This is a genomic window from uncultured Alistipes sp. (assembly GCF_910580175.1).
Lineage (GTDB): Bacteria > Bacteroidota > Bacteroidia > Bacteroidales > Rikenellaceae > Alistipes.
In genome coordinates this window covers 1-57,671 of sequence record NZ_CAJTXD010000002.1, presented here as the reverse complement: position 1 = coordinate 57,671, position 57,671 = coordinate 1, and the positions used below count along the sequence as shown (strand labels likewise).

General features: G+C 60.2%; 51 protein-coding genes, 1 tRNA gene, 1 other RNA gene and 1 pseudogene (1 of these 54 running past the window's edge). 34 read left to right on the top strand and 20 right to left on the bottom strand.

Annotation, left to right across the window (positions count from 1 at the left end):
• Window positions 1-2,504: the 5' portion of a glycoside hydrolase family 88 protein gene (locus QZ298_RS02645; protein WP_296005186.1), read on the bottom strand. 13 nt of this gene lie to the left of the window's left edge; 2,504 of the gene's 2,517 nt are visible here — the first part of the coding sequence; the start codon lies at window positions 2,502-2,504; its stop codon lies off the left edge, out of view.
• Window positions 2,505-2,788: 284 nt separating this feature from the next.
• On the opposite strand from QZ298_RS02645, the gene QZ298_RS02640 reads away from it, so the two are divergent.
• Window positions 2,789-3,658, top strand: a complete 870-nt coding sequence (locus QZ298_RS02640) for an SDR family oxidoreductase (RefSeq protein WP_296005185.1) — start codon at window positions 2,789-2,791, stop codon at window positions 3,656-3,658.
• A 119-nt stretch (window positions 3,659-3,777) separates the two neighbouring features.
• On the opposite strand, the gene QZ298_RS02635 is transcribed toward QZ298_RS02640, so the two are convergent.
• The 3 genes from QZ298_RS02635 to QZ298_RS02625 are packed head-to-tail and all read right to left on the bottom strand — an operon-like array spanning window position 3,778 to window position 6,812.
• A complete protein-coding gene (locus tag QZ298_RS02635; protein WP_296005184.1) occupies window positions 3,778-4,929 on the bottom strand; it encodes a cytochrome d ubiquinol oxidase subunit II in 1,152 nt (383 codons plus the stop codon).
• Between the two features lie 31 nt (window positions 4,930-4,960).
• Window positions 4,961-6,532, bottom strand: coding sequence for a cytochrome ubiquinol oxidase subunit I (locus QZ298_RS02630; protein WP_296005183.1), 1,572 nt, complete (start codon window positions 6,530-6,532; stop codon window positions 4,961-4,963).
• Window position 6,533: 1 nt separating this feature from the next.
• Complete coding sequence (locus QZ298_RS02625) at window positions 6,534-6,812, bottom strand: DUF4492 domain-containing protein (RefSeq protein ID WP_363323892.1); 279 nt, start codon at window positions 6,810-6,812, stop codon at window positions 6,534-6,536.
• A gap of 46 nt (window positions 6,813-6,858) precedes the next feature.
• Here QZ298_RS02625 and QZ298_RS02620 point away from each other — a divergent pair, with 46 nt between their 5' ends.
• Both QZ298_RS02620 and QZ298_RS02615 read left to right on the top strand, forming a co-directional pair.
• Complete coding sequence (locus QZ298_RS02620) at window positions 6,859-8,298, top strand: Na+/H+ antiporter NhaC family protein (protein WP_296005182.1); 1,440 nt, start codon at window positions 6,859-6,861, stop codon at window positions 8,296-8,298.
• Window positions 8,295-8,945 carry an HAD family hydrolase gene (locus QZ298_RS02615; protein WP_296005181.1) on the top strand — a complete coding sequence of 217 codons (651 nt, stop codon included), beginning with the start codon at window positions 8,295-8,297 and terminating at the stop codon, window positions 8,943-8,945. Before QZ298_RS02620 ends, QZ298_RS02615 begins: the two co-directional genes overlap by 4 nt.
• Here the strand turns inward: QZ298_RS02615 and QZ298_RS02610 are convergent.
• Complete coding sequence (locus QZ298_RS02610; protein ID WP_296005180.1) at window positions 8,942-10,072, bottom strand: sigma-54 dependent transcriptional regulator; 1,131 nt, start codon at window positions 10,070-10,072, stop codon at window positions 8,942-8,944. The genes QZ298_RS02615 and QZ298_RS02610 overlap by 4 nt on opposite strands.
• 276 nt (window positions 10,073-10,348) lie before the next feature.
• Between QZ298_RS02610 and QZ298_RS02605 the strand changes: the two genes are divergently transcribed.
• From QZ298_RS02605 to QZ298_RS02595, 3 genes and pseudogenes are all read left to right on the top strand, one after another.
• Entirely contained in the window at window positions 10,349-11,038 is a 690-nt protein-coding gene (locus QZ298_RS02605) for a DUF4290 domain-containing protein (RefSeq protein WP_296005179.1), read from the top strand.
• Window positions 10,987-13,185: pseudogene (gene recG, locus QZ298_RS02600) on the top strand (ATP-dependent DNA helicase RecG); the annotation flags it as partial. The gene QZ298_RS02605 and the pseudogene recG, both read left to right, overlap by 52 nt.
• Before the next feature lie 25 nt (window positions 13,186-13,210).
• Complete coding sequence (locus QZ298_RS02595) at window positions 13,211-14,008, top strand: DUF3108 domain-containing protein (protein WP_296005178.1); 798 nt, start codon at window positions 13,211-13,213, stop codon at window positions 14,006-14,008.
• 7 nt (window positions 14,009-14,015) lie between these two features.
• On the opposite strand, the gene QZ298_RS02590 is transcribed toward QZ298_RS02595, so the two are convergent.
• From QZ298_RS02590 to QZ298_RS02570, 5 genes are all read right to left on the bottom strand, one after another.
• A complete protein-coding gene (locus QZ298_RS02590) occupies window positions 14,016-15,818 on the bottom strand; it encodes a S41 family peptidase (RefSeq protein WP_296005177.1) in 1,803 nt (600 codons plus the stop codon).
• A complete protein-coding gene (nth, locus tag QZ298_RS02585) occupies window positions 15,815-16,468 on the bottom strand; it encodes an endonuclease III (RefSeq protein WP_296005176.1) in 654 nt (217 codons plus the stop codon). The genes QZ298_RS02590 and nth overlap by 4 nt, the downstream gene beginning before the upstream one ends.
• A 2-nt stretch (window positions 16,469-16,470) precedes the next feature.
• Window positions 16,471-17,409 carry a glycosyltransferase gene (locus QZ298_RS02580; protein WP_296005175.1) on the bottom strand — a complete coding sequence of 313 codons (939 nt, stop codon included), beginning with the start codon at window positions 17,407-17,409 and terminating at the stop codon, window positions 16,471-16,473.
• A 66-nt stretch (window positions 17,410-17,475) separates the two neighbouring features.
• Window positions 17,476-20,088 (bottom strand): ATP-dependent helicase, encoded by a 2,613-nt coding sequence (locus tag QZ298_RS02575; protein ID WP_296005174.1) that lies wholly within the window; start codon window positions 20,086-20,088, stop codon window positions 17,476-17,478.
• 40 nt (window positions 20,089-20,128) lie between these two features.
• On the bottom strand, window positions 20,129-21,820 hold the full coding sequence (locus tag QZ298_RS02570) for a glycoside hydrolase family 43 protein (RefSeq protein ID WP_296005173.1): 1,692 nt from the start codon (window positions 21,818-21,820) through the stop codon (window positions 20,129-20,131).
• 180 nt (window positions 21,821-22,000) lie between these two features.
• Here QZ298_RS02570 and QZ298_RS02565 point away from each other — a divergent pair, with 180 nt between their 5' ends.
• From QZ298_RS02565 to rnpB, 7 genes are all read left to right on the top strand, one after another.
• Entirely contained in the window at window positions 22,001-22,999 is a 999-nt protein-coding gene (locus QZ298_RS02565; RefSeq protein WP_296005172.1) for an AAA family ATPase, read from the top strand.
• A gap of 6 nt (window positions 23,000-23,005) precedes the next feature.
• Window positions 23,006-23,890, top strand: a complete 885-nt coding sequence (locus QZ298_RS02560; protein WP_296005171.1) for a DUF58 domain-containing protein — start codon at window positions 23,006-23,008, stop codon at window positions 23,888-23,890.
• Window positions 23,887-24,867, top strand: coding sequence for a hypothetical protein (locus tag QZ298_RS02555; RefSeq protein WP_296005170.1), 981 nt, complete (start codon window positions 23,887-23,889; stop codon window positions 24,865-24,867). Before QZ298_RS02560 ends, QZ298_RS02555 begins: the two co-directional genes overlap by 4 nt.
• Window positions 24,868-24,877: 10 nt before the next feature.
• Window positions 24,878-25,645: a tetratricopeptide repeat protein gene (locus tag QZ298_RS02550; protein ID WP_296005169.1), complete on the top strand. Its 768-nt coding sequence runs from the start codon at window positions 24,878-24,880 to the stop codon at window positions 25,643-25,645.
• Window positions 25,646-25,657: 12 nt separating this feature from the next.
• Window positions 25,658-26,650 carry a VWA domain-containing protein gene (locus QZ298_RS02545; RefSeq protein WP_296005168.1) on the top strand — a complete coding sequence of 331 codons (993 nt, stop codon included), beginning with the start codon at window positions 25,658-25,660 and terminating at the stop codon, window positions 26,648-26,650.
• Between the two features lie 13 nt (window positions 26,651-26,663).
• Window positions 26,664-27,698, top strand: coding sequence for a VWA domain-containing protein (locus tag QZ298_RS02540; protein ID WP_296005167.1), 1,035 nt, complete (start codon window positions 26,664-26,666; stop codon window positions 27,696-27,698).
• Window positions 27,699-27,834: 136 nt separating this feature from the next.
• Window positions 27,835-28,200: RNase P RNA component class A (gene rnpB / locus QZ298_RS02535), an RNA gene on the top strand.
• Window positions 28,201-28,275: 75 nt separating this feature from the next.
• Here rnpB and QZ298_RS02530 read toward each other — a convergent pair.
• From QZ298_RS02530 to QZ298_RS02515, 4 genes are all read right to left on the bottom strand, one after another.
• Window positions 28,276-28,902: a hypothetical protein gene (locus QZ298_RS02530; protein WP_296005166.1), complete on the bottom strand. Its 627-nt coding sequence runs from the start codon at window positions 28,900-28,902 to the stop codon at window positions 28,276-28,278.
• Window positions 28,899-29,216 carry a hypothetical protein gene (locus QZ298_RS02525; protein ID WP_296005165.1) on the bottom strand — a complete coding sequence of 106 codons (318 nt, stop codon included), beginning with the start codon at window positions 29,214-29,216 and terminating at the stop codon, window positions 28,899-28,901. The genes QZ298_RS02530 and QZ298_RS02525 overlap by 4 nt, the downstream gene beginning before the upstream one ends.
• Window positions 29,217-29,306: 90 nt before the next feature.
• Complete coding sequence (locus QZ298_RS02520; RefSeq protein ID WP_296005164.1) at window positions 29,307-29,591, bottom strand: hypothetical protein; 285 nt, start codon at window positions 29,589-29,591, stop codon at window positions 29,307-29,309.
• Between the two features lie 273 nt (window positions 29,592-29,864).
• Window positions 29,865-30,470 (bottom strand): flavin reductase family protein, encoded by a 606-nt coding sequence (locus QZ298_RS02515; RefSeq protein ID WP_296005728.1) that lies wholly within the window; start codon window positions 30,468-30,470, stop codon window positions 29,865-29,867.
• A gap of 58 nt (window positions 30,471-30,528) precedes the next feature.
• On the opposite strand from QZ298_RS02515, the gene QZ298_RS02510 reads away from it, so the two are divergent.
• Together QZ298_RS02510 and raiA are read left to right on the top strand one after the other, a co-directional pair.
• Window positions 30,529-31,434 carry a tyrosine-type recombinase/integrase gene (locus tag QZ298_RS02510; protein WP_296005726.1) on the top strand — a complete coding sequence of 302 codons (906 nt, stop codon included), beginning with the start codon at window positions 30,529-30,531 and terminating at the stop codon, window positions 31,432-31,434.
• A 19-nt stretch (window positions 31,435-31,453) separates the two neighbouring features.
• Entirely contained in the window at window positions 31,454-31,750 is a 297-nt protein-coding gene (raiA, locus tag QZ298_RS02505; protein ID WP_296005163.1) for a ribosome-associated translation inhibitor RaiA, read from the top strand.
• 105 nt (window positions 31,751-31,855) lie between these two features.
• Here the strand turns inward: raiA and QZ298_RS02500 are convergent, their stop codons facing one another.
• The gene (locus QZ298_RS02500; RefSeq protein ID WP_296005162.1) at window positions 31,856-33,445 is read right to left on the bottom strand and encodes a PCMD domain-containing protein; all 1,590 of its coding nucleotides are present in this window, start codon (window positions 33,443-33,445) and stop codon (window positions 31,856-31,858) included.
• A 370-nt stretch (window positions 33,446-33,815) separates the two neighbouring features.
• Here QZ298_RS02500 and QZ298_RS02495 point away from each other — a divergent pair, with 370 nt between their 5' ends.
• From QZ298_RS02495 to QZ298_RS02480, 4 genes are all read left to right on the top strand, one after another.
• Entirely contained in the window at window positions 33,816-34,964 is a 1,149-nt protein-coding gene (locus QZ298_RS02495) for a TlpA disulfide reductase family protein (protein ID WP_296005161.1), read from the top strand.
• 20 nt (window positions 34,965-34,984) lie between these two features.
• The gene (locus QZ298_RS02490; RefSeq protein ID WP_296005160.1) at window positions 34,985-35,764 is read left to right on the top strand and encodes a UDP-2,3-diacylglucosamine diphosphatase; all 780 of its coding nucleotides are present in this window, start codon (window positions 34,985-34,987) and stop codon (window positions 35,762-35,764) included.
• A gap of 23 nt (window positions 35,765-35,787) precedes the next feature.
• Window positions 35,788-36,681 carry a thymidylate synthase gene (gene thyA, locus QZ298_RS02485; protein ID WP_296005159.1) on the top strand — a complete coding sequence of 298 codons (894 nt, stop codon included), beginning with the start codon at window positions 35,788-35,790 and terminating at the stop codon, window positions 36,679-36,681.
• Window positions 36,682-36,758: 77 nt separating this feature from the next.
• Window positions 36,759-37,313 carry a dihydrofolate reductase gene (locus QZ298_RS02480; RefSeq protein WP_296005158.1) on the top strand — a complete coding sequence of 185 codons (555 nt, stop codon included), beginning with the start codon at window positions 36,759-36,761 and terminating at the stop codon, window positions 37,311-37,313.
• A gap of 40 nt (window positions 37,314-37,353) precedes the next feature.
• Here the strand turns inward: QZ298_RS02480 and QZ298_RS02475 are convergent, their stop codons facing one another.
• On the bottom strand, window positions 37,354-38,238 hold the full coding sequence (locus QZ298_RS02475; RefSeq protein ID WP_296005157.1) for a hypothetical protein: 885 nt from the start codon (window positions 38,236-38,238) through the stop codon (window positions 37,354-37,356).
• Between the two features lie 168 nt (window positions 38,239-38,406).
• Here QZ298_RS02475 and QZ298_RS02470 point away from each other — a divergent pair, with 168 nt between their 5' ends.
• From QZ298_RS02470 to QZ298_RS02445, 6 genes are all read left to right on the top strand, one after another.
• Entirely contained in the window at window positions 38,407-39,105 is a 699-nt protein-coding gene (locus QZ298_RS02470) for a 4Fe-4S dicluster domain-containing protein (RefSeq protein WP_296005156.1), read from the top strand.
• A gap of 2 nt (window positions 39,106-39,107) precedes the next feature.
• Window positions 39,108-40,196, top strand: a complete 1,089-nt coding sequence (locus tag QZ298_RS02465; protein WP_296005155.1) for a heterodisulfide reductase-related iron-sulfur binding cluster — start codon at window positions 39,108-39,110, stop codon at window positions 40,194-40,196.
• A gap of 40 nt (window positions 40,197-40,236) precedes the next feature.
• Window positions 40,237-41,235, top strand: a complete 999-nt coding sequence (locus tag QZ298_RS02460; RefSeq protein WP_296005154.1) for an FAD-dependent oxidoreductase — start codon at window positions 40,237-40,239, stop codon at window positions 41,233-41,235.
• Between the two features lie 4 nt (window positions 41,236-41,239).
• Window positions 41,240-41,575, top strand: coding sequence for a 4Fe-4S dicluster domain-containing protein (locus QZ298_RS02455; protein WP_296005153.1), 336 nt, complete (start codon window positions 41,240-41,242; stop codon window positions 41,573-41,575).
• A 2-nt stretch (window positions 41,576-41,577) separates the two neighbouring features.
• Window positions 41,578-43,362: a (Fe-S)-binding protein gene (locus QZ298_RS02450; protein WP_296005152.1), complete on the top strand. Its 1,785-nt coding sequence runs from the start codon at window positions 41,578-41,580 to the stop codon at window positions 43,360-43,362.
• 137 nt (window positions 43,363-43,499) lie between these two features.
• Window positions 43,500-43,572, top strand: a tRNA-Met gene (locus QZ298_RS02445).
• A gap of 86 nt (window positions 43,573-43,658) precedes the next feature.
• Here the strand turns inward: QZ298_RS02445 and QZ298_RS02440 are convergent.
• Together QZ298_RS02440 and QZ298_RS02435 are read right to left on the bottom strand one after the other, a co-directional pair.
• Window positions 43,659-45,062, bottom strand: a complete 1,404-nt coding sequence (locus QZ298_RS02440; RefSeq protein ID WP_296005723.1) for an HD domain-containing protein — start codon at window positions 45,060-45,062, stop codon at window positions 43,659-43,661.
• Window positions 45,063-45,066: 4 nt separating this feature from the next.
• Window positions 45,067-45,789 (bottom strand): pyridoxine 5'-phosphate synthase, encoded by a 723-nt coding sequence (locus QZ298_RS02435; protein ID WP_296005151.1) that lies wholly within the window; start codon window positions 45,787-45,789, stop codon window positions 45,067-45,069.
• 119 nt (window positions 45,790-45,908) lie between these two features.
• Here QZ298_RS02435 and QZ298_RS02430 point away from each other — a divergent pair, with 119 nt between their 5' ends.
• From QZ298_RS02430 to QZ298_RS02405, 6 genes are all read left to right on the top strand, one after another.
• Window positions 45,909-46,793: an NAD(+)/NADH kinase gene (locus QZ298_RS02430; RefSeq protein ID WP_296005150.1), complete on the top strand. Its 885-nt coding sequence runs from the start codon at window positions 45,909-45,911 to the stop codon at window positions 46,791-46,793.
• A 96-nt stretch (window positions 46,794-46,889) separates the two neighbouring features.
• Window positions 46,890-47,603, top strand: a complete 714-nt coding sequence (gene uppS / locus QZ298_RS02425; RefSeq protein WP_296005149.1) for a polyprenyl diphosphate synthase — start codon at window positions 46,890-46,892, stop codon at window positions 47,601-47,603.
• 28 nt (window positions 47,604-47,631) lie between these two features.
• Window positions 47,632-50,241 carry a POTRA domain-containing protein gene (locus QZ298_RS02420; protein ID WP_296005148.1) on the top strand — a complete coding sequence of 870 codons (2,610 nt, stop codon included), beginning with the start codon at window positions 47,632-47,634 and terminating at the stop codon, window positions 50,239-50,241.
• Between the two features lie 155 nt (window positions 50,242-50,396).
• A complete protein-coding gene (locus QZ298_RS02415; protein ID WP_296005147.1) occupies window positions 50,397-50,903 on the top strand; it encodes an OmpH family outer membrane protein in 507 nt (168 codons plus the stop codon).
• A 32-nt stretch (window positions 50,904-50,935) separates the two neighbouring features.
• Complete coding sequence (locus QZ298_RS02410; protein ID WP_296005146.1) at window positions 50,936-51,469, top strand: OmpH family outer membrane protein; 534 nt, start codon at window positions 50,936-50,938, stop codon at window positions 51,467-51,469.
• 259 nt (window positions 51,470-51,728) lie between these two features.
• Window positions 51,729-52,679: a helix-turn-helix domain-containing protein gene (locus QZ298_RS02405; protein WP_296005145.1), complete on the top strand. Its 951-nt coding sequence runs from the start codon at window positions 51,729-51,731 to the stop codon at window positions 52,677-52,679.
• 62 nt (window positions 52,680-52,741) lie between these two features.
• Here QZ298_RS02405 and QZ298_RS02400 read toward each other — a convergent pair whose 3' ends face one another.
• Window positions 52,742-55,117 carry a BamA/TamA family outer membrane protein gene (locus QZ298_RS02400; RefSeq protein WP_296005144.1) on the bottom strand — a complete coding sequence of 792 codons (2,376 nt, stop codon included), beginning with the start codon at window positions 55,115-55,117 and terminating at the stop codon, window positions 52,742-52,744.
• Between the two features lie 4 nt (window positions 55,118-55,121).
• The gene (locus QZ298_RS02395) at window positions 55,122-55,868 is read right to left on the bottom strand and encodes a nitroreductase family protein (protein WP_296005143.1); all 747 of its coding nucleotides are present in this window, start codon (window positions 55,866-55,868) and stop codon (window positions 55,122-55,124) included.
• 207 nt (window positions 55,869-56,075) lie between these two features.
• Here QZ298_RS02395 and dapF point away from each other — a divergent pair, with 207 nt between their 5' ends.
• From dapF to QZ298_RS02380, 3 genes are all read left to right on the top strand, one after another.
• Window positions 56,076-56,882, top strand: coding sequence for a diaminopimelate epimerase (gene dapF / locus QZ298_RS02390; protein WP_296005142.1), 807 nt, complete (start codon window positions 56,076-56,078; stop codon window positions 56,880-56,882).
• A gap of 25 nt (window positions 56,883-56,907) precedes the next feature.
• Window positions 56,908-57,090 (top strand): hypothetical protein, encoded by a 183-nt coding sequence (locus QZ298_RS02385; protein WP_296005141.1) that lies wholly within the window; start codon window positions 56,908-56,910, stop codon window positions 57,088-57,090.
• 7 nt (window positions 57,091-57,097) lie between these two features.
• A partial coding sequence (locus QZ298_RS02380; protein WP_296005140.1) for an alpha/beta fold hydrolase occupies window positions 57,098-57,671 on the top strand: 574 nt, incomplete at its 3' end.

The following is a 57,671-nucleotide window of genomic DNA, read 5'->3' as shown; positions in this document are numbered from 1 at the left end:
TCAAGACACCCCATGATGAAAGGGCCGGTCGCTTTGGCATCGTTGTCGCGCATGCGCTCGCCGATGTAATATTCGAAACTGCCGTCGCGGTAGGGATTGCCGCCCAGACCGCCCACCGCGCAACACCGCGTGAGCGAAAGCGTGCCGTCGGAACACTCGCCCAGCAGTTTGCTGCGCAGCCCCTCGAAGGCCTTCTCGGCATACTGACGATAGGAAGCATCGAGGTAACCCTTGTTCACGGCCTTGGCATAAGCATACATGAACTGCGCGGTAACCGAAGCCTCGGGGAAGTTGCCCTTGCGCTTGGGGCAGTCGAGCACCTGGTACCACAGCCCGGCCTTGTCCTGGTACTTGGGCAAAGCATCGGCCAGCCCCTGCACCAACGAAACGACGAACGCCCGGTCGGGATGGTCGGCAGGAATGAAGTCGAGGTTATCGACCAACGCCATGAACCACCACCCGATCGACCGGCCCCAGAAGTTGGGCGAATGGCCCGTCTCGGGATCGGCCCAGCGCTGCGAACGGCTCTCGTCCCAGGCGTGATGGTAAAGTCCCGTGGCCGGATCGAACGTGTGGATGTGGCAAAGCCGAATTTGCTTCACGGCTTCGTCGATCCACTCGGGCTGGCCGAACTCAGCCCCATACTGCGCCAAAAACGGCGAACACATGTAGAGACCGTCGAGCCATATCTGATGCTGGTAGATCAGCTTGTGCCAATAGGCGCCGTCGCAGGTGCGGGGATGGCGGCGCATCTGCCCGACGAGCCGATCCATCGCCTTGCGGTACTTCTCCTTGCCCGTCTCGCGGTAGCAGTCGAAGAGTACTTTGCCCGGATTGATGAAATCGAGGTTGTAAGCAGCCAGATCGTAAAGATGGATGCCGCCCTTTTCGTCGACGATCGAATCGGCCCACTGCTCCACATAATCGAAGTAGCGGCGTTCGCCCGTAGCTTTCCACATGCGCAACATAGCGCAGCACCCCACGCCCTGGGCATAGCCGAAAAAGAGGCGCTTGCCGTGGTCGAGACGCCAGGCCTCGGGGAACCGGCGCATCTCGGAATCGGCGAACCAGCGGGCATAGGTGTCCGGCTCCCACGCATCGGTGCGGAACGGCACGGCGGGGAGTCCGGCGCCGTTGACCAGATTGACCCGGAACCATTTGCCCCATCCGTAGCGCACGGCCACGGGCTGCTCGACCTGCGGAGCCGTCAGCAGCACCTCGTCGCCCGCAGCGACGGCCTCGGCGGGATAGAACCGGCGGTCGGCCCCGGCGATGAGAAAACCCTCGATCCGGTCGCCCTGGGCGGCACGCAGACCGCCCTCGGCATGGGCGAATTTTACCGCCAAGGCGGAACCCTCGCGCCGCAACGAGAGGAAATAAGGACTCTCGCAAGCCACGTCGCGGCCATAGTCGCGGTTGAGCGCCCACCGGGCCAACCGCTCGCCAGGCACGACCTTGTTGCGAGGATGGATATCGAGCGAATCGCCCACGTCCGTAACGACGACCATGCCCGTGCGGCGCACCGACCGCCAGGTGCGGAACTGGGCGTCGCGGATGGTCGGGGGCTGCTGGTAGTGGGGCGCGATCTGCACAAAATAAAACGGCATGTCGGGCGCGCGGAACTCCTTGCGCCAGGCGTCGATCATGTTGGTAAAAACCTGCTGGTATTTTTCAGCCCGCACCGAATTGGACTCGCCCTGGTACCAGACGCATCCCTTGACCGTATAAGGACAGATCGGACGGATCATGCCGTTCCACAAGGTAGCGGGAACCTTGCAATGATCCTTGTTGCGCTTGATTTTATCGGGAGCGTACTGCTCCAGCACATCGGCATAGAGCGGATTGCGGGCCATGACCTCCATCGGAGTCCACGACTCGGCATGCGTGCCGCCCCACGACGACTGGATCAAGCCCACGGGCCGCAGCAACTCCTTATGCAGGGAACGGCCGAAAGCGAAACCCACGGCCGAGAACAACTTCAGGTTCTCGGGCGTGCAGACCACCCACCGGCCCACGCAATCGTCGCGTTCGCCGTCGGGCGCCAACTGGTGCTCGACGTGGAACAGGCGCAGGTTATCGAACGTGGCGTCGCCCATCTGCTCATCGTAGTCGGCTATACCGGTCATCCATTTATTCTTGGGATCGCGGGCCGTAGGAAACTCCATGTTGGACTGGCCCGAGCAAAGCCACACCTCGCCGATCAGGATATTGCGGATCACCACCGTGTCGGCCCCGCAAATAGTGAGCTGCTGCCCAGTCATGGCCTCGGGGGTCTCAACGGTGAGCTGCCATCGCCCGTCGCGGCCGGCTACGGTGCGGTAGACCTTATCGCTCCACGAAGCAACGACAGCGATCCGCTCGCGCGGAGCAGCCTTGCCCCACACGGCGGCACGGGTCTGCTGCTGCAAAACCATGTTGTCGGAAAATACCGCCGGCATCTTGATCGCAGCGCCGGCCGGCGAGAACGCCGCCAAGAAAAGCAGCGCAAGAAAAAAAGGTTTCATAGTATAATTTAAGTGTAGTCTGGTTATTCGGCCGGGCCGCAACGACGAAAACCGCATCCGGCTGCAGGTCGGACTTGCAGTCCGGACGGACGGAATCATCGTTCTACAAAAATAGACTATTCGGTGCGAACGGTCAACGGGCCGGCCCAACAAAATCATTTTCTTTAGCATTAAAGTCACATCGCAGGCCCGAACCGCACCCCGCGACGCTGATTTCCGGCATCGGCACAATCAATTGAAAAAAAATCGCTACCTTTGCCCTGAATTTTTAAATGGAATCAAATATGGCATCTCAATTACTCAAAGGCAAGAAAGGTCTGATCTTCGGAGCGCTCAACGAGCAGTCGATCGCCTGGAAAGTGGCGGAACGCGCCGTGGAGGAGGGCGCCGAAATCGTGCTGACGAATACGGCCGTCTCGATCCGCATGGGCACGATCGGTCAGCTGGCCGAGAAATGCAATACGGTGGTCATCCCGGCCGATGCGACGAGCGTCGAAGACCTGGAGAACCTGATCGACAAGACGATGGAGCACTTCGGCGGCAAGTTCGACTTCATGCTCCACTCCATCGGCATGTCGCCCAACGTCCGCAAGGGCCGCACCTACGACGACCTGGACTACGACTACCTCTCCAAGACGCTCGACATCTCGGCCATCTCGTTCCACAAGGCCATCCAGGTAGCGCGCAAGAAGGACGCCATCAACGAGTGGGGTTCGATCGTAGCGCTGAGCTACATCGCTGCGCAGCGCACGCTCTACGGCTACAACGACATGGCCGACGCCAAGGCGCTGCTCGAATCGATCGCCCGCAGCTTCGGCTACATCTACGGTCGTGAGAAGCACGTGCGCATCAACACCGTGTCGCAGTCGCCCACGGCGACCACGGCAGGCAGCGGCGTGCTGGGCCTGGGCGATCTGATGTCGTTCGCCGAGAACATGTCGCCCCTGGGCAACGCTACGGCTGAAGACTGTGCCGACTACGTGCTGACGCTCTTCTCCGACTTCACGCGCAAGGTAACGATGCAGAACCTCTACCACGACGGCGGATTCTCGTCGATGGGCATGTCGCGCCGCGCGATGAAGACCTACGAAAAGGGCATGCGCTTCGACGACGTACAGCAGAACCAATATCCTTTCGGACAGCAGGAGGAGTAACCTCCGGCCGGAGCGATCCGACAAAGAGGCGGAACCCTTTTGCATGGTTCCGCCTTATTTTTTACGGTCGGGTTCCGGCTTGCTCCGGGCCGCCGGCGTTGTAGAGGGCGCGACCGCTTTCAGTATCGGTGTTCTCTTTCGTCGAGTTCGGCCCGGGTCACACGCCGACGGTCGATCGACCGCCAGGCATAACCAATATAGATCGCCACGAACGGAATGAAAAGCGAGACCCAGGCCATCGTCCGCAGCGTGAAAAGACTCGACGACGAATTGCCGATCGTCAGCGACGACTGCATGTCGGCCAACGAGGGATAGTAGGCCGTACGGTTCCAGCCTGCGCACAGCAACAGCGCCAAGACGGTCAGGATAGTTCCGGAACCGCCCCACCACACGGCCCGACGGCTACCGCGCCACCCCGACACGATACTCCGCAGCACGGCTGCGACGCCCCCGAGCAACACGGCCGCCACATAAGGCATCGCCAGCAGGTTGTGCAGGTATTTGTAGGGTTCCACTACGATCGCGCCCGTTGCCGGATCGACCGCATACCCCGCCGCGCAAAGCAACCGCACCAGCCAAGCGACGAAACAGAGCACAAAACCGATCGCGAGGGGGCGCATCCTCTTGCGGGCACGGCGTGCGACCTCCCCGTCGTCGATACAGTTCATCGCATACTGGCACCCCAGCGTCATGGCCAGGAGCGCGACCGCCAGCCCCAGCACGACATTCCAGCCGTTGGCCAACGCATCGAGTCCGTGCCACGGCGTGGCCCACTGCGAAATCACGACATGCCCGTCGCCGCCCCGGTCGGCCAGATTGAGCCGGTCGACCGTAAAAGGCGCCCCGGTAAAAAGGGTCGAGAGAGCCGTTCCCAGCAAAAACGGCCCGAGCAGACCGTTGATCGTCAGGAATGCGTCGAACGTCCTGGTGCCCCAGACATTGCCGGGCTTGCGCCGGTACTCGTAGGCCACGGCCTGCAAGACAAAGCAGAACAAAATAGCCGTCCACACGTAGGCCGCGCCACCGAACGACGTCGAGTAGAACAGCGGGAACGAAGCGAAAAATGCCCCGCCGAACGTGACGAGCGTCGTGAAAGTCAGTTCCCATTTGCGGCCCGTCGCATTAAGAACAAGATTGCGCCCCTCCTCGTCCACGGCGAGCCAGCGCACCAGCGCCTGCCCGCCCTGCACGAAAAGCAGGAAAACGAGCAGCGCCCCCAACAACGAAATCACGAACCACCAATAATGTTGCAAAAAAATCAATGTATCCATAGCTAAAAATCATGCGGCCGAAGCCGCTTTATTACTCGTTGTCGATCTTTTCCGGCCCTATCTTGATCTGACGCAGAAGAATGCTTATCTCGGCCACCAAGAGCGCCGAAAAAAGCGCCAGAAAAAGAAAAAACGTCACACCGACCGAAGCGCTCGGCAATTTCGACGCTGCGATTCCCACGGGCATCAGCTCCTGAATGGCCCACGGCTGGCGGCCGACCTCGGCCAGCACCCAGCCGGCCTGCGAGGCGAGGTAGGCCAGCGGAATCGTCCAGATGCACACCCGCAACAGCCACCGCTGCCGCACCAACGTGCCGCGGCGGTTCGACCGCCACACGAACGCCAGCAACAGCATGAAAAACACCCCGGCGCCAACCATCACGCGGAACGAATAAAACAGCAGCGGCACGTTGGGCACGGTCTGCTGCGGCGACTGCAAGTAGCCGTAGCCGAAATAAGCGAAATAATCGCGCAGAAACGCCCTGCCCTCTGGAGTCGACGGGTCGAACCGGCGTTCGACGGCCTCCATCGCCGGCCGGTCGCCAACCTCGCGGGCCGCCCGGTAACATACCAGCTCCCCCACCGCCACGCGTCCGCGCGCCATCTTCTCGGCAACCGGCATGATACCCCGTCCAGGGTTGCCGTCGACCAGATCGTCGATCCCGGGCACGAACGCACCGGCATCCCGGAAACTCATCAAGGACAACAACCGAGGAACGCCCAAACTGAAGCGGAAAACATCGTCGGACGTCCGTTCTCTTTCGGGCCGCAGCACGCCGAAGAGCGTCAGCGGCGCTCCCTCCTCGCCCCGGTAGAGTGCCTCCATAGCTGCCAGCTTCATGGGCTGCACCCGGGCGACGACGACACCCGACCGGTCGCCGGTGGTGGCCGTAAGCACGACAAAAACGAACCCGAAAGCCGACGCCAAAGCGATGCTTGCGCGGGCCATCTTCTCCTCACGCCGGCGCAGCAGATACCACGCGCTCACGCCGACGACGAACAGCGAGGCCAACGTGAACGACGAGCAGACCGTATGGAAAAACTTGTTGACAGCCACGGGCGAGAGGGCCACCTCCCAGAACGAGGTCATTTCGTTGCGCACGGTCTGCAAGTTGAACGTACATCCCACAGGGTACTGCATCCAGGCATTGGCCACCAAGATCCACCACGCCGAAAGGTTGGCCCCGACGGCCGTAAGCCAGGTCGAGGCAAGATGGAAGCCGCGGCCGACCTTGTTCCAACCGAAAAACATCACGGCGATGAAGGTCGTTTCGAGGAAGAAGGCCATGATCCCCTCGATGGCCAAGGGCGCGCCGAAGATGTCGCCCACGAAGTGCGAATAGTTCGACCAATTGGTGCCGAACTCGAATTCGAGGATCAATCCCGTGGCCACGCCGATGGCGAAGTTGATACCGAACAAACGCATCCAGAAACGGGTCGTGCGGCGCCAGAAATCGTCCCGCGTACGGTAATAAAGAGTCTCCATCATGGCGATCAACACGCTCAACCCGAGCGTCAGCGGAACGAAAAACCAATGGTAGACGGCCGTCATGGCGAACTGCGCCCGCGACCAGTCGACTGTCTGCAAATAATCGGAAACCATACTATCTATTCAATGTCAATTCTTCCAATACGCAAGCCGCCCGCTGCCGCCCGTCCCTTCCGGCCAACGGATCGGCGAAGAAAAAGGGTTTCAGCAGAGCGAACATGACGAAAAGTTTTACCAGCACGATGATCCACAACGTCCGGCCGAGGGTCATCGCGCGAAACCCCTCCGCATAGAAACGCACGACCCTGCCCGGCCATACGGCCGCCGCCCGCAACACCTTTTGCAAAATCGCGCATGAGAATCGGACACCCGCGTCCGCAACCGTTTTCATCATTTCGTCTTTATTTTGTACTTTTGTCGCTGGTCAGGTTATCAAGGTTATGAAAAATTCCACTCCAAGAACGCCGTCGCCGTGGATTTCGGTCGTGCCGCTGGCGGTGTTGACTCTCTTGCTCTATGTCGTCATCCGCTGTTTCGGCGGCGATGCGATCAACGGAGGCAGCCAGATCGCGCTGCTTTCGGCCGCGTCGGTCTGCGCGATGCTCTCGATCGGCATCTACGGCTGCCGCTGGACGGTGCTCGAAGAAGCCATCGTCGACAACATCCGGGCTTCGGCCTCGGCCATCATCATCCTGCTGCTCATCGGCGCCATCGCCGGTTCGTGGATGGTCAGCGGCGTGGTGCCGACGATGATCTGCTACGGACTCGAAATCCTCCATCCGTCGTTCTTCCTGGTCGCCACCTGCCTGATCTGCGCCGGCGTGGCCTTGATGACGGGCAGTTCGTGGACGACGATCACCACCATCGGCGTGGCCCTGATGGGCATCGGCCGCGCGATGGGCTTCCCCGAGGGGTGGATCGCCGGCGCCATCATCTCGGGCGCCTACTTCGGCGACAAGCTCTCGCTGCTCTCCGACACCACGGTGCTGGCTTCGTCGACCGTCGGCGTGGAAGTCTTTACCCACATCCGCTACATGCTCTACACCACCGTACCGTCGATGCTGATCGCACTGACGGTCTTTACCATAGCCGGACTGTCGCTCGACCATGGCTCCGGAGCGCACGCCCAACTCTATGCCGACACGCTGCGCGCCACGTTCCGCATCACGCCGTGGCTGCTGCTCGTGCCGCTCGCCACGGGCATCCTGATCGCCCGCAAGCTCCCGGCCCTGGTAACGCTTTTCGCCGCCGTAGTCATGGCCTGCATCGCCATGATCGCAGCCCAGCCCGAGCTGATCGCCAAAGTCGCCGGCATAGAACGGCTCGACTTCCTCTCCGGCTTCAAGGGAGTGCTCATGACCTGCTTCGGCCCCACGGCGCTCGAAACCGGCAACGTCCAGCTCGACGAACTGGTCGCCACGCGCGGCATGGCCGGCATGCTCAACACCGTGTGGCTGATCGTCTGCGCCATGTGCTTCGGCGGCGTGATGACGGGCAGCGGCATGCTGCGTTCGCTGACCGGCATCTTCCTGCGTCTGGTGCGCCGCACCTTCTCGGCCGTCGCCTCGACCGTGGGGGCCGGACTGTTCTTCAACCTCTGCACGGCCGACCAGTATATCTCGATCATCCTCTCGGGCCGTCTGTTCAAGGAACTCTACGCCGCACGGGGACTCGAAGCACGCCTGTTGAGCCGCTCGGTCGAGGATTCGGCCACGGTCTGCTCGGTACTCATCCCCTGGAACTCGTGCGGCATGACGCAAGCCACCGTGCTGGGGGTCTCGACGTTCGTCTACATGCCCTACTGCATCTTCAACATCGCCAGCCCCCTGATGTCGCTTCTCGTAGCGGCCCTCGGATGGCGCATACGCCGCAAATCATGAAAACCCGACTGGCGATTTTCGATCTCGACGGCACGCTGGTCGACTCGATCGGCGACCTGGCCGTGGCCTGCAACACGGCGCTCGCTCTGCGCGGACTGCCGCAGCACTCCTACGAAGCCTACTGCGGTTTCGTGGGCAACGGCATCATGCGGCTGGTCGAACGGGCCTTGCCCGAGCCGCTGCGGTCGCCTGAAAACGTGGCGCTGGTGCGGGCCGACTTCGTAGCCTACTACACCGACCACCTCGACGTCCGCACCGAACCCTACCCCGGCATTCCCGAACTGCTCGCCGAACTCGTCCGCCGGGGCGTGAAGCTGGCCGTAGCCTCCAACAAGTTCCAGGCGGGCACCGAAAAAGTAATCCGGTCGTTCTTTCCCGACATCCGCTTCGAGGCTGTGCTGGGGCAACGCGAGGGCGTGCCTCTGAAGCCCGATCCGGCGGTGGCCGAGGAGATTCTGACCCTTACGGGCATCCCGCGCGAGCAGGCGCTTTTCGTGGGCGACTCGGCCATCGACATCCTCACGGCCCAGGCCGCCGGCATCCGCTCGGCAGGCGTGACGTGGGGATTCCGACAACGGACCGAACTGGAAGAAGCCGGCGCCGACCGTATCGTCGACCGCGCCGACGAGCTGCTCGACCTGTTCTAACAATAATTCTTCACATCCTCGACCGTGATGCGGTCTTCGCTGAGGATAATCAAACGTTCGATCACATTGCGCAGCTCGCGGATGTTGCCCGTCCACGGCTTGGCCTGCAAGGCTGCCAAGGCTGCGGCATCCATCTTTTTGGGCGGCACCCGGTATTCGGCTGAAATCGTGCGGATGAAATGCTCCACCAGCTCCGGGATGTCGCCGGCCCGGTCGCGCAGAGCCGGCACGCGCACCACCACCACGCCGATGCGGTGGTAGAGGTCTTCGCGGAAATTGCCTTTGTCGATCTCCTCGCGCAGGTTCTTGTTCGTGGCGGCGATTACCCGCACATCGACATCGATATCCTTGTCGCTGCCCACCCGGCTGATCTTGCTCTCCTGCAAAGCCCGCAGCACCTTGGCCTGAGCCGCCAGCGACATGTCGCCGATCTCGTCCATGAAGAGCGTGCCGCCGTCGGCCTGCTCGAACTTGCCCTTGCGCTGCTTGACGGCCGAAGTGAAGGCGCCCCGCTCGTGACCGAAAAGTTCGCTTTCGATCAGCTCCGAGGGAATCGCCGCGCAGTTGACTTCGACGAACGGCGCCGCGGCCCGGGCGCTCTTGGCGTGCAGCCAGCGGGCGACCAGCTCCTTGCCTGTGCCGTTTTCGCCCGTAATCAACACGCGCGCCTCGCACGGAGCCACCTTATCGATCAACTGCCGCACACGCCCGATCTGCTCCGAGGTGCCGATGATCTGCTCCGCATGCACGGCATGCGAGCGGCGCGGACGACGCCCCGCAGCCGCAGGCGGCGCCTCCGGCGCCGGCTCGTCGATGGTGCTGTGGATCGACTTGAGCAGCCGGTTCATGTCGATGGGTTTGGTCAGGTAGTCGCGGGCGCCATTGCGCACGGCCTCGACCGCCGAGTCGATCGACGCCTCGGCCGACAACACGATGAACGGCACGCCCGTATCGGGCACCTTGCATCCGGTATCGGAGAGGATCACATCGAACGGAATTTTACTGCACATTTCCGATGCCGCAGTCTCGTCCTCGGCCGCCTCGGTCGAGAAGCCCTCGTATTCGAGCCGCTCACGCAAAGTATTTCGCATGCTTTTTGAACGATCCAGAATTAAAACCTTTGCCATAACTTGTTTTTCCTGAATTTTTATCTACTTTTGCGGAGGAGAAGCCCCGCATCCGCAGACCGGCGTCCGCCCGGGGACGAAAAGACTCCGACCACCGCTCCGGACGCTTCGATTACGTCCCAAAGTTAGGGTTTTCCAAGGCGTAAAACCAATTTCAGCCAGGGATGCAGGCCACGAAACGCAAGCGGGAAAAACACCCAATCCGCACCATCCCCGCCGACCGGCGGGACGCTCCGGCCGTCCGAACGAAACAACGACTCCACGACAATCGCAGTCATGAGAAAAAACTATAACTACACACGACGCAAGTTGTATCTGCCCGAATACGGGCGCCACATCCAGGAGATGATCGATTCGCTCTCCCAAATCGAAGACCGCCGCGAACGCAACCGTCAGGCGCGGGCCGTGATCGCCGTGATGGGCAACCTCTTTCCGCTGCTGCGCGACACGGCGGACTACACCCACAAGCTGTGGGATCACCTCTTCATCATGTCTGATTTCCAGCTCGATGTCGACTCGCCCTATCCGCGTCCCTCGCGCGAGGATCTGACCGTCACGCCCCACCGCATGCCCTACTCGCAAAGCCGCTTCGCCCATAAGCACTACGGCAAATATGTCGAGCAGATGCTGCGCCGCCTGGCCGACGAAAAGAACCCCCGTACGGTGGCCCGCACGGTCGACAACCTGGCGCGCTACATGCGCACCAAGAGCTACGAATACAACCAGGAACACCCCAACAACGAGGTAATCGTTAAAGACATCCGCCGCATGTCCGGCGGAAGCATCGAAATCGACGAAGCCGCCATCAACAACCTCCGAAGCGACTACAAACAACACTTTTCGACACGTCCGCAGAAAGGCTCCCAGCAGCGCATGCAGAAACGCCAGCAAAAAAACCACGGCCCGCAGCACAACAACCGCAACTTTCAGAAAAACAACGGCGGCCGGCGCAACGCGCAGAAATAAGGGTTGTCCGCCAATGCAGTTTTTCGTATCTTTGTCAAGTGAACACGCTGGATAGCAATATCCAATTCGTGGCCGGCGTGGGCGAAGCACGGGCCAAACTCCTCGACCGGGAGCTGGGCATCCGCACCATCGGCGATCTGCTGACCCATGTCCCGTTCCGCTACATCGACCGCACGAAGGTCTACCGCATCGCCGAGATCACGGAAGATGCGCCCGCGCTCGTCCAGTTCCGCGCCCGCGTGACGGGAATCGGATATGCCGGCGAAGGGCGCAAGCGCCGCTTCACGGCTTATGTGCAAGACCCCTCGGGCCGCGGCGAGCTGGTGTGGTTTCGGGGCATCAAATGGATCGAAAAGCGGATCGAGGTGGGGCGCGAGTACCTGATCTTCGGGCGCCCGTCGTTCTACCGCGGCGAACTCTCGATGGCCCATCCCGAGCTGGAGACTATCGAGCAGGCTCTGTCGCGCAAAGCCGAAAGCGGCATGCAGGGCATCTACCCCTCGACCGAGAAGCTATCGAACGTTCTGGGAACCAAGGGTATGTACCAGATCATCCGCAACGCATGGATCTCTGTCAAGGATCGGATCGACGAAACGCTGCCCGACGCCGTGCGCACGCAATACGGCTTGATGCCGCTGCGCGAAGCCTATTATAACGTCCACTTCCCCCAATCGCCCGAAGCGCTCCGACAGGCCCAATACCGGCTGAAGTTCGACGAACTGCTGGGCATCCAGCTCAACATCCAGGCGAACCGCACGGAGCGGCTCTCGAAAAGCAACGGTTTTCTTTTTCCGAAAGTAGGCGGCGTGTTCAATACGTTCTATACGCAGAAACTGCCGTTTCCGCTCACGGGAGCGCAGAAACGCGTCATCAAAGAGATACGCCAAGACACCGTCACGGGATTCCAGATGAACCGCCTGCTGCAAGGCGACGTGGGCAGCGGCAAAACGCTGGTGGCGCTCATGTCGATGCTGCTGGCCGTAGACAACGGCTACCAGGCCTGCATGATGGCGCCCACCGAAATCCTGGCCCGCCAGCACTTCGCCACCTTCAACCGCCTGCTCGAAGGGCTGAACGTGCGGGTGGCGATCCTGACCGGCTCGTCGAAAAGCCGCGAACGGCGGCAGGCTCTCGACGGCATCGCCTCGGGTAAGGTACAGATTCTGATCGGCACCCACGCGCTGCTGGAAGACCGCGTGCAGTTCGCCGACCTGGGGTTCGTGGTCATCGACGAACAGCACCGCTTCGGGGTCGAGCAGCGCGCACGTCTCTGGACGAAGAACGCCCGCCCGCCCCACATTCTGGTCATGACGGCCACCCCGATCCCGCGCACGCTGGCCATGACCCTCTACGGCGATCTGGATGTCTCCGTGATCGACGAACTGCCGCCCGGACGCCGGCCGATCAAAACCGTGCACTACACCGATGCGGCCCGGCTGCGGCTCTTCGGATTCATGAAGCAGGAGATCAAGAAAGGCCGCCAGGTCTATGTGGTCTACCCGCTGATCAAGGAGTCGGAGTCGATGGACTACAAAGACCTTACGGACGGCTACGAGTCGATTTCGCGCGACTTTCCATTGCCCGAATACGTGACGACGATCTGCCACGGCAAGATGAAGCCCGCCGACAAGGAAGAGTCGATGCGCCAGTTCAAGGAGGGGCAGGCCCACATCATGGTCGCTACGTCGGTCATCGAGGTGGGCGTCGACGTGCCCAACGCCACGGTCATGGTAATCGAGTCGGCCGAACGCTTCGGCCTTTCGCAGCTCCACCAGCTGCGCGGCCGCGTAGGCCGCGGCGGCGAACAGTCCTACTGCATCCTCATGTCGGGCGTGAAGCTCTCGAAAGAATCGCACGCCCGGCTGGATGCCATGTGCGAGACCAACGACGGCTTCCGGCTGGCGGAACTCGACCTCAAGCTGCGCGGCGCAGGCGACGTGAACGGCACGATGCAGAGCGGCATGGCATTCGATTTGAAGATCGCCAATCCGACGGCCGACGCACAGATACTTACCGTCTCGCGCGAAGCGGCCATCGCCATCCTGGCGGACGACCCGACGCTGGCCAGACCCGAAAATCGGGGACTCGAAGCGCTGCGTCGCCGCTACTCGAAAGAAGACAAGATCGATTTCTCACGCATATCGTAACATTCACGCAAAAAAACGCACATCCATGAAACGCTTCCTGCTCATCATAACCTTTCTGGCACTGGCCTTACCGCTCTCGGCACAACTTTACCATCCGGGCGAGGTGCTCCAATACCGCGTGAGCTACAAGGCCAAGATGTTCCCCAACACCGAAGTGGGCGCCGTGGAGGTCAAGACCACCGAAACCGAACTGGAGGGCAAGAAATGCTACCTGGTCGAGGGCATCGGCCGCACGCTGCCCACCTACCGCTGGTTCTATAACATGGAAGACATCTACCGCATCTGGGTCGACCCGGCCGACATGCGCACCCGACGTTTCGCCAGCGACATCCGCGAAGGCGACTACACGTTCGAAAGCCGTTTCGTCTACGTATGGGCCGACTCGGTGGTGCACACCCGCTGGCGCAGCCGCCAGAATCCGTTCGCCGAGAAACACATGAAACTGACGTGCGAGAGCATGGACCCCGTGTCGCTCTTCTTCAACCTGCGCTCGGCCCGGGCCGAGGATTTTGTGGAGGGCGAGCCGGCGACGCTGCAAATGGTGCTGCAAGACACGATCCGCCACCTGAAGTACAGTTTTCTGGGGCGCGAGAACAAGAAGATCCGCAACATGGGCAAATTCAAGACCCTGAAGTTCGACTGCCAGCTGGGCACCACGGAAGGGTACTCCTTTACCGACGGCACGGTCTTCACGATCTGGATTTCGGACGACGAAAACAAGATCCCGCTCTATATCGAATCGCCCGTGCGCGTAGGCAGCATCAATGCCTACATATCGGGCTACAAGAATCTGAAATACCCGCTCGAAAGCCTTATCAAGTAAGGCCGGATCACTTGTTGCGGAAGACGACCGAACCTTTCAACCGGCCGTCGGGACGCTCGGCAACGCCGGGCAAAAGCTGCACGCTGCGAAACGCTGCGGCCCGGGTGGGAGGCGCAGGTTTCGCACCCGTCCCGATCCACTCCGCAGCCAGAGCATAAAGCGGATCGGCCGTAGTGCCGAAAGCCCCCGGATAACAAGCTGCCCGATACAGCGGGCTGTCGTCAAATTCCACGTCGGGCACGAAGCCGTCCGAATAATCGCGGAACCCGAGGTTGTTTTCCGAATAGAACGTGATGGGCATGAACGTATAGAGTTCGCCCCCCTCCAGATGGTCGACATACCCCTCCATACCGACATTCTTGCCGTTGGTGCGCATGCCGATCAGGCGCACCTCGATGCCCAGACCGCGCAGACCATTGATTACCAACTCGCTGGCCGAAGCAGTACTCTCCGAACACAAAACATAAATGCGCTTCAGCCCCAAAGCCTCCGGCAAAGCCGAAACGATGGGCGTATAGACGCCCGTGCCGTCGGGCGTATGTCCGTTGCCGATGCGGTAAACGCCGCTCTCGCCCGCCGCCGTACGCCGGGCGTTGTAGACCGTCCGGCAATATACCCCGTCCTTGCAGGCGTCGCCGACGATGAGCGTAGCCAGCACCGTGCTGGAACGCACGGCACCGCCGCCATTGTAACGCAAATCGAGGATCAGTTCCTCGGCGCCGCGGAAACTCCTGAACGCCTCGATCAACGCCTGATCCTGCGAAGTCTCGAAGCCCATGTAAAGCAGATAGGCCGTCTTTCTGCCCCCTACGGTAGTCACGGAACTTTCATAGATGGCCGGATCGACATAGGTCTGCGCCGCAAGCGTTACCTCGGGCAACGGCTCCAACCCCTGGAAATCGGCGTTATCGGCCCAAACTACCCGATTGGGCAGCGCCCGCACCGAAGTACCATAATAAAGCCGCCGCGCGAGCGACTGATAATTGCTCGTCGTGACCGGCTGTCCGTCAACCTCGGAGATGAACATGCCGCGCTCCAAGCCGGCCGCATCGGCAGGCGTACCGGGCGTAACGCCCATGACCGCCAACCCGACCGCCTGTTTCCCCGAAGAAGCCAACACGACAGCCTGCAAACGCCACACTCCTGTTCCGGTCGTCGTCTCGCCGGCAGCACGCGCCGAAGCAGCGGATCGCTTGGCAGTCGAAGCTGCCGATTGCTTGACATAGGAATAAAAATACTGCCGCACGCCATTCTTCCAATGGCCGTCGTCGTAGTTCAGATCACGGCCCCGATCGTCCTTGAAAGCGGCGACGCCCGTCAGCATCGAACGCAGAAAATTCGAATAATCGAGCGTATAATCGAGCGTCATGCCGGCGAGCGGCTCGTTCCAAAGATAATTTTCACGCATGTAACCGGCCATCCATTCGTTGACCTCGAAATAATCGCCGTCGTCGGCATACTGCACGATCCGGAACGAAGCCGGAGAGGAATAACCGTTCACACGCACCGAAATGACGGCCTCCCGCCGCGCACCGGTATCGTTGGGAGCGGTCGTGACATTGAAAAGCTGCAAACCCGAGCCTCCCGACTGCGGCGCCACGCTGCACCACGATTCGCTGCTCCCGACGCGCCAGGCTGCTGCTGCCGTAAAAGAAAAAAGATGCGGCTCTCCACCGGTCTTGCTGCGAACGACCGCCGTCCACGACGAATCGGAAACACCCGTACCGCCGACACCGGAAAGGGTTTCATCGCTGCTGCAAGAGACCAAGCCGACAACGGCCCAAGTCAAAATAATGAAAAGATGCTTCATATTTTGGTTTTTTTATGATCGGCGGCATACTTGCGGCACCAGGGGGCTATGCCGCACGAAGCGCATTTGGGAGCGCGCGCCGTACAGACGTAGCGGCCGTGGAGGATCAACCAATGATGCGCCACAGGCAGCAGATGCCCCGGAATGTTCTTTTCGAGCGCCAACTCGGTCTGGAGCGGCGTTTTGGAACCGGTAGTCAGCCCGATACGCTCCGAAACGCGGAACACATGGGTGTCGACCGGCATGACCTCGCGCTGCCACAGCACGGCGCCCAGCACGTTGGCCGTCTTGCGGCCCACGCCGGGCAGCCGCTGCATCTGTTCAAGGTCGGAAGGCACCTCGCCGCCGAACTCCTCGCACAACATGCGGGCCATACCGGCCAGATTGCGGGCCTTGTTGTTGGGATAGGAAATGCTTTTTATATAAGGGTAAATCCCCTCCGCCCCGGCCGCAGCCATCTTGTCGGGGGTGGGAAATGCTTCGAAAAGGGCGGGCGTAGTCATGTTGACCCGCTTGTCGGTGCACTGGGCCGAGAGGATGACGGCCACCAGAAGCTGGTAGGGGTTTTCGTAGTGCAACTCGCTTTCGGCCACGGGCATGTGCTCCGAGAACCAGGCGATGATGCCGTCGTAACGTTGTTCGAGTGTCATGTCTATCGAGTTTTCCGGCGTCGGAACAAAATCTTTTTGACCAGCAGTCCTGCACCCTCGGGACAAAACAACAAACGCGGCGCGGTCTTCAGGTCGCATGCCCAACGCACCAAATATTCACGTACGGGGCCGTGGAACGAGAGCACCCACAACGCCACCGAACTGCGCCGCCGCAAGATGCGGAAGCGGTTGCGGCCCGCGCCGTAGCGGGCATCGAACCAAAGGCTGATATCCATCAACGAATCGCAGAAAGCGATGCGCTTGCGGTATTCGGTATTGTGGCTCACGCTCACGGGCAGACGCCGGTGCACGGCCGTGAAAACAGGAATGAAACGCACGCGGCTGCACGCAGCGAACCACAGCCACATGGGCGCGTCGTCGGTCATCCACTCGGGATGCTCCTCGGGGTGCACCTCGTCGTAATAGCGGGCGATCAATTCGCGCCGAGCCAACGTTGCGCAATTGCAGATCGTCAACCGGCACAGCAGCCGGTCGAAATCGGTAAAATGCTCCTCCTCGTCGGGAGTCGTGGTGCCGGTAGCCTGGTAATAGTTTTCCGCCCGTGTGAAACACATGCCGCACCCAGGGTCGCTCTCCATGAGGTCGACCTGCATCTGCAACTTCTGCGGATCGCTCCACCAGTCGTCGCCGTCGCAATAGGCCACATACTTGCCGCGGCAAGCCTCGAACGTACGGCGGTAGTTGGCGCGCCACCCGACGTTCGAATCGGACGTCACGACGCGCACCCGGTCGGGGAAGCGCTCGGCATATTCGCGGCAGAGGGCAGCCGTAGCGTCGGTGCTGCAATCCTCGCCCAACACCAGCTCGACGGCGAACGAGGTTTGCTGCACGAGCACGCTTTCGACGGCCTGCCGCAGATAGGCTTCGTGATTATAAGTCGTCATGCAGACCGAAACGAGGGGATTAGCAGGCATAACCATATTCCTTTGTCAGATAATTTGTCTTTCCGGCAAAAAGCGGCGGAAAAACCGGCGCTCGCTTTTCGCTTACAACTTACTCAGTTTGGCGAATTTGGCCAGCAGGGTCTTTTCGCCGGCGTTGTCGAATTCGATCGCCAGCTTCTGGTCGCCGTCGAGCGTTTCGATGCGACGGACGATGCCGACGCCGAACTTCGAGTGCTCGACACGCTGCCCGACAGCATAATCGCCGGACGAAGCAGCAGCGGAGGGTGCAGCAGAAAACGATGCCGATCGGACGCCCACCCACCGCAACCCCTCGGTGGAGGGACGGAGCGGCTGCACCAAAGCCGGATCGGGCTTCTGCCGCGGCTTGAAACCATCGGAGCGCGAAGCCCCCATAGAACCGCTGCCGAAGCGGGAACTGCCGGAAGAAACACCGTAGCGCGCACCGTTCCCCCGGCTGCCGGCCGATCGGTCGTCGCCGGCGGCACCGTATTTCCCGCCTGCCGGTCTGCTTCCACCCGAAGAATAACCGCCTCCCTGCGACGAACGGGAGGGGTATCGCTGCGCCGGGCCGCTGCCGTATCCGTGTTCGTCTTGGCGCACCGCACCGTCTTTCTGTTTGAACCGGTAGTCGAACTTCCGCCGCAACTCGTCGATAGCCTGGCTTCCCTCCGCCCGGCGCGGCAGCAGATCGTCCTCCTCCCCGACGACATTTTCGAGGTATTGGGAATCGATTTCGCGCAAGAAACAACTCGGATGCGAAAACACCATATCGCCCCACTTGAACCGCATCTCGGCATAGGAGAGCGTAGCAGCGACCTTGGCACGCGTGAGCGCCACATAGAACAGCCGCCGCTCCTCCTCCAGCCCGTCGGGCGACTCCATGGCCCGCTGCGAAGGGAAGAGGTTTTCTTCGAGACCGACTATGTATACATATTTATACTCCAACCCCTTGGCCGAATGAACGGTCATCAAGGTCACTTTGTTGCGATCCTCGGGGTCGTCCTTGTCCATGTCGGTCATCAACATGACGTTCTGCAACCACTCCTCGATGGTGGCCTCCTCCTCGGGCTGACGCTCGCCGCCGCGGATTTCGGCGTCGCACTGCTCCTTGAAAAGCTGCATGGAGTTGAGCAATTCCTCGATATTATCCAGAGCCGACGTCGCCTCAGGCGTATTTTCGGCCCGATAGGCCGCCAGAATACCCGACCGTGAGGCGATCTCCAGACCGAAGTCGTAAAGCCCCTTTTCGGTGCGGAGAGCGCCCAACGAACGGATCAGAGCGACGAACTCCGCAACCTTGCGGACGATGGCTTTCTGCACGGCATCGGCGGGCGGCTCGGCGACCAACGCATCGACGGCCTCCCACATCGAAACACCCCGCTCGGCGGCCAGCTGCGCGATGCGCTGCACGGTCGTATCGCCGATTCCGCGCGTCGGATAGTTGACGATGCGGCGGAACGCCTCGTCGTCGCGCGGGTTGATGACCAGACGGATGTAGGCCATCAAGTCCTTGATCTCCTTATGGTCGTAGAACGACGAACCCTTGTAGATGCGGTAGGGAATGCCGCGGCGCCGCAAGCTGTTCTCCAGCACGGCCGACTGGTTGTTGGTGCGGTAGAGAATCACGGCCTCGGCCCACCCGTCGCCTGCGGCCCGCACCTTGTCGCGCAGGTCGGAGACCACCGTTTCGGCTTCCTCGCGATCGGTGGAAGCCCTCAACACACGAATCTTCTCGCCTCGGTCGCCCTCCGAAAAACACTTCTTGTCGAGCTTTTTGGAGTTGCGCCGGATGACCGAATTGGCCGCATCGACGATCGTCTGCGTGGAACGGTAGTTCTGTTCGAGCTTAAAGACCTTGGCATCGGGAAAATCCTTCTGGAATGAGAGGATATTCTCGATCTTGGCGCCGCGGAACGAATAGATCGACTGTGCATCGTCGCCCACCACACACACCCGCGAATGGGTCTGCGACAGGCGCCGGATGATGATATACTGGGCGTAGTTGGTATCCTGGTACTCGTCGACCAAAATATACTGGAACTGCTCTTGGTAACGGGCCAGCACGTCGGGGCAGTCGCGCAGCAGGATGTTGGTCTGCAACAGCAGGTCGTCGAAATCCATGGCGCCGTTGCTCTTGCAACGCTGGCAATAGGTGTTGTAGATATCGCCGAACTCGGGAATCTGCGCCTGACGATCTTCGGCCGCGTAAGTTGCATTGGCGAGGTAAGCGCCCGGCGTTATCAACGCATTCTTGGCGAAAGAGATGCGCGAAGCAAGGCGGGCAGGCTTGTACTTGTCGTCGTCGAGGTTCCGTTCGCGGACGATGGTCTTCAACAAGTTCTTGCAGTCCGACGGCTCGTAGATCGTGAACGACTGCGGAAAACCTATGCGGTCGGCGTTCTCGCGCAAGATGCGCGCGAAGACCGAATGGAACGTACCCATGCGGATGTAGCGGCTCCGACTGCCGGGCAGCATCTGCCCGATGCGCTCGCGCATCTGCTCGGCGGCCTTGTTCGTGAACGTGAGGGCCAAGATGTTGAACGGCGCCACCCCCTGTTCGATCATGTAGGCGATGCGCGACGTCAAGACGCGCGTCTTGCCCGAGCCGGCGCCGGCGATGATGAGCGACGGGGAGTCGTAGTTTTCGACCGCCGCGCGCTGGGCGGGATTGAGACCATTTAAGATATCCGACACGTAATTACGCTTGAATGTTACGGATGCAAAATTACGATTTTTATTCGCCCGATGCAAGTGAAAGCTGTCCGGTGTAGAGTCCGATGATGACGCCGTTGAAGCCGCGCGCCGTATGGGTGCTCAGGTTCCGCGTGTCGACTCCCTGCGCAAGCACGGCGAACGGCTCCCGCCCCACAGCATATTCCAAGTCGCAGCTTCCGCCCGCGCCCCGCACCCGCAGGGTCAAGTGTTCGGCAGTTTCTTCGGGCCGGAGCGGCAGAAAGGTCGAAGTCACGGCGCCTTTTTCACAACGGACGGCCGCCAGTGCCTCGCCGTCGGCGCAGCGCACCTTGCCGAAAAGCAGGTAGTGGCGTTCGTTCTGGAAGAGCGCCATGCCGGCGAACTGTCCGTCGGCCAGCCGGCACACCAGGTCGGTCTGCGCCTCGAAATCGGTGTGCTGCTGTCTCACACCCACGAAAGCGGGGTTGGCCGTGCGATCGATCGCCTGCCCGTTATCCTTGAGCGTCAGCCCCCTGCGCCCGGTGCGCAGCCATTCGCCGCGCGGCATGCGGATCGTGAGCCAACGATCATCGAGGCCCTCGGAAAAATCGGTGCTCCAAGCAAAATTGCCGGTCGCAGGCACACCGCCCGGCTCCAGCCCCTCCTTGCGCACGACCGTGGGCACCGCTTCGCCCGGCGGCAGAATGACCGGGCCGCCGTCGACCCAAGCGACGGGCAGCAGGAACGTTTCGCGCCCCGTGTTGTAGAAGTCGTCGGCATAGGGCCGGCAGCCCAAGAAAACGGAATACCATTGCCCGTCGGGCGTGCATACCATGTCGGCATGGCCCGTGCTGGTTACCTTGTCGGGCCGGTCGGCCGGTAAATCACGCTGCGTCAGAATCGGATTATGGACGCACGGCACGTAGGGGCCTGCGACACGGAAGGATTTGAGCGCCACTTGCGAATGAGCCTCGTAAGTGCCGCCCTCGGCTGCAAGCATGATATATTCGCCATCTTTCTTATAAAGATGAGGCCCTTCGAGCCACTCGGGCTGCGCCGCGAAGTCGAGGCCGCCGTCGAGCAGCAACACCGGATCGCCCACGACGCGATCGGACGCCGTGTCGTACTCCCGCAACCACAAAGCCCGATGGCTGTTCCACTGCCGCCGGCCCGGAGGCATGTCGTTGTGGAGCAGGTAGGCCTTGCCGTCGTCGTCGAAGAACAGCGACGGGTCGATCCCCTCGACTTCAGGGAGCGGAATCGGATCGCTCCACCCGCCTGCGAAAGGGTCGCGGCACTTGACGACGAAATTCCCGATGCCGTCGACACAAGTATTGACCACGTAGAAGGTGTCGTTATGTGGATTATAACTGATGTCGGGCGCATAGATGCCCCGGTTGAAGCGCAGCGAATCGAGCGGCACCTGCCCGGGGCGGTCGAGCACGAACCCCAACTGCCGCCAGTGCACCAGATCGCGGCTGTGGAAGATCGGAATCGAGGGATAGAATGTGAACGACGAATTGACCAAAAAATAGTCGTCGCCCTTGCGGCAGACGCTCGGATCGGGATGGAAACCCGCCAGAACGGGGTTGAAATACTCGTTGCCAGGGTCGATCGCCTGCTCGAAACGGGCATCGCAGCCGCTGTACGAAAAACAAGTAAAGCGGGCTTCGCCCTGAGCGAGCGAACCGCAGCCGCCGAACCACAAGCCGGCAACAAAAACCGGCAAAAAGAAAATACGTAATCCAATCATAATATAAAGGTAACCAAAAAGCACCGGCGGACAAAAAATCATCCGCCATTTTTACTATTTTTGCAATATCTTTGTGTTCCGAACGTTAAAGAACAACGAGGCGGCAGCACATGCCGGACGCTCCGCGACGGCCGGCCCTAAACCCGAAGTGCAAACAACGTAAAGAAACAAGCATACACTATGAGCGAAGTCATCAACATCAAGGAACTCAACGAACGCATCGAGCGCGAATCGATCTTCGTCGACACGCTGCGCAGCGAAATGGGCAAGGTCATCGTGGGTCAGGGCCACCTGGTCGACACCCTGCTGATCGGCCTGCTCTCCAACGGCCACATCCTGCTCGAAGGCGTGCCGGGTCTGGCCAAGACACTGGCCATTACCACGCTGGCCAAGGCCGTCGACGCCTGCTTCTCGCGCATCCAGTTCACGCCCGACCTGCTGCCGGCCGACCTGCTGGGCACGCTGATCTACTCGCAGAAGAACGAGGATTTCGTCGTCCGCAAGGGGCCGATCTTCGCCAACTTCGTGCTGGCCGACGAAATCAACCGTTCGCCGGCCAAGGTGCAGTCGGCCCTGCTCGAAGCGATGCAGGAGCGGCAGGTAACCATCGGCGAGGAGACCTACCCCCTGCCGCAGCCCTTCCTGGTGCTGGCCACGCAGAACCCCCTGGAGCAAGAGGGCACCTACCCGCTGCCCGAGGCGCAAGTCGACCGTTTCATGCTCAAAGCCAAGATCTCCTACCCTAACAAACAGGAGGAGCGCGACATCGTGCGGATGAACCTTTCGGGCGCCGGCATGCCGGAAGTAAACAAGGTGGTCTCGCCCGAAGACATCGTCAAGGCCCGCAAGGTGGTCGAGGATGTCTACATGGACGAGAAGATCGAGAAATACATCATCGACATCATCTTCGCCACCCGCGAGCCGGGCGAATACAACCTGGGCAAGCTCCAGAACCTGATCGCCTACGGCGGCTCGCCCCGTGCATCGATCTCGCTGGCCAAGGCGGCCCGCGCCTACGCTTTCATCCGCCGCCGCGGCTACGTGATCCCCGAAGACGTGCGCGCCGTGTGCCACGACGTGCTGCGCCATCGCATCGGGCTGACCTACGAGGCCGAGGCCGAAAACATTACCTCGGAAGAGATCATCACAGACATCCTCAACAACGTAATCGTACCTTAACCGGCCATGCAGGAGAACGAGAACGATATTCTGAAACGCGTCCGCAAGATCGAGATCAAGACCCGCGGTCTATCCAACGAGATCTTCGCGGGCAAGTATCATACGGCGTTCCGCGGCCGGGGCATGTCGTTTTCCGAAGTGAGGGAATACCGCGCCGGCGACGACGTGCGCGACATCGACTGGAACGTGACGGCCCGCTCGCGCAAGCCCCACATCAAGGTCTACGAAGAGGAGCGCGAGCTGACGATGATGCTTCTGGTAGACGTCTCCGCTTCGCGGCTCTTCGGCACGACCGACCGGCTCAAGAAGAACATCATTACCGAAATCGCAGCCGTGCTGGCATTCTCGGCGGCGCAGAACAACGACAAGGTGGGCTGCATCTTCTTCTCGGATCGGGTGGAGAAGTTCATCCCGCCCAAGAAAGGGCGCAGCCACATCCTGGCGATCATCCGCGAGCTGGTGGGCTTTCGACCCGAATCGCAGGGCACGAAACTCTCCGAACCGCTGCGGCTGCTGACCAACGTCAACAAAAAACGCTGCACGACTTTCATCCTCTCCGACTTCCTCGACCCGGCGCACGACCGCACGGCGCTGGAAGATGCCCTGAAAATCGCCGGCAGCAAGCACGATCTGGTAGGCATCCGGGTCTCCGATCCGCGCGAACAAGCACTCCCCGACGTGGGAATCGTCGAACTGCAAGACGCTGAAACCGGCGCCAAAATCTGGCTCGACACCTCCTCGCAGGCCGTGCGCGACCACTACGCACGCCTCTGGCAAGAACGTTCCGAAGCCATCGAGGAACTGCTGCGCCGCCACCGCATCGACACGGCGACGGTCTCGACCGCCGGCGACTATGTGGCCGAACTCATAAAACTCTTCAGACAACGATGAAACGACTCTTGATCCTCGGCCTGCTGCTGGGCGCCGCTGCAACCCGGGCACAGGAACGCCCCGTCGTCACGGCGCGCATCGAGCCGGACAGCATCCTGATCGGCGACCGCTTCGACTACATCATCGAGGTCGAAAAAGACCTGGTGCAGGTCGTGGAGTTCCCGGTTTTCGATCCCGACAAGGGCAACCGCAACCTCGAACTCATCGAAAGCGCCCCGGTGGACACGCTGCTGCGCGAGGGCCGGCGGCTGAAGCTGCGCAAGCGCTACCGCCTGGCTGCATTCCAGGAGGGACGCTACGAGTTGGGCCGCGCCCAGGTGCTCTATGCCGACAAGAACATCGTCGACACGCTGCAATCGGAAGCAACCCTGCGGCTGGAGGTGGCGACATTCGAAATCGACTCCGCGTCGCACTCGATCTACGACCTCAAGCCCCAGCGTACGCTGCCGCTGCGCATGGGCGAAATCAGCGGCTACATAGGCTGGAGCCTGCTGGCTGCGGCACTATTGGCCGCGGCGGTCTGGGCGGCGCTCCGCTATCTGAAGAAGCGCGGCGCCACACTGGGCGGTCTCTTCCGCCCGACTCCGCCGCTGCCTCCCCATGTGGAGGCCATCCGAGCCTTGGAGACGCTCCACCACCAGAAACTTTGGCAGAACAACCGCCACAAACAATACTATTCGGCCCTCACGGATATTCTGCGCACCTACATCTCCCGCCGCTGGGAAGTGGGTGCCATGGAGATGACGACCGACGAAATCATCGACGCCCTGCGGCCGCTGGAACTCCCCGACAAGGCCCGCATGGACTTGACGGCAATCCTGCGCGACGGCGACCTGGTAAAGTTCGCCAAGGCGACACCCGAAGCCGAGACCAACGAAAACGCCTATCTGAAGGCCTACTATTTCGTCGAGGAGACCAAACCCGCCACCGAACAGGCGGAAGAAAGCGATGTCGAACCAGCCAATACGCAAAACTAAGAATCTGACGATGTATCGGTTCATCTATCTGTTTTTCATGCTGGCGACCCTCGGGGCGCATGCCCAGCGCATGCCTGAACGCAGCGAGGTGCGCAAAGGCAACCGGCACTACAACAAAGGCGACTACAAAACGGCGATCGAGCGCTACACGCGGGCGCTGGGTCATGCCCCGGAGTCGTTCGAGGCGACCTACGACCTGGGCAACGCGCTCTACAAGGCCGAAATGTTCGACAAGGCCGAGCAGACGATAAGCCGCGCGGCGGCCGACACGCTGCGTACCGATGCCGAACGGGCCGAAACGTTCTACAACCTGGGCAACGCGCAATTCAAGCAACAGAAATACAAGGAGGCTCTGGAAAGCTACCGCCGCTCATTGCTGCTCAATCCGGCGGACATGGAGGCCAAATACAACTACGCCTACACGAAAAAACTGCTGGAGCAGAACCAAGATCAACAAGGCGGAGGAGGCAACGACCAACAACAGAACCAAGACGAACAGAATCAGAACCAAGACTCCGAAGAGAGCCAACAGAACCAGAACGACAGCGAACAAAATCAAAATAACAACGAAGAGTCCCAATCTCCGGAAGGAGGGCAAGACCCCGCACAGCCGGACGACGGGCAGGAGGACGACGGACAGCCGCAGCCCCTCCCTGCGGGCATCTCCGAGCAGGAACAGCAACAGATGCTCGACGCCATCCAAGCCCAGGAAGACAAAACCCAGGACAAGCTCAAAGAAAAACAAGGCGTCATCGTACGAGGAAAAAAGAACTGGTAACATCGAAACCCTATGACTTTTCATTCTCCATATTACCTTTGGTTGCTGCTGTTGCTGCTGCCCATGACGGGCTACTACGTCTGGCGGACGCTTCAGGGCAGCGCGGCGATCCGCATTCCGACCACCGACGGCATGGCCCAGGCGCCGAAGACGATCCGCTACTACCTGCGCCACCTGCCTTTCGCCCTGCGCGCCGCGGCTTTCGCGCTGTCGATCGTCGCAGTGGCCCGGCCGCAGGACGCCGAGCGGTTCTCGCACACCTCGACCGAAGGTATCGACATCATGCTGGCCATCGACGTCTCCGGCTCGATGCTCGCCCGCGACTTCAAGCCCGACCGCATCACGGCCGCCAAGGAGGTGGCCGCATCCTTCATCGCCGACCGCTACGGCGACCGCATCGGACTGGCGGTCTTCGCCGGCGAAGCCTTCACGCAAAGTCCCCTGACCACCGACCAGGCAACCCTCCAGACCCTCCTGGCTCGTATCCGCAGCGGCGTGATCGAAGACGGCACGGCCATCGGCAACGGCCTGGCTACGGCGATCAACCGCCTGCGCGAAAGCGAAGCCAAGTCGAAGGTGGTCATTCTGCTGACCGACGGCGTGAACAACCGCGGCGAAATCGCCCCGCTCACAGCAGCCGAAATCGCCAAGGCGCAGGGCATCCGCGTCTACACCATCGGCGTGGGCACCCAGGGCATGGCCCCCTACCCTGCCGTAGACATCTACGGCACCCCCACCGGCGGCACGGTGATGGCCAAGGTCGAGATCGACGAAAAAACCCTCCGCGCGATCGCCGAACAGACGGGCGGGCAATACTTCCGCGCCACGGACAAAGCCAAACTCCAAGCGATCTACGACCAAATCAACCGGCTGGAGAAAAGCAAGGTCGAAGTGACCGAGCATATCGCCTACCACGAACTTTTCCTCAACTGGGTATTGGCGGCCATCGCCTTGCTGGCGGCCGAATTCCTGCTCGCCACGCTCGCTCTGAAACGCATCCCGTAAAAATCCGCTCGCCATGTTCCGATTCGCCAATCCCCAATACCTCTGGTTGCTGGCCGCCGTGCCGGCATTCGTCCTGCTTTTCTGGGCGGCGGCCCGCAGCCGCCGGCTCCGCCTGGCCCGTTTCGGCTGCGAAGCGACGATCCGCGAACTGATGCCCGAGGTGTCGGCTGGACGCAAAGTGCTGAAATTCACTATTTTTTGCTCTGCATTCTCCCTGCTTGCCCTGGCTGCCGCCCGCCCGCAGTTCGGCTCGAAACTCCGCGAAGAGAAGTCGCAGGGCGTCGAAATGATGCTGGTCGTCGACGTCTCCAACTCGATGCTGGCCGAAGACTTCGAACCCAGCCGGCTCGAACGCACCAAATATGCGATCAACAAACTTTTCGACGGGTTGAAGCAAGACCGCGTGGGGCTGGTCGTTTTTGCCGGCGAACCCAAGGTACAGCTGCCCATTACCTCGGACCACCGCATGGCCAAGGCATTCGCCCGCCGCATCGATCCGTCGCTCGTGCCGGTGCAGGGCACGGCCGTGGGCAAGGCGCTGGAGCAGGCGCTGCTGGCGTTCTCCGATCAGAGCGAGGAACCTCGCAGCCGGGCGATCATCCTCATTACCGACGGCGAGAACCACGAAGACGACGCGCTGGCCGTGGCCCGGCGTGCGGCCGACATGGGCATCCGCATCTATACCATCGGCATCGGCACGCCCGAAGGCGCTCCGATCCGCATCGGCGGCGAATTCGTACAGGACGAGAAAGGCGACATGGTGGTCTCGAAACTCAACGAGAAGATGTTGTCCGAAATCGCCGACCTTACCGGCGGAGCCTACGTGCGTTCGTCGAAACAGTCGATCGGGCTGGACGAAATCGTGAAAAGCATCAACGATATGGAGCAAACCGAGCAGTCGACCGTCCGTTTCGAAGAATATAACGAGCAATACCAATATCTTCTTGTAGCCGCACTGGTGCTGCTGCTCGTCGAATTTCTCCTGCTCGACCGCCGCAATCCGCTGCTGGCGCGATTCAACATCTTCGACGAAAAAGCGGACGCATGACGACCGGCCCGGCCGCACGCACGGCCATCCTCGGCCCGTTCCGATCCTTTCCGGTTTTGCCGACCCGGCGCGGCCGCTCCGCAGGCGGATTCCGCGACGAAAAGTTCGTTTTTCATTTTTAATTCTTAATTTTGCACCGCAGGCCCGCTCCGTCGCTGCCGGCGCAAGCCGGGAGAGGAAAGTCCGGGCAACGAAGAGTGCCGCGCAAGCTAACGACTTGATGTCCGTGAGGGCATGGTAGCGTAACAGAGAACGACCGCCTGCCGGGTTACCGGCCGGTAAGGGTGAAAAGGTGGGGTAAGAGCCTACCGCGGGGGCAGCGATGCCGCCCGGCCGTACGTCCCGCGGGTTGCAAGACCATGTATACCGACAGTGAAGGGTTGCTCGTCCGATGTCGGGGGGTAGGTTGCTGGAGGCGGCAGGCGACTGCCGTCGTAGATAAATGACGGAGACCCGGGATCGCTCCCGGGCACAGAACCCGGCTTACAGGGCCTGCGAACACAGGCGAAGCCGCTGCTTTTCAAGCAGCGGCTTCCTTTTTCGAATGCCGAACGAACGGAAACAGCAATCCTGTTTTTTACCTGCGGCGGCGCAGCAGCACGAACAGCAGCACCCCCGCCGCCGCGCCGACTGCCAGCCACACGCCCCAGCGGAAAGGCCGCACGACACGGGTCGTCGCAGCCTCGGCCCGCACCGCCGCTGAAGCCGCGCTGTCCGCCGCATATACAGTCTGCCCGACATGCCCCGCCGAAACGGTCGAATCGCACTTCCGGCGGCTGAAAATCTCCCGACGTTCGACCCGCGTTACCGCCCGCAACATGCTGTCGCTCCGCGCCTCGACGACCAACGTATCGCCCCGCCGCTGGGCCGAAACCGAAAGCCGCCCCTCGCGCACAGCGAATCCGGCACCAGGAGGCAAGGCATGAACGCCTGCCAGCGGCACGACGAGCACCGCCCGCGCCGCTGCAACGGTATCGCAGGTTTCGATCCGACTTTCGCACACCGACATTGTCTCCCGACTCCGGCACAGCGAGCGAAGCGTATCGCAACGCTGCATCTCCTGCATCCGCTCTACGGCAACGGCGCTGTGCCGCGCTTGAAAATCGTGCTGCGACCGGCTTCGCGAAGCCGCGCACGCCACAAACAGCGCCGCCGACAATCCGGCCGCGCCCATGCGCATCAAAAACCAAGGATTCATCATCATACGTATTTTTTGTTTAGGATGGATGTGCGGAAATTGCGGCGCAGGCTCTCGACCTCGCGCGTCAGCCGGTCGACCTTGGCCAGCAGCTCCTGCTGCGCGACTTGCCATTGGGCTTTCTCCTGCCGCAAAGCCACGTTCTCCTGCAACACTTGGTTGTATTTCTCGCTCAACAAATCGATCGAGCGCTGCATCTCGCACAGAAAATCGTTGTCCCGCTTGCGGCGCCCGACCGCCCACGACGCCACAGCGCCCAAAAATCCGCCCGGCAAAGCGAACGCGAACAGATCGCCCAACCATGAAAAATCGGTCATCATAAAATGTATTAAAGAAAGTTGTCATCGCAGCGTCGCAGAACGCAACGCCCGCAGCGGGGCGGCTCGTGCCCGCACTCCGCAACACCAGCCCTACCGCCAGTCGAAACCAGGATAAAGACGCCGCAGCTCACGACGCGACACCCGGTCGCGGATCAGCGCGGCCAGATAGTCGTTCTGGTCGGCCAGTGCATTGGCGATCGTGCGCTCCTCGACAAAAAATTCGTTGTCGCACAAGAGCCTGCGCACGTCGTCTTCGCGCCGCCGGTACAGCTCGGCCCAATAATAATAGCGAGCCGCCACCGCCCGATTCCGTTTTTGCACCCGCACACGACGCGGCGAAAAGACCTTGCGGCCTTCGGAGGGAAAATCTGCCATAGAGAAAAAGAAAGAGGCATCGACAATACCGCGAAACACCCGTTTCGCACAGCGAAAAAATCGATCGATCCGATCGGCAAGAGCCACGGAAGAACTCCGGGCCGCGGCGCTAAAAAATGCGCCCACAAAAAAAGAAGCGACCGACGTCGCTCAACCAAAAACGACCGGCATCGTCCGCCGCACAAATATACGATCTGAAAAAGGCGATGTCAAGAAAAACCCCGAAAATTTTTTCGGGGTCACGAACAAGGCGCCGTACAAGAGCCTGCGGCGCTATTTTTCCACGACGGGTTTCGCAGCCGTTTCGCCGGCAGGTTTCTTCTTGCGCACCGACCAGCCGAAATGGCCCAGCGCCTGCCCCAGAGCGAAATACTGACCGTGGGAATAGACGATCGGGCAGGCGCGCTCCAGACAAAAACGCCCCGACTGCGGATCGATATAGGCGTTGTCGGCCTGTACGCCCACGACTTCGGCGATGAACATGTCGTGCGATCCGAGCGGCACCACCTGCTGCACGCGGCACTCGATGTTGACGGGCGACTCCTCGATGATGGGCGCCGCCACATGCAGCGCCGGTGCAGGCGTCAGACCCATTTCGCGGAACTTGTCGCAGTCGCGGCCCGAACGCACGCCGCACCAGTCCGCAGCGCGGGCCAGCCGCTCGGTCGTGAGATTGATGACGAATTCGCCCGTGCGTCGGATGATCCCGTAGGAGTGGCGCTCGGGCCGCACCGAGATGTAGCACATCGGCGGATCGGAACAGATCGTGCCCGTCCAAGAGACGGTCAGCATGTTGTATTCTTCGGGCGCGGCGCCGCAACTTACCAATACAGCTGGCAGCGGATAAAGCACCGTACCGGGTTTCCAAGATTCTTTCAAAACAGCCATGATCCAAACATTATGGACAAAGGTAGTGAAAATTCGCTATATTTGCCCCATGCTTGCCGATTTCATCCGCTACATCGAGGCCGAACGCCGTTTTTCGCCTCTTACCGTGCGCAACTACCGCCATGACGTGGAGGAGTTTCTGGCATGGCTCGGCACCGACGAAGCCCGCTTCGATCCGCGGGAAGTTACCACGGCGCAGATCCGCGAATGGATCATCTTCCGCACCGAAGAGGGCAAGATAGGCGCCGCATCGATGAACCGCGAGCTGTCGTCGGTGCGGGCGTTCTTCCGCTGGCTCCACCGCACGGGCGCCATCGACAAAGACATCCTGCGTCCGTTGACCTCGCTCAAGACTTCGCGCCGTCTCCCGGCTTTCGTACCCGAAAGCCGCATGTCGACCATCGTGAACGAGTGCAGTTTCGACAGCGAACACTTCATCACGGAGCGCAACTCGCTGATCGTACTGCTGTTCTATTCGTGCGGGCTGCGGCTGGCCGAACTCGTGGGCATCGACCGCGGCGACCTGTCGGCCGAGTGTACCTCGCTGCGCGTACACGGCAAAGGCGATAAGGAGCGCCTGGTGCCCATCCTCGACGAAGTGCGAGAAAAGATTCTGCACTACCTTTCGATGATCGAGCGGCAAAAAATTTGCAATTGCGAGGAAAAAGCGCTATTTTTAACACATCGAGGCAAACGCATCGCCCGCAGCACGGTCTACCGCATCGTGCAGGCGGAGTTGGCGCGGGCCGGCGTCCAGGGCAAGAAAAGTCCCCATGTGTTGCGGCACACTTTCGCGACGCACCTGATGAACGGCGGCGCCGATATGCGCGAAATACAGGAACTTCTGGGCCACGCTTCGCTGCAAGCCACCCAGGTCTACACGCACAACAGCATTGCCCGACTCAAGGAAATCTATGCCAAAGCCCATCCCCGGGAGAAGCAGGGGAAGAAGTAAAACATTAAATATCAAGGCTATGAACGTGCAGATTCAATCCGTAAAATTCGACGCCGACAAGCGGCTGGTCGAATTCGTGAACGCCAAGATGGCGAAGTTGGACCGTTTTGCGGAACGCTCGACCGGCGCCGAGGTGATTCTCAAACTCGATAAAGACCACGAAAAAGGGAACAAGAACGCTACCATCACACTGCACATGCCGGGCGAAGAGTTGGTAGCCGCCCACCAAGCCAAAACATTCGAGGAGGCGGTCGACGAAGCGATCGACGCGCTGAAACACCAACTCGACAAGTTCAAGGCGAAAGCCGAGAAGTAACCGGACAAAACGGCCGCCTTTCGAAGGGCGGCCGTTTCGTTACGATTTCCCGGTTGCCGCAGCGCGTCATGTCCGCCGCCGCAAACCGGTCTTTGCGAATCCGCCTTAATATACCCACTCGAAATCGTCGACCCCCATCGTATTGGTAGAACAGCCGGTCAGATAGTCGCCGCGCATGCTCGTAGCACAAGAAATCACAAGCGAGTAATTATTCGCCGCGGGTTTCGCTTCGGCGTCGGCATACCATTGCAGCGGGATCACGCACTCGACCCATTCGCTGCTGCTCTCGACGATGATCTTTTCGCCATAGGCCAGGATCGGGCCTTCGTCGACGCTTGCCGTCGCTGCCGGGTTCCACATACCCGTGGGAGCCTGCATGCCCGAAGTCACTTCATGCTGCTTCGTCCAGTCGACGATCGCCGCATAAATCTGCGAGCGGTCCTGCTTTCCTTTCCAGGTCTCTCCCTCGGGGTCGTTGCTGCCCGCCTTGTCGATCGCCCCCACCTGTGCTTTATAGCGCACTTTCAGCGCCCGGGGCCGTGCTGTCCAGCCGTAAGGCTTGCCGAACGCCACCGTACCGCCCATGCCGGCAAAGATGAAATCGCCCGTAAAGAGATTGCCCGGCGCAAAAACGAACCCCAGCGCCATGCGCCCCTGAAGCAGCGCCGTACCTTTTTCATCGGGGTTTTCATAACACAACGGATCGGAGTTCCCCGCTTCGGGGTTCTCCAGGAAAGGATTGTTGCCGCAATCCCAGAATTGCATTCCCGCCGGGTTGGGGTAGGTCAGGCTCCACGACGAATCGGAGTCTTGATACTCCTTGCCCGACCATCCGGACATGTCGCCGTTGGGGATCGCATCGCCCGGCGCAGTCGCGAACTCGCCCGAAGCCAGCACGGCCATACCCGCCACAGCCCGGAACTCGTAGGTCGAAGCAGCGAAGACACCCGTACCGTTTTTTACCGTACGTATGTTCAGCCCGGCTTCGTTCGTCCCGACCTCCCACTCGGGGGCGATCCGGAAAACGCCATCGCCGGCCGCTTCGGCCGTATTCCAGTTCGCCGCGCCCTTGACCCGATACTGCACCGCGGCGTCCTGCGGCAGGTTGGCGGCCGTCAGCGTCGCTGTGTTGGCCCACAAGTCGGCATCTTCGGCATAGACCAACGACACGGCAACCGGCTCGTATTCATAATGCAGCTTCAACGTAGCGGAGACGCTCTGACGCGCTTCATCGGTCACGGTCAGCACAAAATTGTGATCCGACGACTGCTCGGCCGCCTCGCACAGCATCCGCAGCAGGGGCATGACGCCCGAAAGGTCGAAATCCAACGCCGTCTGTCCTTTGACGGCATCTCCATAGGGAAATCCGAGCGCCTCGAAACCCGCGATCTGCGACGGCGCAGGCTCCGCCAGATTCATTTTCGCAGCCAGCCCGGCCGCACCCAAAGTCTCGTCATCGAGCAGCGGCGAGACGATCGCGATGTCGAACGCGGCGATCCTGCCCGGCGCCTCGACCCGGACGACAAGCCGCCCGACATCGGCAAGTTGCTGCACTTGAGCGATATCGCCGCTCGCCAGCGTTACCGCAGGGGCCGCGGAGGGGGGTGCGAGACGGTCATCGTCCGTATCGTTGCACCCGACAAAGGCTCCGAGAGCCAAGGCCGCCAGGGCGACCCATCCAATTGTTTTCTTCATAATCAATGCTTTAAATCCATCATTCTGTTTGTCGACGGAGCGAATGTAGCAACCCGTCGGGCCATCGGCAAATAAATTCAACGAACCGCCCGAATCCTTCAATCGAAAGGGCCGATCGCCCGACGAACGCTCCGGCACGAAAAAAACGAAATACTCGAACAACACCCACATTTTGAATCATTTATATGTCGGCCTATTTTCTTACCCCCACTTTTATTTCCCTGCACTATTCCGAATTTCGGCGAAATCTTCGTATATTTGATTCGTGGCAGCATGTCTTATCGCACCGGCAGCCCCAAGAAACAACCCCGCCTGGGAAACGCCGGTGCTTCGAAGCCATGCTCCGTGTGATTATTCAAACATATCCATCATGAACAGAACGACGCTTTGCACCATGTTGCTTGCCGCCGCCATCTTGACCTGCGGCTGCCGTTCGTCGAAGGTAAGCGTCTCGGGCCGTTTCGTCGGCAGCGAGGCGACGACCGTCTACCTGGAGCAGGTCACGCCGCTGACGACCTCGGTCATCGACTCGGCGCTGCTCGACAAGGAGGGCGGCTACGAATTCCTGCTCAAGGACGCAACCCCCACTCCCACGCTCTACAACCTGCTCTACAACGGTACACGCATCCCGCTGCTGCTCGCCGGAGGCGACCGGCTGACGGTAAATGCCGTAGGCAGCGTCGTGCGCAACTATACGGTCGACGGCTCCGAAGAATCGGAGTTGCTGCGGCAGTTCTACCAAGCCTATGTAGGCGGCGCCCAGCAGCTCGACGCCATCGCTGCCCGCTTTGCGCGGCCCGGCCTTTCGAACGCCGAGCGCGAGGCGCTGAACCAAGAATATACAGCTGAATACTTCCGCATCCGGCGCGAGCAGCTGCGGTTTATCGTCGAGAACAAATCGTCGTTGGCCGCCGTCTATGCCCTCTACCAGCGTCTGCCGGGCGACACCTATCTGTCCAACGGCGACAGCGACGTGGTTTACTACCGCACCGTAGCCGAGGAGATCGAGAAACGCTACCCTTCGTCGCCCTACCTGCAACCGCTGCTGGGCGAAATCGCCCGCATGGACGCCCGCATCAACTTGGCATCGCAGGTCGTCGAGACAAGCTATCCCGATTTGGAGATGACCGACATTTACGGCAAGAAGATCCGCCTCTCGTCGCTCACAGGCAAGGTCGTACTGCTCGACTTCTGGTCTGTCGAACTGGGCAACAGCAACACGCTGAACGCCGAACTGAAAGCGATCTACCATAAATATGCCGATGCCCCCACTCCGCTGGAGGTCTACCAAGTGGCGATCGACTCCTCGAAGCCGCTGTGGATCACAGCCGTGCAGGAGCAGCAGCTGCCCTGGATCTCGGTCAGCGACCTGCGCGGCCGGGCCTCGACGGCCATCGGACTGTACAACATCCGCAAGCTCCCGGCCAACTTCCTGATCGACAAAAACGGCACGATCGTCGCCAAAGACATCTACGGCAAGAGTCTGGAGAAGAAGCTGGACGAGCTGACAAAAAGATAGCACCGGCAAACCTCATCCCGATGATCTACTTCGCATCCGACGTCCATCTGGGAAGCGGCAGCCCGACGGCCGCCCGCGCCATCGAACGCAAATTCGTGGCGTGGCTCGACATGGTCGCTCGCGATGCAGAGGCGATCGTTCTGGCGGGCGACATCTTCGACTTCTGGTTCGAATACAACCGCGTCGTGCCTCAGGGCTTCGCCCGCACATTGGGCAAACTCGCCGAACTGACCGACCGGGGCATACGCGTGGTGCTGTTCACGGGCAACCACGACATGTGGGTCGGCGACTACTTCGCCCGCGAATGCGGCATGGAAGTCCACACCTCGCCGCAAGTCCTGACGCTCCACGGCCGGCGCATCTTCATCGCCCACGGCGACAACATGCAGATCGACGGAAAGCCGATGCTGAAACTCCTCAACCGGATCTTCCGGTCGCGGATGCTGCGATGGCTCTTCGCCTGGTTCATACATCCCGACATGGCCTTGCGCTTCGGCCGCTGGTGGAGCGGCAAGTCGCGCAAGTCGCACCGCAGCTCGGGAACGCCCGAAGCCCGAATGAATGCCCCCTTGATCGAGTATGCCCGCAATTACGCCGCAGCCCATGCCGGCCGGCCGGTCGACCATTTCATTTTCGGACACATGCACGCCGCCTACGATTTCCGCGACGGCGCGCTGCACACCGTCCACCTGGGCTGCTGGAAAGAGATCCCGACCTATGCCGTCCTGCACGACAACGGGGAGTTGACCCTCGAACGGTTCGAACCGGCAACCGATAACCGCAACGCCGAAGACCGATAAAAAACGCCGAAGACCTATAAAACATGAAACCCTATCTCGATCTTCTGCGCCGCATCAAGGCCGAAGGCGTCGTCCGCGGCGACCGCACGGGCACGGGCACAAAAAGCATCTTCGGCCATCAGATGCGGTTCGACCTGCGCGAGGGATTCCCGCTGCTGACGACCAAAAAAGTGTTTCTCAAAGGAGTGATCCACGAACTGCTGTGGTTCTTGCGCGGCGACACGAACATCGCTTATCTGGTCGGAAACGGCGTGCACATCTGGGACAACGACGCCTACCGCTACTACGGCGAACTGTGCACGGCCCGGGGCATCCGGCCGCTGGAGCGCGACGCCTTCCTGGCGGCCGCCGGCACCGAATCGCCGATCGCAGGCTATCGCTATGGCGATCTCAACCACGTCTACGGCTACCAATGGCGTTCGTGGCCGCGCCCCGACGGCAGCACGATCGACCAGATCGCACAGGCTGCCGAGTTGATCCGAAAAAATCCCGAATCGCGCCGCATCCTCGTCTCGGCATGGAATGTCGCCGAAATCGAGGAGATGGCCCTGCCGCCGTGCCACGTACTCTTCCAGTTCTATGTGGCCGAGGGGCGTCTCTCGTGCCAGCTCTACCAACGCAGCGCCGACACCTTTCTGGGCGTGCCGTTCAACATCGCCTCCTATGCCCTGCTCACGCAGATGATGGCGCAGGTCTGCGGACTCGAACCCGGCGAATTCATCCACACCCTGGGCGACACGCACCTCTACCTCGACCACATGGAGCAGGTCGACGAACAGCTCGCCCGCACCCCGCGTCCCTTGCCTGTCATGCGGCTCAATCCCGCCGTGCAGTCGATCTTCGACTTCCGCTACGAGGACTTCACGCTTGAAAATTACGACCCCTGGCCTGCCATCAAGGCCCCGATGTCGTTCTGAACCCGGCGTCATCATTGCAAAAACGCCAACGTCATTGCGAGCAACGACGCGGCAAGGACAAGAAACAAATAAACCGTATGATTTCAATCATAGTCGCCGTAGCCGAAAACGGCGTGATCGGCAACAACAATGCCCTGCTGTGGCATATCCGCGAAGACCTGCTACATTTCAAGGCGCTGACGACAGGCCACCCCATAGTCATGGGCCGCAAGACCTACGAATCGCTCGGCCGCCCGCTGCCCAATCGTATCAACGTGGTCATCACGCGGCAGGAGCTTGCGATTCCCGGCTGTACGGTGGTGCATTCGCTCGATGAAGCGTTGGCGCTTTTTTCTCCCGGCGAAGAGGTTTTCATTATCGGCGGCGCACAAATCTACGCCGAGGCGCTCCCGCTGGCCGACCGCTTCTACCTCACGCGCGTGGAACACCCCTACGAGGGCGACACGCGGTTTCCTGGGTGGCCGCTCTTCGACAAACCGGACGCCGCACCGACTTCCTCCGCGTCTCGCCCGAGCGGGAAAAACGGCGGGTACTTCCATCCGGCACATTGGCGTCTCGTTACCATCGAAAGTTTTCCCTGCGGCGCCGACTACCCCTACCCCTTCACGTTCGAAACCTACGAACGGAAATAGGCAACCCCCAGTCTCTACAATCGGAAACCGGGCAGCCGCCCTATTGCTCGTAGGAAAAATCCAGGCGAGTCCACCCGCCGCGTTCGTCGCACACCTCCACGGCCGCAATATATTCGCCGGCCATCTCGTATTCATACGTACGATACTCGGGGGCGTCGGTGCTTTCCATCCACCGATAGACGATCTTCGCCGGCAGCGTATGCACTCGTCGGCCGCCGATGCCATACAGCAGCACCGAAGAGAAGTTGCCATAAAAGAGAAATTCGTCCAGCCCGAAAAGGTCGATGTTCAGGTTATTGAGCTGTTCGGGATCGTTTTCGCACTCGGCCAGCAGAACTTGCCCTTCGACATCGCGTCTCATCCCGACAAAAGCCCCGTCGACCATCGCGTACGACTCGGCATATTCGACGTTTTCATTCTCAAAGGTACTGCCGGCCAGGTATCCGTGCCGGTCGTAGGTGTAAGTTCCGGCACTTTCGCCAGAAAACTCCATCGTCTCATCCCATGCTTCAACAACCGTGACCGCCCGGCCGTCGGTCAGCCCGCAAACCACCCTGTGACCGGCACCGGCCGCCGTTACCCGATCGGGCGTATAAACGATCGCGACGTCGCGCACCCTCGCATCCGATGCACCGCCGTCCGCCGGACTCCCTGCCTTCTTCCGCATCGACACCACGCGCCCCTGCTCATCGTAGGCAAATTGGAGCTGGCAACTCGTACCATCGGATCGCGCGATGCGGACATGCGCAACCCGACGAGGCAGAATCCGGAACGCGGAATCGGCCCGGGCAGTTTCCGCAATTACTGCCCCCTCCAGCTTCGCAGCCGATAGATGCACACTGCCGAGCATCGCCACAAGAAAGAGAAATACGAACATGCACTGCATCGCCATGCCGGACATCCAGCTAAAAACACCCTGTTTCATCTTGCAAAAGTTCATGACCTTCAAGTCGTACAATATAGAGCACAAAATTAACCGTTTGCGCTCGAAATCTCCGGCATTCCATACCGGGCCGTCGATTTTTAGGTATTTATACCACCCCGCAATCCGCCGGGAACGAGTACCTTTGCACCTGCAAAGGTTTTCGTAGATATGGCAAAATATTTCGACATGCTCATGGAGGACGTGCGGTTCCGCGAGGGACTCAACTCCTGCATGAACTGCGGCGTATGCACGGGCGTATGCCCTGCGGCAGAGTTCTACAACTACGATCCGCGGCAGATCGTCTCGATCGTGCAGACACGCGACGAGGAGGCCATCGAACGGCTCCTCAAGAGCGACACCATCTGGTACTGCGGCGAGTGCATGTCGTGCCGGCCCCGCTGTCCGCGCGGCAACACGCCGGGCTATGTGATCCAGGCGCTGCGCACGCTCTCGCAGAAGCTGGGTTTCTTCGCCGAGAGCGAAAAAGGACGCCAGCAGCTGGCTCTCAAACGCATCATCGGCGACAACATCCTGCGCACGGGCTATTGCATCGTGCCGCGCCTGGTCAAACCCGAACTGCATCCCGAACAGGGCACCGTGTGGAAGTGGATTTTCGACCACGACAAGGATATTTTTCCGCAGTTCACGCCCGTCTACATGCGTCACGGCGCCGGCGCCTTGCGCCGCCTGGACGAAGAGTCGCTCGCCGAGATCGACCGCATCTTCGAGGTAAGCGGAGGCAAGACGATGTTCGAGGCTATCGAGCAGCACTCCGACCGCAAAGCCCGCGAACTGGGCTACGCCGACGGCGCAACCCAAGAATACATGATGGACGTATTTCTGAACAACAGCAACGAACACTATTGACCATGATCCGCCGCAACAGCTGGAAAGAATACCAGAAACAGATCGCCGACGACCGCTACTACTACGCCCGCAGCTGCATCCGCCAGAACTTTTTCCCGGGCAGCGAGAAGGCGTTCATCGACATTCTGCAAAACGACCTGGGCCGCGACCTGCTGGACGACCCCAAACACTCGTCCTGCACGGGCATCGGCTACCACTCCGACATCGTGCCGCTCGAAACGATCATGACCGTCGTAGCGCGGCAATTCGCCTTGATGACCGAAGCGGGCTATGAGCACTTCGTAGCTTCGTGCATCACTTCGTTCGGCGTTTACACCGAGATTCTGGCCACCTGGGAGGAGTTCCCCGAAATGGAGGAGAAGACACGCGAGAACTTGTTCAAGGCCACCGGCCGCGAGTTCCGCAAGCCGACCAGCTTGGCCCATACGTCGGACATCATGTTCCACTTCCGCGAGGAGATCGCCCGCAAGGCCAAACACAAGTTGGTAAACAGCCTCACGGGCGAGCCGCTGCACGTAGTCGAGCACATCGGGTGCCACTACGCCAAGATTTTCCCCAAGTCCGGCATCGGCGGTTCGGAATTTCCTTACGTGCTGGCCGGCATGATCGAGTCGTGGGGCGGCCAATGCGTCGACTACCCCGAGCGGCGCCACTGCTGCGGCTTCGGATTCCGCAACTACTTAGTGCAGGCCAACCGCGGCTACTCGATCGCCAATTCGCACAAGAAACTCGAAAGCATGGTCCCCTACAAGCCCGATTTCATCGTGGCCAATTGCCCAGGCTGCGCCATGTTCCTCGACAAATGGCAATATGCCATCGCCGAGATGGAGGGCACGACCTACGGCGAGAACGGTCATGGCATCCCGGTGCTTACCTACGAGGAGATGGCCGGGCTGGTGCTGGGCTACGACCCCTGGGCCTTGGGCATGCAGATGCACCAGGTCGACGTCGAACCTCTGCTCGACAAGATGGGCATCGACTACGACCCTGCGGCCAAATACCTGGGCCGCAACGGCAAATACATCGGACAACCCGATTCGGCGGTAGTCAACGGCTGTCCGCCCGAAACCCTCTACGGCATGCGCGAATAGAAGGCCGGGAGGAACTGCAACCGAAATAGAAGAAACTCGCATGAAAAAAACGATCATCATAGGCGGCGGCGCAGCAGGCATGCAGACGGCCCTGCGGCTCTCCGAACTGGGCATCGAACCGCTCATCGTCGAAAAAGAAGCCAACCTGGGCGGCAAGCTGCGGGGATGGCACGCCTTGTTCCCCTCCTTCACGCCCGCCGAAGAAGTGCTTGCCGAATTGCAGCGACGCATCGAGGAGAAAAAAATCGAGGTGCGCACACGCGCCGAAGTCCGCAGCATCGCCCCCCGCAGCGTGACGCTGGCCGACGGCACGACGCTGCCCTGCGACGCCGTGGTGCTCGCCTCGGGCTTCACGCTCTTCGACGCCGCCATCAAGGAAGAATACGGCTACGGACTCTACGACAACGTTTTCACATCGGTCGACATCGAACGCATGCTCAACGAGAAACGGGTCGCACGGGCCGACGGCTCGGCACCGCGGCGCATCGCCCTGCTGCATTGCGTCGGATCGCGCGACGAAAAAGTGTGCCAGCAACATTGTTCGCGCGTGTGCTGCATCACGGGCGTCAAGCAAGCGATGGAGTTGAAGCAGCTCTTTCCCGAGGCCGACATCTTCAACTTCTACATGGACATCCGCATGTTCGGCCCCGGCTACGAGGAGATGTACCGCGAAGCGCAGCAAAAATACAACGTCCACTTCGTCCGCGGACGCATCTCGGAGGCCGCGCCGACGATCGACGGACGCGTGCAGATCAAGGCCGAGGACACCCTCACGGGACGCCCGCTGCGCATGAGCGTCGACATGCTGGTCCTGCTGGTGGGCATGCGCGCCAACGACGACAACGCCACGCTCAACGAAGAGCTGCGGCGCGCTCCGAGCGGATTCATGGCCCCGCGCGACCACTTCCTGCACCACGTCGAAAGCAACGTCGAAGGCATCTTCTACGCCGGCACCGTGACTTCGCCGAAGAACATCGGCGAGACGCTCGACGAAGCCGCAGCGACGGCCGATGCCGTAGCCGAATACTTGAAAAATTAAGCGTATGGCAGCCATCAACTTCGGCTATTCGATTTCCAAACCCCGGGCCATCGACATCGACCGCAACAACCTGCGCAAAAGCGACGAAATCCTGCACGAGATGCCCGAGCTGCAAACCTGCATCGGATGCGGCAGCTGCACGGCCGTCTGCACGGCCGGCAACCTGACGGAGTTCAACTTCCGCAAGGTGCACACCCTCGTGCGGCGCGGCGAATACCAGGGCGCCTACGAAGAGATGAACAAGTGCATGCTGTGCGGCAAATGCCGGCTCGTCTGCCCGCGCGGCATCAACACGCGCGCCGTGGTAATGCTCATCAAACACAAACTGGGAGACCTCTGACGATGACTTTCTACGCACCTTTCTGTCTGCCGTTCATCCTCGGCGCTTTGGCGATGTTCGCCATCGTCATGACCAAGTGGGCGCTGTGGCTCTACCGACTGCCGCGCGCCGACAAGATGGCTGTTCTACGCGGCCTGCCTTCGCGTGCGACCCTCGATGCCGCGGGCGAGACGATCTGCGAATCGCTCCTGCACCGCCGCATCTTCCGGATCGATCCGCTGCTGGGCTACATGCACATGTCGCTGGCTTTCGGATGGTTTTTACTGATCGCCGTGGGCTGGATCGAGACGATCGCTTACCTGGGCTTCCACTATGTGCCGCTCCAAGGTCACGTGTTCTTCAAATATTTTGCAACCGGACTCGCCCACAAGCCGTTTTTCGACTTCGTGATGGACTTGCTGCTGCTCTTCGTCCTCTCGGGCGTCGCGCTGGCCTGGGGCAAGCGCCTGCATTCCAAGGCGATGGGCATGCGCCGCACAACCAAGCATGTCCTGGGCGACCGCATCGCGCTGTCCGCGCTGTGGATCATCTTCCCGGCCCGTCTGGTGGCCGAAAGCGCCACCTGCGCCCTCTATGGCGGCGGGGGGTTCCTTACCGGCACGCTCGGCGGCTGGATGCACGACCATCTTGGCGTGATGGCCTCGATCAACATCGAAGCGGCCGCCTGGTGGATCTACTCGTCGTGCCTGGGGCTGTTCTTCGTGGCGATGCCGTTCTCACGCTACATGCACATTTTCACGGAAGTACCGCTCATCTTCCTGCGCCGCTACCGCCTGCGCTCGGGCGAAAAGAAAAAGTCCTACGACCACTTCCAGGTCGAGGCCTGCTCCCGCTGCGGCATCTGCATCGACCCCTGCCAGTTGCAGAGCACGCTGGGTATCGACAACGTGCAGTCGGTCTACTTCCTGCGCGACCGCCGCTACAAAATGCTGCGGCCCGAGGTGGCCGACAACTGCCTGATGTGCGGCCGCTGCGCCACGAAATGCCCCGTCGGCATCGACCTCAACACCCTGCGACTCAACTCCCGCGACACACTGCGCAATCTGCCCGACAAACGTCGCTACGCCTATCTGAAAGAGGTCGATCGCTCGCAGGGCACCGGCCGGGTCGGCTATTTTGCCGGCTGCATGACCCTGCTCACGCCCCGCATCCTCACGGCTATGGAACAGATATTCACGGCCGCACGTGAAGAAGTCTGGTGGGCCGACCGCGACGGCGGCGTCTGCTGCGGCCGTCCGCTGAAACTCTCGGGCGAGACCGACGCGGCCCGCAAGATGATGCGCTACAATACCGAGCTGTTCCGCAAACACAACATCGCCACGCTCGTTACTTCGTGCCCGATCTGTCTGAAGGTCTTCCGCGAAGACTATGCGCTGGAGGGCATCGAGGTGCTCCACCACTCGGAATACATCCTGCGGCTCATGCAATCCGGACGACTCCGCACCGACCGCGGCGACACGGCCTACACCTACCACGACCCCTGCGAACTGGGACGCGGCAGCGGCATCTACGACCAGCCGCGCGCCGTGATCGAAGCGATCGGCCGCCTGCTGGAGCCGGCCGACACTCGCGAGAACGCCCTCTGCTGCGGCTCGTCGGTCGCCAACACGGCCATTTCTGACCGCCAACAGGTCGCCCTGGCCCGCAGCGTCGCCGCCGAACTCGAAGCCACGGGCGCCGAAACGATCGTCACGGCTTGCCCGCTGTGCAAGAAAGCCATTGCCCGGGGTGCCGCCAAAGAGGTGCACGATCTGGCCGAAATCGTTGCAGGCCACATCCGACGATAATTTCAAAAAACTATAACCGACTGAATATAAAAACAATAGTATTTTATAAAATATTAAATGCGATTTTTGTTTTGCAAAGCTCGATTTTTGTATTACCTTTGCGGACACAACAGCGATAGATTTTTTCGACGATATATCGCGGGATAGAGCAGTTGGCAGCTCGTCGGGCTCATAACCCGGAGGTCGGAGGTTCGAGTCCTCCTCCCGCTACTAAAAAAGCAGTCATCCGAAAGATGACTGCTTTTTTTCATTCATGGGCCTACGATTCATTCTTCCGGCCGGAATTCAGCCCTTCTTTACACCCCGCTCGGTCGTTCCAGTCCCCGTTCGGCGGCCAAGCGGAGCATCAGGTCGTAGGCAGCCTGGTAGTCGTTGGGGATTTCGCCGTCGAGAATCGCATTCTTAATTACCTCCTTGATCTCGCCGATTACCCGGCAGGGGCCTATGCCATAGGTCTGCATGATGATTTCGCCCGTAATCGGAGGTTGGAAGTTGCGGATGCGGTCGCGTTCTTCCAGGTCTTTCATCTTGCGACGCACCAATTCGAAGTTCGCCATGTAGCGTTTTACCTTGGCATCGATGCCCGACGTGATGTCGGCTTCGCAAAGCGTCATCAGCGCCTCCACGTCGTCGCCCGCTTCGAACAGCAGCCGCCGCACAGCCGAGTCGGTCACCAGGTCTTCCGACAGAATGATCGGCCGCAGATGGAGGAACACCAGTTTCTGCACGAACTTCATGCGTTCGTTCATCGGCAGCTTCAATTGGCGGAAAATCGCGGGCACCTGCTTGGAGCCGACCACTTCATGGCCGTGGAATGTCCAGCCGACTTTCGGGTCGTAGGCTTTGGTCTGCGGCTTGGCTATGTCGTGCAGCACCGCCGCCCACCGCAGCCACAAGTCATCCGAGCGGCGCGCCACATTGTCCAGCACCTTGAGCGTGTGGATGAAGTTGTCCTTGTGGGCATGCTGTCCCCGCCGTTCCACGCCGCGCAGGCGGTGGAGTTCGGGGAAAATAAGCTCCAGCAGCCCCGTCAACTCCAGCAGTTCGAAGCCCATCGACGGAATCGGCGACAATACGATCTTGTTCAGTTCCGTAGCGATGCGTTCGCGCGATACGATCTTGATGCGATGGGCATTGCGGCGGATCGCTTCGAAAGTTTCGTCTTCGATCGAGAAACCCAGCTGTGCCGCGAACCGCACGGCCCGCATCATGCGCAGCGGATCGTCCGAAAACGTCACGTCCGGGTCGCACGGCGTGCGGATGATGCAGGCATCCAGGTCGTCCAGCCCGCCGAAAGGATCGACCAGTTCGCCGAACGTCCGTTCGTTGAGCGACCAGGCCAGCGCATTGATCGTGAAGTCGCGGCGGCGCTGGTCGTCTTCCAGCGTCCCGGCCTCGACCTGGGGCTTGCGCGAATCATGCGTATAGGATTCGCGGCGCGCGCCCACGAATTCGACTTCCACGCCTCCGGCCCGAAGCATCGCCGTGCCGAAAGTCTTGAAAACCGAGACTTTCGTGTGCAGTTCGCGTCCCAACGCTTCGGCCAGAGCCACGCCGCTTCCCACCACCACGATGTCGATATCCGTCGAGGGGCGGCACAGGTAGTGGTCGCGCACATAGCCGCCCACCACGAAAGCTTTCACGCCCTGGGCTTCGGCCAAGCGCGAAATGCGTCGGAATATGGGATTCGAGAGCGGCACGCGGTTATTCGGCAAGTTTCAGTTCGCGGCGATAGAGCTGCACGGTGTTCTCCAGTCCGAAATAGAGCGCATCGCTGATGAGCGCATGGCCGATCGACACCTCGTCCGTCCAGGGTATCCGCTCCACAAAATAGTGCAAGTTTTCCAGCGACAAATCATGTCCGGCATTGAGTCCCAGCCCTTGGCGGCGCGCCTCCTCGGCCGCTGCAACATAGGGCGCGATCGCGGCTTCCCTGCCAGCCGCATATTCGCGGGCATAGGCTTCCGTATAAAGTTCTACCCGGTCGGCACCGCAGGCTTTCGCCCCCGCGACCATCGCTGGATCGGGATCGACGAAGTGCGAAACCCGAATCCCCCGTTCATGGAAGCTGGCCGTTACCTCGGCAAGGAAATCCCTGTTGGCCACCGTGTTCCACCCCGCATTGGAGGTAATCGCATCGGGAGCGTCCGGCACCAGCGTGACCTGCGCAGGCACGACTTCCAGCACCAGCCGGACGAAATCCGGTATCGGATTTCCCTCTATGTTGAGTTCGCTCGTCAGCACCCGCTTGAGCGCCCGCACGTCGTCGTAACGGATGTGGCGGGCATCGGGACGCGGATGCACCGTGATGCCGTCGGCACCGAATCCTTCGATGCGCGTAGCCGCAAGCACCACATCGGGCAGATTGCCGCCGCGCGAATTGCGGACTACGGCAATCTTATTGATGTTAACACTCAACTTTGTCATAATTTCACTAACTTTGCTTCCGATAGCCGTCCGCAACCGCCGGACGGAGATGCCGCACGGCAGCTTCGCAGCCTCCGTTCCGGCGTGGTAAAGTTACTTATTTTTTCGCAACTCCGCCGATGAAAATCATACTTTTTTCCCGCGGCAACGCCGACCGCAGCACCGAGGACGTGCGCCAGCTCTTGAAAGCGCTCCGCCGCCACGGCTTCGACTATCTCGTCAACGAAGAGTTCGCGCCCGTCGTCCGCGAAGCAACGGGAGAGGAGATACCCGCCGACAAGTTGTACGGCGAGCGGCTCGGCCCTCAGCCCGCCGGCACGACGATGGTCTGCTACGGTGGCGACGGCACGCTGCTGGAGGGCGTCCACCGGCTGGGCGGCGCCCCGATTCCGGTCGTGGGGATCAACGCAGGGCACCTGGGGTTCCTGACCGGCGCGCCGAGCGAAAGCGCCGAGCAAGTTTTCGGGCAAATCGCCCGCGGCGAACTGGCCGTGCAGCCCCGGTCGATGCTCGAAGTACACGGCGACTTCGTGCCTGCCGCCGGGCCGATGCTGGCGCTCAACGAGTTTACTGTCCAGCGCCACGGCGCCGACATGCTTTCGGTCGAGACCTACGTCGACGGCCAAATGGTCGCGACCTACCACGGCGACGGCGTGATCGTCTCCACGCCCACCGGTTCCACGGCCTATTCGCTCAGCGCCGGCGGCCCGGTTGTCGCCCCCTCGTGCGCCTGCCTCATCATTTCGCCTTTGGCGCCCCACAACCTGACCATGCGTCCCGTGGTGGTTCCCGACACGGCGCGGATCGCCCTGCGCGTGCACGAACGGCGTTCGGATGCGTTCGCCACGCTCGACAACCGCAGCTACCCCATCGCCTCAAGTGCGGCCTTCTCCATCCGACGGGCCGAACAACCGATTTTTCTGGCCATGCCGCACAATATATCGTTTTACGACACGTTACGCAATAAGATGATGTGGGGAATAGACATCCGGGAAAAACGATGAACCGGGCATGAACGTTCGATTCCGACCGTCCGCCATCAACTATTCGCTGTTCCATTATTCATTTTCAAGGGAAATTCCCTATATTTGTGCCCTATTATGAGCCAAGAGAAACGCATACCGCAACACGTCGCCATCATCATGGACGGCAACGGCCGCTGGGCCGAGTTGCACGGCTTGCAGCGGCACGAAGGCCATGCGGCGGGCATCGAGCCGATCCGGGCTTCGCTGCGCGCGGCCATACGCTACGGCATCGGCTACCTGACGTTCTACGCTTTCTCAACCGAGAATTGGGGACGCCCCGCACAGGAGGTCGACGCGCTCATGGAATTATTCTGCCAGTGCGTGATCCACGAGACGCCCGAATTGCAGCGCCAAGGCATCCGCCTGCGGACGATCGGCGACAACACGCGTTTTTCGGAGAAAGTGCGCAGCCACCTGGCCCGGGCCGAGGAGCAGACCGCCGCCGGCGACCGGCTGACGTTCATCCTCGCGCTCAACTACTCGTCGCGCGACGAGATTACCCGGGCAACCCGCCAAATCGCCGCACGCGCCGCTGCCGGGGCACTCGACCCGGAGCGGATCGACGAGGCGACCCTCTCCGCGGCGCTCGACACGGCGGAGTATCCCGATCCCGACCTGGTGATCCGCACCAGCGGCGAGAAGCGGTTGAGCAACTTCCTGCTCTGGCAGGCATCCTATGCCGAACTTTACTTCCCCCAGGTGCTGTGGCCCGACTTCTCCGAAGAGGAGTTCGACCGTGCGATAGCCGAATACGACCGGCGCGACCGGCGGTTCGGACTGGTCAAATGAACGAAAGTTGAAGATTAGATATTGACAGATGAATCATTTCGGTAAGGTACTCGCAACGGTGGCGTTGCTGACGTCGGGTGTTGCGGGTACATTCGCCCAGCAGCCCGCGCATCCTGTTTCCGCGGCCCAGGAAACCCCGGCCGGGAAACATGCAGAGACGGTCGACGAAGCGCCGTCGTTTCCGGAGAATGCGCCCCTGCTGCACCACGAAGCCACGCCCCGGCTCTACCACATCCGCAACGTCGACATCCACGGCGTGAAATACCTCAACCCCGAAATCCTCAAGTCTTCGGCCGGACTCATCGCCGGGGATTCGATCTACCTGCCCAGCGACTTCATCGCCAACGCCATTTCGCGGCTTTGGAGCCAGCGTTTCTTCTCCGACGTGAAGATCGGCGCCGAAATCGAGGGCGACAGCCTCGACCTGCAAGTCTTCCTCAAAGAGCGGCCGCGCGTCTACAACTGGGCGTTCGAAGGCATCTCGAAAGGCAAACAGAAAGACCTGCTCGAAAAACTCAAGCTCAAGCGCGGCAGCGAACTTTCGGACTACGTGATCGACAAGAACATGAAGTTGATCAAGAATTATTGGGCCGACAAGGGTTTCCGCGACACCGAGGTCGAGGTGCGCATCGAGAACGACTCGGTGCGTCCGCAGGCCGTTACCGTCACTTTCGTCATCGACCGCAAGAACAAGATCAAGATCGGCAAGATCAACTTTTCGGGCAACGACAACTTCGCCGACAAGCGCCTGCGCCGCACGTTCAAGAAGACGCACCAGAAATCGATCAACTTCTTCCGCAACACCAAGCTGAACGAGAACGACTTCGAGGAGGACAAGGAGCTTCTGATCGACTTCTACAACTCGCGCGGCTACCGCAACGCCACCGTCGTTCGCGACTCGATCTACCCGATCGACGACCGCCATCTGGGCATCGACATCCAAGTGTCGGAGGGCAACAAATACTACATCCGCAACGTCTCGTGGGTGGGCAACTCCGTCTACGAGACCGAGGAGCTGCAACGCATGTTCGGCGTCAAGCGGGGCGACACCTACGACAAGAAGACCATGCACAAGCGCCTCGGCATCCAGAAGGAGACCGACCTGGAAGCGATGTCCGTGTCGTCGCTCTACCAGAACAACGGTTATCTGATGTCGCAGATCGACCCGGCCGAAACCATCGTAGGCCCCGACTCGATCGACATCGAGGTCAAGGTATTCGAGGGCAAGCAGTTTACCATCAACAACGTGGGTATAACAGGCAATCAGCGCGTCGACGACGAGGTAATCCGCCGCGAGCTGACCACCTACCCCGGCGAGTTGTACGACCGCTCGCTGTTGATGCGTACGCTGCGCCTGCTGGGTTCGATGGGGCACTTCAACGCCGAGAACATCGCACCCGACATCCGCCCCGTGAACAACGAGCTGGTCGACATCAACTGGGCGCTCGAAGAGCAGGCCTCCGACCAGTTCAACATCGCCGGCGGTTGGGGTTCGGGCACGTTCGTCGGCTCGGTCGGCATCACGCTGAACAACCTTTCGATCAAAAACTTCTTCAAGAAAGGCGCCTGGCGCCCCTACCCCATGGGGCAGAACCAGCGGCTCTCGATTTCGGCCCAGACCAACGGCACTTATTATAAGGCGTTCGCATTCAGCTTTACCGACCCCTGGCTGGGCGGCAAGAAACCCAATTCGTTTACCCTCTCGGCCCATATTTCCGAGCAGAACGACGCCAACTGGCTTACCAAGAAGGCTTCGCGCTACTTCCGCACCTACGGCGTGGCGGCAGGTCTGGGCAAACGGCTTTCGTGGCCCGACCCCTACTTTACGTTCTACGCCGAAGCCAGCTACGAACGTTATTCGCTCAAGGGCTGGGATTCGTTCATCGTCAAAACCGGTTCGTCGAACCTGCTCTCGCTCAAGCTCGTGCTGGGCCGCAACTCCGTCGACCAGCCCATCTACCCGCGCCGCGGTTCGGAGTTCAGCGCCTCGGTACAGGCCACGCTGCCCTATTCGCTCTGGGACGGCAAGGACTACAAAGCACTCGAAGAGCAGGCCGCCAGTTCCAATTCGGCCGTGGCCAACCGCGCCAACCAGGAACGTTACCGCTGGGTAGAGTTCCACAAGTGGCAGTTCAAGGCGCAATGGTTCCAGGCGCTGACCCGCAATTCGAATCTGGTCTTGATGCTGCGGGCCGAAATGGGTTACCTGGGCAGCTACAACAAGAACAAGGTCTCGCCTTTCGAGCGGTTCGAGGTCGGCGGCGACGGCATGTCGGGATACAATATCTACGGTATCGACATCATCTCGATGCGCGGTTACGAAGACGGCGCGCTCGACCCGACGAGCTACTATTCGTGCGGCTACAACAAGTACACGGCCGAATTGCGCTACCCCGTGATCCTCAAACCTTCGTCGCAGATCTACGTGCTGGGCTTCCTGGAGGGCGGCAATGCGTTCGACTCGTGGCGCGAATTCTCGCCCTTCAAGATCAAGCGTTCGGCCGGCTTCGGCGTGCGGCTCTACCTGCCCGTGGTCGGTATGCTCGGCATCGACTGGGGCTACGGCTTCGACGCCCCGGCCAACAGCACCAAGAAAAGCGGCAGCCAGTTCCACTTCGTGATGGGCCAGCAGTTCTAAACCTCCAAAACGCAGTCGGACCGCGCGCACAGAACCAATAAAGCCTTTGCTTGGCAATAAATTTGAAAGAAAAAAGTTATATTTACAGAAAAATACGACCGGAATGCCCCGACACCCACGGTTGCAAAACGGAATATGACTTAAAACCGAATCCTATGAAACGATTGATGTTCATCGCTGCATTCGTCCTGGCAGCTTCCGCCGCCACGGCCCAAAACTGCATCATAGTCAACAGCGAGAAGATCTTCAAGTCGATCGACGCCTACAACACGGCCATCGCCACGCTCGACAAGCTCGCCGAGGAGTACCAGCAGCAGGTCGACGCCCGCTTCGCCGAGATCGAGACCTACTACAACAACTACATGGCGCAGAAAGCCTCCATGTCGGCCAACATGCGTCAGTCGCGCGAAAACGCCATTCTGGCCCTCGAAAAGGAGGCAACCGAATACCAGCAGAGTCTCTTCGGCCAGGAGGGCGAGCTGATGAAAAAACGCGTCGAGATGATCGCTCCGATCCAAAAACAAGTCTTTGCCGCCATCGAAGCCTATGCCAAACAGGCGGGCGCCTTGGCCGTGATCGACTCGTCGAACAACCCCACGCTGCTATACGCCGCCCCCGCTGCCGAACGCACGCAGGAGGTAATCGCAGCCTTGAAAAAATAACGCATCAAAAACTTAACGAATAACTATCCCCTATGAAAAAGGTAATCAAGCTGACCCTCGCGGTTGCATTGACGTTGAGCGCTTCGTCGCTTTTCGCCCAGAAGTTCGGACGCATCAACACCCAGGAAATCCTTCTGGCCATGCCCGAAACCAAAGAGATGAACACCAATATGCAGGCCTACGGCAAAGACCTGGAAGACAACCTGGAGACCATAGCCGTAGAGTTCAACCAGAAACTGGCCGACTACCAGAAGAACTATGCCAGCTACTCCGATGCCGTGCGTCAGCTCAAGGAGAAGGAGTTGCAGGAGTTGCAGAACCGCCGCCAGGAGTTCGAGCAGATCGCCCAGCAGGACTACCAGAAAAAACAGCAGGAACTGCTCACCCCGATCATCGAGAAAGCCAAGGGCGCCATCGACAAGGTAGCCAAAGCCAACGGCTACATGGTCGTTTTCGATACGGCCACCGGCTCACTGGCATCTTTCGACGAAGCCACGCTGACCGACCTCGCACCGCTGGTGCGTGCCGAACTGGGCATTACCGAGGAAGCGCCGGCCGCTGAATAAGACCCGAACCGGCGGCACGGACCGACGGCCACGACCCGCCGCAGCGACAACACAGCCAAGCCCGGGTGCATACCCGAAAAGGCAAGAACGACCCCTACCGCCATTCGTTTGCGGCAGGGGTCTTTCTTCGCATTCGACCCGGGCGGCGGCTTCTCTTTTATCGTTATCGCCAGCTTGTTGTTCATTTCGTCCGACAATCGAACTTTTCGAACTATTTCTTGCAAAAAACTGCCTATATTTGTCGCAAACTTCAGAAACAATGAATACCCAACCGCAAGAAAACGCCCAGTCCATTACCGACTTCACGCTGAGCGAACTCATCGCCCGAACAGGTTACGGCAATTCGACGTCGCAAGAATTCATCATCGCCCACAGCGGAGCGGCCGACCTGGAGGCGTTCCACTTCCCCTGCCGCATCGATGCCTTCATCATCGGTATCGGCACCGAAGGCGAAACCCAGGTCTCGGTCAACCTGACCGACTACATACTGCATGAAAACACGCTCTTTCTCATCGCGCCGCAAAACATCATCCAGGCAGCCCACGGCACGCTCAAAGGGCACATGGTGGTGGTTTCGTCCCACTTTCTGCAACGCATGAACATCGACATGAAACACCTCATGCCTCTGCTGCTGCAACTCGGCACTCATCCCTGCATCGACATCTCTACCAAAGAGCGGCAAGAGTTGCAACATTTCATTTCGCTGATGGATCACGAAATCCACGCGTCGTCTTCGGCTTTCGCCAACCACATCATCAGCGAACTCTTCATCGCCACCCTCTACAAAATCGGCGACACCGTGCAGCACTATCTGGAGACGCATCCCGAAACCGAGAAACGCAAGCCGAGCCGGGCCGAAAACTACTTCCACCGCTTCCTCCAGGAACTCAGCAAACACTACAAGACGGAGCGCAGCGTAGGATTCTATGCCGAACAGCTCTGCATCACGCCCAAGTACCTGACGACCCTGGTCAAGGAATTCAGCAAGCATTCCGTCTCCGAATGGATCGAAATCTATGTGATCCTTGAAGCCAAAACACTGCTCAAATATTCGAACCTCAGCATCCAGGAAATCGCCTACACGCTCAATTTCCCCAACCAATCGTTCTTCGGCAGCTATTTCAAGCGCAACACGGGCATGTCGCCCTCGCAATACAAAGCCGCAGACACGACCAACGAGGAGGGGGGGGGTGTCTGCTCGGATATTTAAACTACTATTGAAAACCCTTTAAACAGCCATTTTCCAACATCTGGCGCACTACTGGTTTTTCATCAGAACGGATACCCCACGCCGAAGTTCAGCGCCGTGTTCTTCCACCGGAAGTTGTGTATCCAGCGTTCGCCCGCCGGGTTGTTGGGATTGTGCAGTTGAATGCCCCAGTCCAGACGCAGCACGGCGAATTTGATGTCCAGACGCAGACCTAAGCCTGTGTTGAAGCCCAGTTGGCGGTAAAACTTGTTGAAGTAGAACACCGCATCGTCAGAATATTCCGAGGGATCGGTGCGGATATACCAGATGTTGCCCACATCGAAGAACGTCGCACCATGTACGATGCCCCAGATCGGGAAGCGCAGTTCCAGGTTGGCCTCCAGCTTCACGTCGCCCGTCTGCACCGGGAACGGACTGTGGGGATCGGGCACCGATCCCGGCCCCAGCGTACGGGGTGTCCAGCCGCGCATGCTGTTGCTGCCGCCCGCATAGAACTGGCGGTCGATCGGCACGCTCGGCGAATTGCCGTAGGCCATCGCCACACCGCCGTAAAGCCGCCATGCAAGGGCCGTTTTCTCGCCCAGCATATTCTTGCGGCTCAAGCTCAGGTCGGTGCGGAAATACTGCGCATAGCGCAGGCCGAAAATCCGATAGTAGCCCTTGTCTTCGTAGGGTTTCGAAAAAAGATGTTCCAACCCGTCGATCAGGTTGCCCGCCGTCTCGGCGTTGAAGCGGATTACCGTGGCATTGCCACCCAGATTCTTGAACTGGTTGTTGTAGCCATAACTGAACGCCAGGCCCGCAATGAACTGCGGCTGGTAGCTGTACTCCAAATACTTGTTGAGTGTGCCGGCCAGAAAATCCTTGTCCAGATAGCCCACATCCACCACGTGGATGTCGATCGGCCGCAACGAAAACGACGAGTAGCGCGAGTCGGTCCAAAGGTAGGAGATGCCGGCGCTCGACAACGTGCGCCGATAGTAGGGGCGATCCTGGAAATTGATCGAAAGTTCGATCTTCGTCTTGGGCTGGTTGACCGAGCGGTAGCGCATCGGCCGCCACGGCACCAGAAAGCGCGGGAAGGTCAGCCCCACCGACGCAGCGAACTCCGTAGCGCGCTTCTTCCGCGCATCGGGCGCCTTCATGAATTCGTAACCTGCCGTGAACGACACATCGAACGATTCGGCACCCCGGAAAATATTGCGGTTCTGGTAACCTACGGTCGCCTTCAGCCCATAGAAACTGGAGGTCGTGCTCCCTTCCAACTCCACCTTGAAACTCTGCCGAAGCGTCGGTGTACACAAGATATTGCAAGTCAGATAGCCCTCCCGAGTATAGTCCGTGCGGGTCGAGTCGGCCGCAGCGCCGATATAGGAAACGTAGTTGGTCACATCGACCGTCTGCGGCTGCTCGACGAACGCGATGCGGGCACTGCGGAAATACCCCATCGCCATCAGGTCGGTATAGGTGCGGTTGACCTGTGCCGAATTGTAGACATAATTGGGGTAGAGCGGCACCGCCTGCCGCAGAATGGAGGGCCGGACGTTGGGCCGTTTTTCATAGATGACGTTCAACCCCCGATAATACACCGTGTCGAGACGCGAAAAGAGCATCGAATCGGTACGCAGGGCGATCGGGTCGAAATCGGGATAAATGTTGATACGGTCGATGCGGTAGACCATGTTGTTGTCCATCACAGCTTGGCCGCGCTCGTCGTAGCCCGTCAGGTGCTGTTTGACGACGATCCGCACCCCCACCCGATGATCGCTCAAAAGCGTGTCGGCCACGAATTCGATGTTGTTGACCGAGAAATTATAATAGCCCCGTTCCTTGAGGTAAGCTGTGATGCGTTCCCGCTCGCTATCCAACATCGTAATGTCGAAAATCCGGCCGGGCCGCACCAAGGTGTTGACCGTATCGGGCGCCAGAATCTGTTCCAGAAACTTGTCGCGGAATTCGTAGGACACCGTATCGATCAGATAGGGCGCTCCCTGCCGCACCCGATAGACTACCCGCGCCCGTTTGCGGCGCGAGAGGGTGTCGACCTCGAACGACGCGGCAGACGAGAAAAACCCCTTGGTGTCCATGTAGACCTTGAGGTTCTCGGTGCTCTTGCGCGTCAGTTCCATGTCCAGCACCACGGGCGCTTCGCCGATCTTGCGCTTCCAGTTGTTCCAGCCGTTCTGCTTCTCCGGGTCGGCCTGCTCGTAGAGCCACACATAGAAATTCGTGCCCAGCAGCCGTTTGTTGGGCGTCTGACGCACGTACTTCTCCAGATCGGCGGCCGGAATCCGCTCCTTGCGGGGCGCCGACTTATCGGTTTCGACGTTCACCCGCTGCAAGAAATACTTTCCGTCGGGAATATGGCGCGTAACGCTGCATGCCGAGCACACGAAGCCCAGCAGCACGGCGAACCCTATGCGTCGCGCCCTCCGCATCGGGTCACTGGTTGAAGAACCCCTGCTCCTTGAGCAAGGCGAAATACGACTCCGAAAAGACCAGGTTGTCACGCCGCACGTAGCGCCGCTCGGTAAACACCTTGGCCAGATTCTCCAGGCCGTTCTCCTCCAGAAGCCGGCGGGTCTGTTCCGACTCCTCGCGCTCGGCCCACAGCTCGTCGATCTCGGCCGCCGTGTAGTCGGAATATTTTTCGTAGTGTACAACCGCATCGAGCGGCAGCCGATCGGTCAGCTCAGGCGTCTCGTCGGGGTATCCGACCACCACGGTCGTGAGCGGAATTACCCCCTTGGGAAGCTCCAATATCTGGATGATCTCGGCCGCCGTGTACAGCGTAGTACCGAGGTAGCAGATCCCCAGGCCGTGCATTTCGGCCTGCACGCAGAAGTTCTGCGCGGCCAGCAGGGCATCGGTCGCCGCATTGAGAAACCAAACGAGATTGTCGTAGGCCGGGTCGGCACCTCGCTGCTCGCACCACATCGTGAACCGATGCACGTCGGCGCACACGGTTACCAGACATGGCGCCTGCTCCAGCATCGGTTGGTTGAAATGACACGGCGCCAATCGCTCGCGCAGCGCCTTGTCGCGCGTGACGACAAGCGAATAAAGCTGCATGTTGCCGCACGTCGAAGCTCGGGCCGCCGCTTCGAGACAATTTTGCAACACCTCCTCAGGGATAGGTGTCGGACGAAACTTACGTATAGACCGATGCTTGAAAAGCACATTCTTCATAGTGATTCCTGTTTTGAAAACATTCTGCAAAAACGATACAAACAAGCGCCCGAACCTCCGGACGCATGTTTTGCCGCCGCCGTTCCGGCAAGCCGGACACCTCGCCCGAAGCATCGCCGGGCCGAACGGCAATCAATCCTCGACAAAAATAGTAAAACTTTTAGAAGTTTTACTATTTTTGTCGTGAGATAACCGCACGAGTGAACCATGCGTACAGCTTTTGCCAAATACGAAGGCGCCGGCAACGACTTCATCCTCATCGACAACCGCGAGGGCGGCTTCGCACCCGATCCGCAGCGGATCGCCCGCTTGTGCGACCGGCATTTCGGCATCGGTGCCGACGGGCTGATGACCCTCACAGCCGGCCGCGGCGCCGATTGTACGATGCACTATTACAACGCCGACGGGTCGGCGGGCGAAATGTGCGGCAACGGCGCCCGTTGTTTCACGCTCTTTACCGAGCATCTGGGCATCGGCGGCCGTGAAAAGTCGTTCGACGCCACAGACGGCCGTCACAAAGCCATTGTCCGGCAGGCAGACGCTTCCACAGGCGAAATCGAGGTCGGACTGATCGATGTCGAACGCATCGACGCAGGCGCAGGCTGGTGGTTTCTCAACACGGGCGTACCTCATTATGTAGAATTCGTCGCCGCCACCGCCACAGTCGACGTCTTGACCCGGGGCCGGCAGATTCGCAACGACCTGGCTCGCTTCCCGCAAGGCACCAACGTCGATTTCGTCGAAATCGTCAACGCAAACACGCTCCGCATGCGCACCTACGAACGCGGCGTCGAAAACGAAACCCTTGCCTGCGGCACAGGAGCGGCGGCGGCCGCCGTCATAGCCAATTTTGCACGGCATCCGCAGACCGACACGTTCCTCATCCATGTGCCGGGCGGCCTGCTCCGCGTGGCCTTCACGCACATGCCCGGCACGCAACGCTACACCGGCATCCGGCTTTCAGGGCCGGCACGACGCGTATTCGAAGGGACATTCGACACAGCCGATCTCTGAAAATCCATTCTCATAGTTTCCACCCATGAAAACAGACAAAGGAGTTCGCACCCGCGATACCGACGAACTTCGCAAAGCCAAACGGCTCGAACCGCTCCACAAGAGCGGAAAGGAACGCCATGCCCTATACAGCAGCATGGACGACGAGGACGACGACCTGCCCCGCCCCAAACGGGAATCGGCACTGGATTATTTCGACGAAGAATAGCAGTGCCATGACCGAAAAATTCATCATGGCCGGCACCACGGCCCTGCACATCTGCGATTCCGAACACGGCGACCGCTGCGTAGTCTTGCTGCACGGCTACCTCGAATCGCTCTTGGTATGGGAAGAATTCGTACCCCTGCTTTACAAAAATGTACGCGTCATCACGCTTGATCTGCCCGGACACGGCATTTCCGAAGTGAAAGGCAACGTACACACGATGGAATTTCTGGCCGACACAGTCGCGGAAGGCCTTCGGAGACTTGGCGTGTCCCGTTGTACGTTGGTGGGTCATTCGATGGGCGGTTATGTGGCGCTGGCTTTTCTGGAAAGACACCCCGACATGCTTGAGGGGGTGGTTTTGTTGAGTTCAACCCCCAATGCCGACACACCGGAAAAAGCCGAAAACCGCCGTCGGGAAATCGCCTTAGTCAAGGCCGGGAAGAAAGATACCCTGGCACGTGTAGCCCCCGCGGCAGGATTCGCCCCGCAAAACCGCCTCCGCCTGCAAGATGCGATCGAAGATTTGGCCGACCAAGTCTTCCTTACTGAAGACGCGGGTATCGTCGCCTTGCTGGAAGGCA

Bases quoted from the DNA above. Each gene is read 5' to 3' on its own strand.
- thyA (WP_296005159.1), top strand. From the start codon at position 35,788: ATGAAACCCTATCTCGATCTTCTGCGCCGCATCAAGGCCGAAGGCGTC.
- QZ298_RS02565 (WP_296005172.1), top strand. From the start codon at position 22,001: ATGAGCGAAGTCATCAACATCAAGGAACTCAACGAACGCATCGAGCGC.
- QZ298_RS02525 (WP_296005165.1), bottom strand. From the start codon at position 29,216: ATGATGACCGATTTTTCATGGTTGGGCGATCTGTTCGCGTTCGCTTTG.
- QZ298_RS02475 (WP_296005157.1), bottom strand. From the start codon at position 38,238: ATGAAACAGGGTGTTTTTAGCTGGATGTCCGGCATGGCGATGCAGTGC.
- QZ298_RS02520 (WP_296005164.1), bottom strand. From the start codon at position 29,591: ATGGCAGATTTTCCCTCCGAAGGCCGCAAGGTCTTTTCGCCGCGTCGT.
- QZ298_RS02595 (WP_296005178.1), top strand. From the start codon at position 13,211: ATGAAACGCTTCCTGCTCATCATAACCTTTCTGGCACTGGCCTTACCG.
- QZ298_RS02410 (WP_296005146.1), top strand. From the start codon at position 50,936: ATGAAAAAGGTAATCAAGCTGACCCTCGCGGTTGCATTGACGTTGAGC.
- QZ298_RS02450 (WP_296005152.1), top strand. From the start codon at position 41,578: ATGACTTTCTACGCACCTTTCTGTCTGCCGTTCATCCTCGGCGCTTTG.
- QZ298_RS02490 (WP_296005160.1), top strand. From the start codon at position 34,985: ATGATCTACTTCGCATCCGACGTCCATCTGGGAAGCGGCAGCCCGACG.
- QZ298_RS02465 (WP_296005155.1), top strand. From the start codon at position 39,108: ATGATCCGCCGCAACAGCTGGAAAGAATACCAGAAACAGATCGCCGAC.
- QZ298_RS02400 (WP_296005144.1), bottom strand. From the start codon at position 55,117: ATGCGGAGGGCGCGACGCATAGGGTTCGCCGTGCTGCTGGGCTTCGTG.
- QZ298_RS02560 (WP_296005171.1), top strand. From the start codon at position 23,006: ATGCAGGAGAACGAGAACGATATTCTGAAACGCGTCCGCAAGATCGAG.
- QZ298_RS02545 (WP_296005168.1), top strand. From the start codon at position 25,658: ATGACTTTTCATTCTCCATATTACCTTTGGTTGCTGCTGTTGCTGCTG.
- QZ298_RS02500 (WP_296005162.1), bottom strand. From the start codon at position 33,445: ATGAAGAAAACAATTGGATGGGTCGCCCTGGCGGCCTTGGCTCTCGGA.
- QZ298_RS02395 (WP_296005143.1), bottom strand. From the start codon at position 55,868: ATGAAGAATGTGCTTTTCAAGCATCGGTCTATACGTAAGTTTCGTCCG.
- QZ298_RS02570 (WP_296005173.1), bottom strand. From the start codon at position 21,820: ATGATTGGATTACGTATTTTCTTTTTGCCGGTTTTTGTTGCCGGCTTG.
- raiA (WP_296005163.1), top strand. From the start codon at position 31,454: ATGAACGTGCAGATTCAATCCGTAAAATTCGACGCCGACAAGCGGCTG.
- QZ298_RS02430 (WP_296005150.1), top strand. From the start codon at position 45,909: ATGAAAATCATACTTTTTTCCCGCGGCAACGCCGACCGCAGCACCGAG.
- QZ298_RS02530 (WP_296005166.1), bottom strand. From the start codon at position 28,902: ATGATGATGAATCCTTGGTTTTTGATGCGCATGGGCGCGGCCGGATTG.
- QZ298_RS02385 (WP_296005141.1), top strand. From the start codon at position 56,908: ATGAAAACAGACAAAGGAGTTCGCACCCGCGATACCGACGAACTTCGC.
- QZ298_RS02480 (WP_296005158.1), top strand. From the start codon at position 36,759: ATGATTTCAATCATAGTCGCCGTAGCCGAAAACGGCGTGATCGGCAAC.
- QZ298_RS02460 (WP_296005154.1), top strand. From the start codon at position 40,237: ATGAAAAAAACGATCATCATAGGCGGCGGCGCAGCAGGCATGCAGACG.
- QZ298_RS02550 (WP_296005169.1), top strand. From the start codon at position 24,878: ATGTATCGGTTCATCTATCTGTTTTTCATGCTGGCGACCCTCGGGGCG.
- QZ298_RS02625 (WP_363323892.1), bottom strand. From the start codon at position 6,812: ATGATGAAAACGGTTGCGGACGCGGGTGTCCGATTCTCATGCGCGATT.
- QZ298_RS02630 (WP_296005183.1), bottom strand. From the start codon at position 6,532: ATGGTTTCCGATTATTTGCAGACAGTCGACTGGTCGCGGGCGCAGTTC.
- QZ298_RS02590 (WP_296005177.1), bottom strand. From the start codon at position 15,818: ATGAAGCATCTTTTCATTATTTTGACTTGGGCCGTTGTCGGCTTGGTC.
- QZ298_RS02580 (WP_296005175.1), bottom strand. From the start codon at position 17,409: ATGGTTATGCCTGCTAATCCCCTCGTTTCGGTCTGCATGACGACTTAT.
- QZ298_RS02435 (WP_296005151.1), bottom strand. From the start codon at position 45,789: ATGACAAAGTTGAGTGTTAACATCAATAAGATTGCCGTAGTCCGCAAT.
- QZ298_RS02455 (WP_296005153.1), top strand. From the start codon at position 41,240: ATGGCAGCCATCAACTTCGGCTATTCGATTTCCAAACCCCGGGCCATC.
- QZ298_RS02495 (WP_296005161.1), top strand. From the start codon at position 33,816: ATGAACAGAACGACGCTTTGCACCATGTTGCTTGCCGCCGCCATCTTG.
- QZ298_RS02615 (WP_296005181.1), top strand. From the start codon at position 8,295: ATGAAAACCCGACTGGCGATTTTCGATCTCGACGGCACGCTGGTCGAC.
- QZ298_RS02470 (WP_296005156.1), top strand. From the start codon at position 38,407: ATGGCAAAATATTTCGACATGCTCATGGAGGACGTGCGGTTCCGCGAG.
- QZ298_RS02540 (WP_296005167.1), top strand. From the start codon at position 26,664: ATGTTCCGATTCGCCAATCCCCAATACCTCTGGTTGCTGGCCGCCGTG.
- dapF (WP_296005142.1), top strand. From the start codon at position 56,076: ATGCGTACAGCTTTTGCCAAATACGAAGGCGCCGGCAACGACTTCATC.
- QZ298_RS02510 (WP_296005726.1), top strand. From the start codon at position 30,529: ATGCTTGCCGATTTCATCCGCTACATCGAGGCCGAACGCCGTTTTTCG.
- QZ298_RS02605 (WP_296005179.1), top strand. From the start codon at position 10,349: ATGAGAAAAAACTATAACTACACACGACGCAAGTTGTATCTGCCCGAA.
- QZ298_RS02620 (WP_296005182.1), top strand. From the start codon at position 6,859: ATGAAAAATTCCACTCCAAGAACGCCGTCGCCGTGGATTTCGGTCGTG.
- QZ298_RS02555 (WP_296005170.1), top strand. From the start codon at position 23,887: ATGAAACGACTCTTGATCCTCGGCCTGCTGCTGGGCGCCGCTGCAACC.
- QZ298_RS02415 (WP_296005147.1), top strand. From the start codon at position 50,397: ATGAAACGATTGATGTTCATCGCTGCATTCGTCCTGGCAGCTTCCGCC.
- QZ298_RS02405 (WP_296005145.1), top strand. From the start codon at position 51,729: ATGAATACCCAACCGCAAGAAAACGCCCAGTCCATTACCGACTTCACG.
- QZ298_RS02640 (WP_296005185.1), top strand. From the start codon at position 2,789: ATGGCATCTCAATTACTCAAAGGCAAGAAAGGTCTGATCTTCGGAGCG.
- nth (WP_296005176.1), bottom strand. From the start codon at position 16,468: ATGACACTCGAACAACGTTACGACGGCATCATCGCCTGGTTCTCGGAG.
- QZ298_RS02420 (WP_296005148.1), top strand. From the start codon at position 47,632: ATGAATCATTTCGGTAAGGTACTCGCAACGGTGGCGTTGCTGACGTCG.
- uppS (WP_296005149.1), top strand. From the start codon at position 46,890: ATGAGCCAAGAGAAACGCATACCGCAACACGTCGCCATCATCATGGAC.
- QZ298_RS02635 (WP_296005184.1), bottom strand. From the start codon at position 4,929: ATGGATACATTGATTTTTTTGCAACATTATTGGTGGTTCGTGATTTCG.
- QZ298_RS02610 (WP_296005180.1), bottom strand. From the start codon at position 10,072: ATGGCAAAGGTTTTAATTCTGGATCGTTCAAAAAGCATGCGAAATACT.